The organism is Niallia sp. FSL M8-0099, from assembly GCF_038006945.1.
Taxonomy (GTDB): Bacteria; Bacillota; Bacilli; order Bacillales; family Cytobacillaceae; genus Niallia; species Niallia circulans.
The window spans coordinates 1,557,133-1,607,500 of the sequence record NZ_JBBOWF010000002.1; the positions used below are offsets into that span (position 1 = coordinate 1,557,133).

Genomic DNA, 50,368 nt, shown 5'->3' on the forward strand with positions numbered 1-50,368 from the left:
TCCAAGGTGACCCTGACAACCTTAAGCAATATTTATAAAGTTTTTTAATCACAACCTCTATATCTTCAAAAACCATGTTTCCCCCTCTTTATATAAATTTATATATAAGTGTAACTTTTCCACTATTATATTCGTTATAAGGAAGAATTTCATTTCAAGGAGGAAGATTATGTTTAAAGTAGGTAGTATATTTATTCCCGTTACAGATATGAAGAAATCTACCGATTGGTATGTAAAGTTTCTTGGTGTGAAGATAATCGATAGTTGGGAGGATGGTGCCGGCTTTTATTTACCAGCTGGGACAACACAATTAGCCTTAGTAAAAGTAGAATCCCCCCAGCCTACTGAATTTATTATTAAAGGGGAGCAGAAGAACTCCTATTTTAATTTTGTCGTTGATGATATCGAAGCTGCTCATCAACAATTTAGAAACAATGGCATCGTTACTACAGAAATCGATGATTTTGGCGGAATGAAATTCTTTGATTTCTTTGACTTGGATGGTAACCCATTTAGTGTCGTTAATGAAGTGAGTAATTCTCCCTTCCACTCAGATAATGTAAGGAAAATGCAAGAAAGAGATAAAACAAATAAATAACTATGTATAAAAAAAGAATTATCCATTCTACTTCAATGGTAATTCTTTTTTCTTTTACAGCAGGATAAATTTATATGAACGGGAAGTTTTTGTGAAAAAGGTACCCTTTAGGTTAACGGATGCGCAAACTGTTCAACCTTTGAAAATACAGTGTAAATCTATTAACCAAATGCTCCTATTCTATGAAAAATAAGTTATTCCCTGTTAACTTTGTTGCATATAGGGAATACATCTAGAATAATAGATAGAAGAATATACATAAGGAAGTGACAACATGAAAAGACTAGCCTTGCTATTCTCAGGAGTACTCCTTGTTGTTTTCCTCATCTCTTGTTCGAAAAACACTCCTACTATTAAAGAAAGTGAACAACATGATGAAGAACAGACACAGGAAGAAAAGTCTTCTGGTGAGAAGAAAGCAATAAAAGAAGAGAATCCTCCGCCAGCCTACAAACCAATGGAACCAACAGAAGGTGCTTCTCCTCTAGACAAAAAGGTTGCTGAAGAGGAAATAGAGAAGATGCCGAGTGCAGAAGCCCGTGGGGAAGATCGCACTAGAATGGTTCCACTTGGAGAAACTTTGGTAAAGGGTGCTGATGACCAAACCGATGGTCCCTTAAAGAATCATAGACTTATAGCGTATTACGGACATCCAAACTCTACCAAAATGGGAATATTGGGAGAAATGGAGCCAGATGAATTAATGGCAAAATTAAAAGAGCAAACCCAAGCATATTCAGATGCAGACCCTTCACGCCCTGCTGTACCAATGATTGAACTCATTTCTACCGTAGCTCAGCGTGATCCAGGGACGGATGGGAAGTACTACCATCCAACTTCACCAGAGCAAATTGATGAATATTCTACTCTCGCGGAAGAAAACGATGCCCTGCTTATGCTGGATGTTCAACTTGGAACAGATTCCGTTCTAAATCAGGTGAAATTGCTTGAGAAATGGCTAAAGCTCCCTCATGTCCACCTAGCGATTGATACGGAATTTCATGTAAAAGAAGGACAAACTCCAGGTGTTAATCTTGGTCAAGTAGACGGAGCTGAAGTACAAGAAGCAGTGCAGTACTTGACGGAAATGGTAAAAGAAAATAATTTGCCCGATAAAATTGTCCTTGTCCATCAATTTATGGACGAAGCATTAACGAACAAAGAAGCCATCAAGCCAACCGAGAATGTAGAAGTAGCCTTAAATTATGACGGGTGGGGCGATTCTAATACTAAAATGGCACTCTATCGCAAATTCGTGCGCAATGAAGCAGTGCAATACGGTGGATTTAAAATTTTTTATAACAAAGATAAACCTGTGCTAAGTCCCGAAGAGGTCTTAAAGCTAGATCCAAGCCCAGCGATTATTAATTATCAATAAAGAGTTAATGTTTGTGAAAAAAGGGAGTTTCATTACTCCCTTTTTATTATGTTCCCCCTCTACTTCATCCATGTAATCTGCTACAAACTTGTGCAAGAGCTCATAGAATTGGAAACCTACTATTCTCTCATTTCATCCCTTGATCTGCCACTATTTATGATAACTTCATCACTCTATTATCCGATTAATATATGAGCCACTCGAATTATAAAAGGTATATATCAACTATTCCACTTATTCTCTAGTATTCCCGATATGACAGATAGTGCTATAACACTCCGCCTAGGTAAAAAGGTAAAAAAATCCACTAAGCGGTTGCATGTCAAAAAGGAGTTTAGTCTCAAGACAGGGTGGAATGTTAAATAACACATAAATAATTTAGGAGGCGTTACAATTGAGTAAATTAGACGAACAAACCCTATTATCAAATGGAGTCACTCCTCAAAAACAATCCGAGCAGCCGGGGGTTGAAAAGGAAATGGACCCTATCCCGATTTATGAGCTAGAAACCCATGTTGGTTCTGGAAAATTGAAAGGAAAAGTGGCCTTGATTACTGGAGGAGACAGCGGAATTGGTAAGGCAGTAGCGATTGGATATGCAAAGGAAGGCGCGGATATTGCTATCGCCTACTTAAATGAACAAGAGGATGCGGAAAATACGAAAAAGCGTATTGAGCAAGAAGGCGTAAAATGTACGTTGCATGCTGGAGATGTAGCGGATGAAGCATTTTGTAATCAACTAGTTGAAGATGTCATTCAGCAGCATGGAAAACTGAATATCCTTGTTAATAACGCAGCACGTCAGGAAGTAAAAAACAGTGTGTTAGAAATCTCTGCTGAACAATTGAAACGTACATTTGACGTAAACTTTTTTTCAATGGTGTATTTAACTAAAGCTGCCATTCCCCACTTATCAGTTGGTGATAGCTTAATCTATACCGCTTCTATTAATGCATATGTTGGCAATAAGGCATTGATTGATTACACATCTACCAAAGGGGCTATTGTATCCTTTACTCGTTCCATTGCGCAAGAACTTGCCTCAAAGGGAATTCGAGTTAACGGTGTAGCACCTGGACCGATTTGGACACCACTTATTCCAGCAACCATGACAACCGACCTGCAAGAATCATTTGGCGTTTCTACCCCTCTTGGTCGTCCTGGTCAACCAGCAGATCTTGTAGAACCATACATCCTGCTTGCTTCTGAAGGTTCTGCCTATATGACTGGCCAATTCATCCATGTGAATGGTGGACAATATATGTCTTCTTAATTAGATAAATAAGTCATTCGGACAGCAGAAAAAATCAAGCAGTATTTTCCTCATGGTAGGGAAATACTGTCTTGATTGCTGCTATCTATTCAATGTCTCGCATAATGGAGGAGGGTAGCCAATATGGAAGGTTCAAGTTATATCCAGTTTGACCATTATCAGGATAAGGGAGAATTGAAGAAACATATATTTAAGACACTTCATTTTTATTATCCGGCCTGTATCGATGAGGAAAAGGGCGGATATATTAATGGGTTTTTAGATGATGGTACTATTAATGACACAGATACTAAACATTTAGTAGCTACTAGCCGGTATATTTATATTTTTAGTATTGGTGCGATTTTAGATGGACCAGACTGGTGTTTAGAAGCCGCACGACATGGGATCCAATTTTTGCATGAACATCATTTAGATAAACAGTATAATGGATACTACTTTGAAATGAATGGAACGGATGTAAAAGATGCTGCTAAAATGGCCTATGGTCATGCCTTTACATTATTAGCATCCTCTATCGCCTACCAAGCTGGCATAAAAGAAGCCAGAGAAGTAATGGAAAACGTCTTTAATGTCGTGGAAAATCACTTTTGGGATCCGGAACATGGATATTACAAAGACCAATGGGATGCTGCGTGGACCACTCTTTCCTCTTATAGAGGGCAAAACCCAAACATGCATATGTGTGAAGCCATGCTGACTGCATATGAAGCAACAAATGAAGAAAAATACTTAAAGAAGGCCTACCAGCTAGCAGAGGGCGTTACCCAAGAATTAGCAGACTGTGCAAGTGGAATGATTTTGGAAAACTATACACCGGACTGGCTGCCTGATTATCAATTCAATAAAAACAACACAAAAGATGAATTCCGCCCATATGGATTTATCCCTGGTCATCAATTTGAATGGAGTAAACTCTTAATGTGGCTTGACAAACATCAATCAGAACCTTGGATGCAGGAGACTGCAGAGAAATTGTTCGCAAAAGGATGGGAACAAGGTTGGGATGTAAAATATGGAGGTATTTATTTTGCCCTATCACCAAGCTTAGAAGTCATTGATACGGATAAAAATTACTGGGTTATGTCAGAAGCAATCGCTGCCGCAGCCTTACTAGCTGCAAAAACAAAGAATCAAAAATACTGGGATTATTATAATCAGTTATTCACTTATTCCGCCCAGTATTTCATGGATCATGAACATGGTGGTTGGTATACACTGCTTAACCGGGAGAATGAAAAATATAGCAATGTAAAAACCTCACCTCCCAAAACAGATTACCACCCCATCTCAGCCTGCTATCAATCCATACTAGCTCTGCCATAAGCCAGATGTCTAAAGAATGGCTTGGATTATGATATTAAAAAGCATCTTTTAGTGGGTTTGGCTAAAAGATGCTTTTTATAATACAGTTCAACGTAATGTATATAAATGGGGTCTAACAAGCATTGATTATGGACAGTATAGGAGTAGTCTCTTTTGTAAACCTTCCAAGATTTCTACAGGCATTTCCTTGACCTTGATATCCTCACCTAGGAATAATAGCCAATTTGTTATTTCCGTTAATTCTTCTGAATAATTAACATTGATAAAAGTCTTTAGAATGGCTGTAGTTTGGTAAGGATTCGTATAAGAAATGGACATTCTTAACGGATGGTATTTCTTATACTGTGCAATTGCCTTTGGACCAAGTTCAAGGACAAGGTTGATTACTTCCTCCTGCTTACTTAGTTTTTCTAAAATCTTTTTCCTACTTAATCTATTATTGGTAGTGCATGGTTCTACATCTGTGAGATTGTCGACAGGCAAAATCCGTTTCTTCTCTTCCTTTAAATCAAAGCCTTCAATCAGCCACAGGCTTTTTTCACGATAAAGGTTCAAGAGGTAAACAGGATAGGACTTTATGACTTTCTCCTCTCTAATACTAATTAGTAAATATCTATCCATAATAAGTAATTGGATTAATTTTTCTAACATGGGATGAGGAAGATCTGACAAATCAAGCAGATCAGGATTATTCGGGTTGGTCCCTTCAAATAGCAAGATGCGATTTAAAAGAACAAGGTCATCTTGCTGGGTTTCCGAGATGAGTCCTAGTAATTTTTCAGCTAGTGACTGGCGACTCTTTAAATATGGAAGTTGTTGGTTTCTCGTGGCCATAAAGGCAATAAAAAGAGCTTTAATCTCATTATCAGTAAAACGAACAGTTGGCAGGACAGAGTTGTTCATCACAAAATATCCCCCGTCCCTTCCGACTTCTGCGACAAGTGGCATCCCCATCGCTTCAATTTCTCTGATGTCTCTAATTGCTGTCGAACGAGAGATATTAAATTCTCTCATGATTTCAGAAATTGTAAAGTTGGCGCGGTTGTTAATATACCGCATAATGGTATTAATTCGTTCAACCTTTTTCATCCCGTCCCCCTAAACAGTATCATTTTTTGACATGGTTTAAGTTTATTATATATCTATCAAGTGAAAAGAAAAATCATTTGATTAATTTTTTAAAGAGGAAGTGTTGAATATGGCAGATTATATGCTAGAAGAAAAAGACAGCTTTATCGTTTTAGGGATTGGAACTGAACTTAAGAGTGATTACACAGACTATGCGGGCATAACAAAGGAAAAAGCGGACTTTTGGCAAGCAGTCAAACAAGAAGGAAAGCTTGACACCTTAAAAGCCATTGCCACAAATGACTATATTTTTATCGTAAACGAAGCAGTAAACAACAAGATGATGCATTATGTCGGGGTCATGACAGAGCAATCATTACCAGAAGCGGACAGAATGATTCAATTTCCTAAAGGAGAATACTTAGTAGTTAAAGGGGAAAGTAAGAGCACTGATGAATTGCAGAATATGCTTACTGGCATTGCATTTGGTCAAATCTTGCCTGAAGCTAAGAATTTCGCCTATGTTGGTGGACCAAATACAGTGGTAGAAATGGGACAGCGAAACGGATTATTACTTGGTGAGATGTGGATTCCTGTTGTAAGGAAATAAGAAGGATATGGAGGGATAAAAATGGCCTATATCGTTGATTTTAAAAATGTGTCTACGATTGGTTTAGAATCTTCACCTATAGCAGAAGCACTTGCTGGCTTACGAGCTAATGAGGCTCGTTACTTTATGAACAAATATAAGCATGAATTTACGGTTGTACCAGCTAATGAGTCCTGTGAGACCCTAAATTATGTAAACCGAATTTTAAAAGAAGAACGTGGTATTGAATTTGCAGCCAAGCCTTTAGAAACTTCAACCTTTCAAGTAGAAAATATCAAATGGACCTACGTCTTTTATGAGGATGGTCTTGCAATTAACGTTCTGTATACAGTAGATGATCCGAAAAAGCGCGCCGTTGGTTTTAAGCTTTCTGATGGGATGGAAGTACCAAAGGAATTAGAAGGGAAATTTAAGTTTGCTAGGCAGAAATCTAAGTTAGCTGGAACAATCCGAGGCTCGTTTTTTGTTATTAAAGGTGAATATTAACGTTGGTAAAGCAGCACCCCTTCATAAAAATAGAGGTGCTGTTTTTATTTTTGCTTAGCTTATTTACTTGTGGTACGGTTCTCCCCTCATAATCCGAAAAGCCCGATAAACCTGCTCCACCAGAATCAACCGCATCAATTGATGGGGAAATGTCATCTTGCTAAACGACAACTTGTCATCTGCTCGCCTTAACACTTCATCGCTTAATCCCAACGATCCGCCAATAATAAATGTCACTTTGCTCTTCCCATATGTACCTAATTTATCAATTGTGTCGGCTAACTCTTCGGATGACTTTTGCTTGCCCTCTATTGCTAGTGCAATAACATGTGCATCAGCTGGAACTTTGGCAAGGATTCTTTCTCCTTCTTTTTTCTTCACTTGCAGCATCTCGGCATCGCTTAAAATTTCTGGTGCCTTTTCGTCTGGCACTTCTATAATTTCTATTTTAGAATAGCTTGAAAGTCTTTTTGTATATTCTTCGATTCCAAGCTTTAAATATTTTTCTTTTAACTTTCCTACTGTAATAATTGAGATATTCACATGCTTTCCTCACTTTACAAACAAGATATCCACAATACTTATCCACATATCCACATTTTTAATCCACATATAGTATGGAATCACTTGTTCGCCACCATATATATGGCATTATTTTTACAATATTCACAGGTTGTTGATAACTTTTCTTCTTCTGAAATTTGTTCTAAAATCGGAAAGGTTTCATACTCATTTACAACGGAATCTATTGCTATATCAACGTGTTCAGCACAACTATAAATCATATCTTCTTCTCCTTTTACCTCTTGCTGTTTTCATTTTTCTATAAATAATTGTGGATAATATTTCTTCTTGACCTTATTATTAGTTATCCACATTCCATCTTATCATTCTACCTAAAAACTGCAACTACTCTAATGAAATTCCTCAGCCTTTTTCGATAAAACCTTATCCACAAGCATTTTATTATTTTTTACAGAAACTATTTCGCTCCATTACATCTATTCAGCAATAGTATCTCCATTCAAAAAATACATACACATAAAAAAAGTAGAGCGATACCTAAATAAGGCTTCGCTCTACTTCCTTAACTACATTTCTTCCTCTGATAACGTAAGCTCTGTTGTTTCTAGCTTACCGTTTCGATAATATTTCACTTCCATTTTATCGCCGATTTTCTTCTCCGTATATAAATGCTTTCTTAACGCAATTAAATCGACTATTTCTTCCCCATCTAGTTCCACGATAACATCTAGCTCTTTTAATCCTGCTTTTTGTGCTGGAGAATTTCGTGAAACATCTTTTATCGCAACACCTGTTGTAACATCATTCGGTAATTTCAAAGCTTCCTGCTGATAATAGCCTGGAATATCACTAACAGATTGTAGTTCTACCCCCATATAAGGCCGCTGCACTTCTCCATGTTGTTCTAAATCCTCAATAATTGGAATCGCTGAGTTAATCGGAATCGCAAGTCCAATTCCCTCTACCGCAGATTCAGCAATCTTCATGCTATTAATACCAATAAGCTGTCCTTCGATATTAACCAGTGCACCACCACTATTTCCTGGATTAATCGCTGCATCTGTTTGAATAACTTCTGATTGCCAATCAGGTGTCCCATCTTCATTTATATCGACAGGGATGGTCCGCTGTAAGCCAGATATGATTCCTTGCGTGACAGAACCAGAAAACGTTAATCCAAGAGGATTCCCAATTGCAATGACTGGTTCACCTGCCTTTAAGCTATCAGAATTGCCGAACTCTGCTACTTTTGTTATCTCTTTTGCAGCTACTTCGACTACTGCTAAATCGGTCCAAATATCAGCACCTATTAGCTTAGCGTTAATTTTTTTTCCATCGGATAACGTGACCTCAAGTTCCGTTGCTCCTTGGACTACATGATTATTTGTGACAATAAATGCTTTGCCCCCACTTTTCTTATATATAACTCCAGAACCTGTGCCCGCTTCTTGGGCTGTTGTTTCATCTGCCCAGAAATTAGAGGACTGCAGATTGGTAATTCCGACAACTGAGTCCGCTGCTTTATCCACTGCCTTTGTAATATCCGTTTCCACGTTCAATGAAATATTCTGTGTTTTTATCCCATCAGAATTAGTTACGATTTGCTCATTTTCATTTCCATTCTGAAAAATCGCTAAGTCCGTCAAGCGGGGGCTTAATAATAATACTAGTAATGCTCCTATCACCGCACCTATAAATCCAGAGAAGAAATAGCCTCTTCTTGAGCCTCTCTTTGGCCCATCTCCCCGATTACCGTAATCATACTCCACAAGCTTCATTCCTTTCTAAAGACATAATCTAAAAATCATCCTTAACCTATATCCTTATTATTTTTCCTGTTTTTTAAAAAAACAAACGAAATACTTCAAGAAGTTTTCTCCCTATCATGCCCAAAAGCCTTCCTGCCATACTTTTATTTCTCTAGTAAAAAAAGCGAATATCTAACTATCCGCTTTTTTCGATCCTGCTATATAGCCATTAGCTTTGTCGGTATCCTTGGATCGGTATCAAATAAATGAACCTGTTCCCCCAAACCAACGCCACGGCTTTCTAATGTCTGTCCAACTGACATCCTTGCTAGATCCTTCATATTATTATCTAAGCTTAAGTGCGCAAGGTATATATGCTTTGTACGATCTCCAATCACTTCACTCATGGCTATCGCAGCATCCTCGTTACAGACATGTCCCACATCACTTAAGATACGTCTTTTAATATTCCATGGATATTTTCCCATCCGCAGCATCTGCACATCATGATTGCTTTCAAATACATACGAATCTGCATTGGAAATAATTCCTTTCATTCGATCACTTACGTACCCAGTATCTGTGATAAGAACGAGCTTTTTCTCCCCTTCATGAAATACATAAAACATTGGCTCTGCCGCATCATGAGATACGCCAAAGGATTCAATGGATACATTGCCGAATGTCTTTACGGTTTCCATATCAAAATGAAATTTCTGCTCGACTGGAATTTCCCCAATGAGTGGATCCATTGCTTTCCATGTTTTTTCATTCGCATAGATCGGCAGTTTATACTTTCTTGCAACAATACCTACCCCTTTAATATGGTCGCTATGCTCATGTGTTACTAATATGCCTGTTAGATCACTCATTTTTCGTTCAATGCCTTGAAATAAGCCTTCCATTTGCTTTCCGCTTAATCCGGCATCCACTAAAAAGGAATGTTCTCCTGATTCAACAAAAATGGCATTTCCTGTACTGCCACTTGCGAGAACACTAAACCGCATTTTCTCTCACTCCACTTTCATTTCCTCTGTTTCTGGCTGAATAACTTGTCCATCTAGGGCGTTCACATAAAAATCTTCTTCGTTCACTGTTACTTTCCAAGTTGGTGCAAGCAGCTGTGCCGAAGTATCAAGCTGTGTATAATACCCTAGTTCTATATGACTTACATATGAACCACTTTCAATGAAATTATTTTTAAATAAGTTAAGAATAGCATCAGGCGGCTGCATAATGACCTCTTCTTTATCCATTTCTTTAATGTTTTCTAAATATGTCTGGTTATAAGAAACAATTTTATTTTCTTCATTGACATTAAAGGTAAGCTCCGCTTTAGGATTGCGATACAATGTTTTTCCTGCATGCTGCTGATAGTACTTTATCGTGTTCCCCTTCTTTTCCAAAAAGCGATACTCTGCACCGTTAAGTACGGAATTAAGCAGAAAATCAGTCAAATCATCGGGATCGAACTCTTTATCTATACTGATTGGTTTCTCTAGGACTGCTTGAAGATATATGCTATCTCTTACCGTAATTTCTTGACCGCTTAATAATCCCTTTTCCAACTTCTTGATCTCATCATCGGTAAATTTCTTCGATTTGGCAGATAAATATTGATCCTTCACATTATTCACTGGCAGTTTCTCTTTATCGTAATCAATTCCTAGCCGTGACAATGTGTGTGTTGGTGGTTCTGTTGGTAAATCATCGGCCCGCTGGTATTCCTTAATTTTTACATATTCATAAATTAAATAAACATCTAATAGTAAAAAGGCAATGATAAATATCGTCTTTATCTTACTCCAGTCCATCTAAGCTGCCCCCTGTTCCTTCCGAATATAGGGAATACCATTTATGATCATATTGGTAAAACCAAGTTGGCTGTAAAGAAACGATACTTTGCGAATCGACCTGCATATCGTATCCCAGTACGATCTTCTGGAGTTTTTCCATCTTCAGTTTTTTATTGCTTTTAAGATAATTTAGAACATCCTCTCCTGATGAGATGGTCTCTTTTGAAAAATCAAACGGAGTGGTTGTATTAATAATAATTAAATTACTCGTTAAAAGACGCTTTGCCTTATTATCTTCCCAGTATAATCGAATATCGGACAACTCCGTATTTAGATTGAACACAGGCATCCCATTTGTATTGTATAAACGAAAGGTAACCTTTCTATCATCATCTCGTCCGACATAAAGATAGTCATTAATCCAGCCGCCACGTTCATTAATTAATTCGATACTATTATTTATTATATGGTTCTGAGTCATTTCATTCGAAATGCCTGCAGGTTTAAAGAAACTAACTATATGGGTATCTTTATATATTCGTAATAAACCTGAATCATCCGTATACTCTTCCCAATTTGTCAGAATTTCTTTTTGAGCAATACTTGGCTCTTCAAATAATGCTCTGCTCAAGCGGATAGATTCAATTTGTCTTGTAAAGTATTTATATTTATTTACTTCCTGCTTCCCATTAGGCAAGTAAATTAAATATTGATCATTAGGTTTATAAGAAAAATAAGTGGAGTACACTGTCTTTTCCGCATAAACATTTTCTTTCAATTTATTAAGCTGCTCTATATAGGTCGTATTTATCGATGCTTCATATACTTTCTCTGTTTCTTTAGATAGAAAATAAACACTTCCATCCTTATAAGAAAACAAGATTGTATCAAAATCAAAGGAATTATCTTGATCAATTCTTAAAATTTCTTTATAAATACGAAAAGGAACTTGTCCTGGAAACCTTATTTCTAGACTATTATTCTGCTCCTCTAAAAAAGTGGCTATACTAGGAATGGTGGAAGATATATTACGGAAATTCCCATAATCAAATTCTTTCAATCTATTTAGAATATGGTCTACTTCCTCCTTGGAAATTGTACCATAATGCTGCCCATCGATGTGTTGGTAAATTTCATCAGGTTTTATTACTTCACTGACTTCCTTTTTAGCCCCTAATGCCTCTTGCTCCATAGTAGAACCACTAGAATCCATCGCATCAAACTCTCCACCTTGGTCTGTCCAAAGGAGATAATATAATAACACACTTAATGCTACCAGCAAGATTAAAATGCCACTTTTTACGTTCTCATATTTCATCCCCAATCATCCTCTTCAGATTGAATATACGGTAGGGTGAAAGATATTTTTGTTCCTTTTCCTTCTTTACTGGATGCCCAAATTCTTCCCCCATGTGCTTCTACCATTTCTTTCGCAATAGCAAGGCCTAGTCCTGTTCCGCCAAGCTTACGTGTTCTCGCCTTATCAACACGGTAGAAACGATCAAATATTTTATCAATATTTTCTTTTGGAATACCTACGCCGTTATCCGATACACTTACGATAATTTGCTGTTCTTGCTCCTTTATAGAAAAAGTAATTTTCCCACCTTCAGGAGAGTACTTCAAGGCATTAGAAATTATATTATCAAGAACCTGTGTCAATTTATCTTCATCAATTTCCACAAATGCTGCTTTCTTAGGCAATTTCCTTATAAAAATAACATTTTGCTCTTTCGTCAATTCAAAACGATCAATAATACGATTATAAAATACGATGAAATCAACAAGTTCTTTATTTAACTGATAATCACGACTATCTAATTTAGAAAGCTGTAATAAGTCATTTACAAGGCGTATCATACGTTCTGTTTCCGTTTGTGTGACATTAAGGAATTTCGGAGCCAATTCTTCATCTTTCCATGCCCCATCATATAGAGCCTCTACATAACTGCGCATTGTCGTTAACGGCGTACGCAATTCATGGGAAACATTCGCCACAAACTCTTTTCTTTCCATATCAATCTTTTCTTGTTCGGTAATATCGTGGAGAACCGTAATTAAACCATTCACAAACCCTGTTTCTTTTTGGATAACAGAAAAATTCGCCCGTAACACATATGGTTCATAATGTGTACTATAATCCAAAATAACCGATTCTCTTTCCTCGAGAAGTTCCTCAAATGTATACTTTCCATTAAGATCAAGAAGATTAACAATTGGTTCAGAAAGGACTGTTTCACGTGAAACATCCAGCATTTTTGCAGCTGGCTCATTAATAAGAATAATCCGTCCTTTTCTATCTGTCGCAATTACTCCGTCTGTCATATAGGCTAATACTGAAGATAGTTTTCTTCTTTCACTTTCTGTTGTAGCCTGTGACTCTTGAAGCTTCTTGGTCAAATTATTAAAAGTAATCGCCAGCTGGCCGATTTCATCAAATCCATACACTTTTACCTTTCGAGAGAAATTCCCCTTTGATAAGGCAAAGGCATGCTTTTGCATATCAGAGATTGGCTTGGTGATTGTTCTTGCTAACAGAACTCCCAAAATAGCGGTAACAACCAATGTAATAATGGTTCCTTTTTGGAAGATTTGATTAATCTTATCAATTTGTTTATACACATTCTCGATTTTCCCTACCAAATAAATGGCTCCGACTATTTCATCTCCATTCGTCTTTATAGGAGTAATCAGCTCATAGATTTTCTCGCCATTTTTCTGCTTGATCGGATTATCTGGCTGGGAAGAGTTAGATAAAATTCGTCTTACCGAATAGTCGACCATTCTCTGGCCAACTAAATTTTGATTTTCCGGATCCGAAGTTCCGACTATAATTCCATTACTATTAACTACTCTAATTTCCTTAATATCAGAAGAATTATTATCACTCAGAATTCTTCTAATATCATCTTCTAACTTTGAATCCCCATTTTCGACGACTCTTTCCTTTACAAGCTGCTCTTCTAAATAAATCGATAAGATATTTACTTTCTCTTGAATCGATACTTTAAAACTATCCAATAAGGTCGTCTGTAAAGTCTTTACAAAATAGACTCCAATAATCTGAATAGAAATTAGAATAAGCAAAACAATTACTACCACAAGCTTCAAATGAATAGAACGAAAAAAACTCACTTTTTTCATTAATAGATTTACTCCTGCTCAGGATTTCTCAAGTAGTATCCAACGCCTCTTCTTGTCACAATCCAAGTTGGATGACTAGGATTATCTTCAATTTTTTCTCTTAACCTTCTTACTGTTACGTCTACTGTTCTTACATCTCCATAGTAGTCGTAACCCCATACAGTTTGAAGCAAGTGCTCTCTCGTCATAACTTGTCCGATATGTTTTGCTAAATAGTAAAGCAATTCAAATTCACGATGAGTCAGCTCAATCATTTCTCCCCTTTTCGATACGATATAAGCATCTGGGTGAATAATAAGGGAACCAACTTCAATTTCATTTGTTTCTTTCTCCTCTTCTGCAGCAGAAGAAACTTGCTGGTGTCTACGAAGATTTGCTTTAACACGTGCAATCAGCTCTCTCGTACTGAAAGGCTTTGTTACATAATCATCTGCCCCTAATTCCAGTCCTAACACCTTATCTATCTCAGAGTCCTTAGCCGTTAACATAATAATCGGCATCTCATATTTCTTTCTAACCTCACGACATACTTCCATTCCATCTCTTTGTGGCAGCATAATATCTAATAATACTAAATCCGGCTGAAGCTCTTCTACCTTCTCTAACGCCTCGTTGCCATCATAAGCACAATAAACTTCAAATCCTTCTTTCTTTAAATTAAATTGCAAAATATCCGCAATTGGTTTTTCATCATCTACAACTAGAATCTTTTTGTTCATTCTGCTATTCTCCTTATATCAAGTTTATCTATTGTTATTTCATTCTTTTATTGTTTACTTCTAATGTCTACTTTACCATTTTAAATTTATATAATCACTTTTTTTCTATTATTAGTTTATCCCGCTTTCATCTCCCTTTACCAAGAGAAACAAAAAATAGGTAGCAGGATGATAAAATTCTCCAAATAACTGCTATCCACTAAATAGCCCCAAATAAAAAAGACAGTGAAGCTTTTCATTAGCCCACTGAACATTCCTTCCATCCCCGAATAAAAAATCTCTCTATTTAAAGAGAGAATTGCTTATTTTTCTTTATTAGTCTTTTATTCTTATACATGGGAACTAAAAGCATACATCCATCATCAATACATACTAGGCTGTTATATGCCTTCTTTCTGTAGAAAATTAGTTAGAGCATTATTTTACAATAAAAAATACATAGGTAGATGGATAAATTATTGAAACCTTTTAGACGAGATAATCGTCTATATATATGAGTTTCATTTTCCCTTAATTTTGGCAAGGATATCCTTTTTGATAGAATGGATTCCTTGTCCTTTTTTTGTCTATAACATCCTCTACTTACTTTTTTCTAAATTAAATAATTCTCTTCTATTTCTACTCCATTCACTTCATTATTTATAAAGTTCCTAACAAAGAAGACATATACATTAACTTTATCATACTTTTATAAGGAAAAATGGTTTGCTATTATATTGTAATAAAATTGTTGTTAAATTTATATGTTCTGTGGGGGGTTGTAATAGTAGCGGATTCTTTCACATTTATTTACGGGGAAATAATTAGGCATAAAAAAAACAACGAACATTCGTTGTGATGGTAAATCAAGGTGGCTCAGGACGGAATCGAACCGCCGACACAAGGATTTTCAGTCCTTTGCTCTACCGACTGAGCTACTGAGCCAAACTATTGTGACAGATGCTTACTAGCAGCACAGGTCGAAATTTTTACTTGTCTTCAATATGTATTAGATAAAAAATATATATTAAATATGCAAATGCATAGGAAGAAAAAATGGCGGTCCGGACGGGACTCGAACCCGCGACCTCCTGCGTGACAGGCAGGCATTCTAACCAACTGAACTACCGGACCATTTTTTACTATTAATACCTTTAAAAAGATATTATGACCCATACGGGATTCGAACCCGTGTTACCGCCGTGAAAGGGCGGTGTCTTAACCGCTTGACCAATGGGCCATGATTTATTACAAGAAATGGTGAGCCATGGAGGATTCGAACCTCCGACCCTCTGATTAAAAGTCAGATGCTCTACCGACTGAGCTAATGGCTCGTATTTTTGTCATTTGCGACGCTTTTTATATTAGCATATTATTAAAATAAAAAGCAATACTTTTTTTAAAAGTTTTTTCAAAAATATTTTTTAACTCCTAGGCAACTATTTTTCCATCCGCAAGGTTACTAAAATTAAATACCCAACATAAAGAATACTGTATACTTATCATACCCTCATGCCATTTCTGTAAACGAATCAAGCCAGCCTGCTTCTATTATCTATTTAGAAAAGAAAAGGTCGTTCTAACACGTTTAGAACGACCTCTTACCATGCTTAGATTTGTCTCCAAGGGCTGTGTATCACATTTGTTTGTGTACGATCTGGGCCAACTGAGAACATGGACAATGGGATCCCCGTTAACTGTGAAACTCTTTCTAAATAATGACGGGCATTTTCAGGAAGCTCACTTAATGTTTTACATCCAGTAATGTCCTCTGACCAGCCTGGTAATTCTTCATATACTGGCTCACAATCAGCTAGTACTTTAAGGCTTGCTGGGAACTCTTCCATTACTTCCCCTTTGTATTTATAAGCAACACAAATTTTTACTGTTTCAATTCCTGTTAAAACATCAATGGAATTCAGAGAAAGATCAGTAATACCGCTAACTCGACGTGCATGACGCACAACAACACTATCAAACCAGCCGACACGGCGTGGTCTACCAGTTGTTGTTCCATATTCACGGCCAACTTCTCTAATATGATGTCCAATTTCATCATTTAATTCTGTTGGGAAAGGTCCATCCCCTACTCTTGATGTATAAGCTTTGGATACACCAACTACATGTTTAATTTTCGTTGGACCAACACCTGAACCAATTGTTACCCCTCCAGCCACTGGATTAGAAGATGTAACAAACGGATACGTACCTTGATCGATATCTAGCATTACCCCTTGAGCACCTTCAAACAATACTCTGCGGCCTTCATCTAATGCATCATTCAATACAACAGAAGTGTCACAAACATATTTCTTAATTTGCTGTCCATACTCATAATACTCATCTAAAATATCTTCTAATTTAAAGCCTTCCGTTTCATAAATACGCTCTAATAAACGGTTTTTTTCAATTAAATTTCTTGCAAGCTTTTCTTCAAATACTTCTTTATCTAATAAGTCAGCAATACGGATACCAGTACGCGCTGCTTTATCCATATAAGCTGGTCCAATTCCTTTTTTCGTTGTTCCAATTTTATTAGCACCTTTGCTTTCTTCCTCAACCTCATCTAATTTTAGATGATAGGGAAGAATAACATGTGCACGATTACTAATTCTCAAATTATCTGTATTGATATTACGGTCATGTAAATACTTTAATTCTTCAATGATCGCTTTTGGATCAACGACCATTCCGTTTCCAACAACACTAATTTTTTCTTTATAAAATATCCCAGATGGAATTAAGTGTAATTTATATGTTTCTCCATTAAACTTAATTGTATGACCTGCATTGTTACCACCTTGATAACGTGCAATCACTTCTGCATTTTCAGATAGGAAATCGGTAATTTTACCTTTTCCTTCGTCTCCCCATTGCGTTCCTACCACCACTACTGATGACATATCCTAGAGCACCTCCACAGGTTTCTATATCTTTTTTTATTATATCCTTAATCAACATTCCTATTTTATCAATTCCCCAAGATAAAAGTCAATAAAACACGAACAATCTTTTTGATATTTTAAGATTATGTTCGTAAAAAAGAGATTAATAAAAAACGATAAAAGTTGAAGTATATTTACTCCGATTAAGACTTCTGTCCATCTGAAAAGGCACAAAAAAAGATTAGTAGCTCGCAGTCTACTAATCTTTTTTTCCTAAGCGCCTGTCGGCATTGCCCCATCTTCAAAGCGCCGTTCTAAATTGACGAATTTATTATATTCTTTTACAAAAGCTAATTGTACCGTTCCTGTTGGTCCATTACGCTGTTTCGCAATAATGATCTCTATAATATTCTTGCTTTCTGATTCCTTGTCATAGTAATCATCACGGTACAAGAACGCTACAATATCGGCATCCTGCTCAATACTTCCTGATTCCCTGATATCAGACATCATCGGACGCTTATCTTGTCTTTGCTCTACCCCGCGTGATAGCTGGGACAAGGCGATTACTGGCACTTGAAGCTCACGTGCAAGCTGTTTTAAGGAACGGGAAATTTCCGATACCTCTTGCTGTCTATTTTCGCCTGCTCGTCCACTTCCTAAAATAAGCTGAAGGTAATCAATTAATATCATTCCTAAGCCATGCTCCTGCTTTAAGCGGCGACATTTAGCTCTTATATCGGTAATCTTTACCCCTGGTGTATCATCAATGAAAATACCAGCATTGGATAGGCTCCCCATTGCCATTGTCAGCTTGCCCCAGTCCTCGTCCGTTAATGACCCTGTACGAAGACGCTGTGCATCTATATTACCTTCTGCACAAAGCATACGCATAACGAGCTGCTCCGCTCCCATCTCCAAGCTGAAGATTGCTACATTTTCTCCTGTTTTTACGGCAACATTCTGAGCAATATTTAAGGCAAAGGCAGTTTTACCAACGGATGGTCTCGCTCCAACGATAATTAGATCATTGCGCTGGAATCCAGCCGTCATTTTATCAAGCTCAGCAAACCCTGTTGCTATACCTGTTATATCGCCTTTACGATTATGCATCTCTTCAATGTTATCGTATGTTCGCACGAGAACATCTTTGATATTATGAAACGCACCGGCATTTTTCCGCTGTGCTACTTCTAAAATATTCTTTTCCGCTTCACTTAGAAGGGCTTCTACTTCATCCTCGCGGGAATATCCGTCTTGGGCAATATTTGTTGCTGTTCGAATTAATCGGCGCAGCAATGACTTCTCTTCTACAATCTTCGCATAATATTCTATATTGGCAGCGGTTGGCACAGAAGCTGCCAGCTCGCTCAAATAACTAACTCCACCTGTATCTTCTAAGTTATTAGTAGCTGCTAATTCAGACGTCACTGTTATTAAATCGACTGCTTTTCCTTCATCATTTAATTTAAGCATCGTTGAATATATTCTTTGATGTGCGCCACGATAAAAGTCTTCTGGTATTAATATTTCAGAAGCTAGTGTTAAGCTTTGTGGCTCAAGAAATATGGCCCCTAGTACAGCCTGCTCAGCCTCAATATTTTGAGGGGGCATTCGATCATTTAACATTTCACTCAATCTATAAAACCTCCTTAAATGAGAGGATATGATAATAAACATAGCCTAGGTTAAAAAAAGCAACAATCTATACAAAAAGATTCTTTCATTTGCTGAAAGATATTTTTGTATCCACTGTGCCCTTTTCATTTTTTTAAATATTTTCTATTAAAAACAGTCAAACAAAAAATGTGACCAGCTCAACCTGTATCACATTTTCTTAAGCTTATTCTATTTTAACATGTTTAGCGGCAAATGGAACTTCCAATATTAGCTTAATTCTTTTACATGTACATTTAATGTTGCAGACACTTCGTGATGAAGCTTCACTGCAACCTTTGTCACACCTAGTGAACGAATAGCATCATTTAATTCAATTTTTCGTTTATCAATTTTAATTTGATGCTTTTTATTTAGTTCATCAGCAATTTGCTTACTTGTAATTGATCCAAATAATCTACCGCCTTCACCTGATTTTGCATGCAGCTCCACTGTTACTTTTTCTAGCTTTTCTTTTAATTCTTTTGCTCTATTAAGCTCTTCAATAGCTTCTTTCTCTTCTTTTTTCTTCTGTGCATTTAGTGTACTAACAGCTGAAGCATTCGCCTCTACAGCCAAACCTTGTTTTAAAAGAAAGTTATGTGCATAGCCATCTGCTACGTTTTTAACTTCCCCTTTTTTCCCTTTTCCTTTTACATCTTTTAGAAAAATAACTTTCATTCTTTTCTTCTCCCTTCAAAATAGTCATCAATCGCTAACTTAAGCCTTGCCTCTACCTCTTCCATCGGCATATTAGATAGCTGTGTAGCAGCATTGGTTAAATGTCCACCACCATGAAGACTTTCCATAATAATTTGGACATTGATGTCTCCTAAGGAGCGTGCGCTAATTCCAATCATCGTTTCCCCTCTAGGTGCTATTACAAAAGAGGCAATAATTCCATCCATTGTTAATAGAGTATCAGCTGTTTGAGCAATTAAAACAACATCTACTGCTTCTTCTTCCTTCGCTATAGCTATTGCAATTCCCTCTTTATAAAATTGAACACTTTCAATAATTTTTGCTCTTTTCACATAGTTTTCAATATCCTCTTTTAGGAATTTTTGAACCAGTACAGTGTCTGCTCCCTGTCCCCTTAAATAGGAAGCAGCATCAAACGTTCTTGCCCCTGTTCTAAGAGTGAAGCTTTTTGTATCCACAATGATTCCTGCTAAAAGGGCTGTTGCTTCTAACATTTCAATTTTAACAGTTTTCGGCTGATATTCTAGTAATTCTGTTACTAGTTCGGCTGTAGAGGAAGCATATGGTTCCATATAGACAAGAATCGGATTCTCTATAAATTCCTCTCCACGACGATGATGGTCAATCACTACTACATCTTCTATTTTATTCAATAAATGCTCTTCAATCACGAAAGAAGGCTTATGGGTATCAACTACTACTAGTAGTGTATCGCCTGTAGCAATTTCTAATGCTTGATCAGGGGTGATAAATTTCGTAAACAAGGTCTCTTGTTTTTTTATTTCTTCCATCAATCTTCGAACAGCTGTATCTATCTCTTGAAAATTGATGACTATATATGCTTCCTTTTGGTTCATCTGGGCTATTTTATGTATCCCTATCGCTGCACCAATTGCATCCATATCTGGATTCTTATGCCCCATAATAATGACTTTATCACTCTCTAGAACTAATTCCTTCAAAGCATGAGAAATTACTCGTGCTCTAACCCTAGTTCGTTTTTCTACAGGATTTGTTTTACCTCCAAAAAACTTCACTTTACCATTTGGCTGCTTTATCGCAACTTGATCTCCCCCTCTTCCTAAGGCTAAATCAAGACTGGATTGTGCAATATTTCCCAGCTCAGGCAAGGAAGATACACCAGATCCAACTCCAATACTAAGTGTTAAGGGTACATTTTGTTTCGTAGTTAATTCTCGAACATCATCTAATATTGTAAACTTGCCCTTTTCCAAACTTTGTAGAATATGTTCATTAAAAATAGCGATGAAACGATCAGAGGAAATTCTTTTTAATAAGACTCCATTATCTGTAGCCCATTTATTTAAAATAGCTGTGACTGTATTATTAATGCTACTTCTTGTCTGATCATCCATACCTTGCGTTAAGTCATCATAATTGTCTAGAAAGATTATGGCAATTGCCGTACGTTCGTCTTCATACAGCTTTTCAATTTCGGTTTGTTCTGTCACATCGAAAAAGTATAATAGTCGTTCTTCCACTTTATGAATGACTCGGAACTTTCTTTCATGTAGAGTAATGATTTCCGTTTCTACCTCTTGTTTAATTAATGGGATAACGGATGGAGAAACATCATATAAAGACCTTCCAACAAGTGTATCCTCTGTAAAACAAGATGCTAAAAAGGGATTTGTCCATTCGATATAATAATCATCATTTATAAGCATGATTCCTATTGGCATTTCCATTAATGCCTCTTCTCCTACTTTTTTAACACGGTAGGAAAGAGTGGTTATATATTCTTCTGTTTCCTTTCTCTGACGGTCATCTATTCGCAAAATAAAATAAAAAGGAATAACAAAAAGAAATAACCCAATTAAGGAAAAGAACCAGTTATAAAAAGAGAGGATTCCAAGCATGATAGTGGTAATACCGATTAAACTTATTAATGGATACCGTATGGATCCTTTCTCTAAAAAAGTAGGCAATTTTTCTCCTCCTAAAGCTCGTGAGATTTTCACATAATCCTTACTATGTATTCATTAAACCTGATACTATTATACCCCATAATACTAAATTAAAATATAAAAAGGTCTATCTCTGTCCGTTTACTCCATGATGGCTGAATAAGATTTTCGACGTTATCGATTTCTTATTATGGCGTTAGAAAAAGGGTATTCTACCAGAAGAAAGGGTTCCCATCTTTTATCTAATATTTTACTATCATTTATCTACTTCTTCAATGTAGTTACTAACGTGAGTATGGAGGACAAAAAGAAACTAGCAATGCAAGTGTTTTCATATAGATAATATAAAAACCCTATTAAACAAATGTCTAATAGGGTTTTTTATAGGCTAATTATTCTCCACTTACGTATGGTAGTAAAGCCATAGTACGGGCACGTTTAATAGCAATCGTTAATTTACGTTGATATTTAGCGCTTGTACCAGTTACACGACGAGGTAAAATTTTACCACGTTCTGAGATGAATTTTTTAAGTAAATCTACATCTTTATAATCGATGTGAGTGATACCGTTAGCTGTAAAGTAACATACTTTACGACGCTTTGCACGGCCACCTCTGCGTCCACCCATTGCCATGAGATTAACCTCCTTTTTATTATCAAAATTACTTTTTAGAACGGTAGATCATCATCTGAAATATCGATTTGACCGCTATTTGCAAATGGATCTTCATCCACTTTTGTATAATCTTGATTGTTTCTATTTGTTTGAGGTCGCTGATTCTGATAATTATTTGATCCTCCAAAAGGATTATCTTGTTCTCTTGGGGCTCCATAATTCATGTTGTCACTTCTATTATTACCAGAGCTGTTTCTAGGTTCTAAGAACTGAACACTTTCTGCTAATACTTCTGTTACATACACGCGTTTTCCGTCTTGTCCATCATAGCTACGAGTTTGAATACGACCATCAACACCTGCTAAACTCCCTTTTTTCAAGAAGTTAGCAACGTTTTCTGCTGGTTTTCTCCAAATAACACAGTTAATGAAGTCTGCTTCTCTTTCCCCTTGCTGGTTCGTAAAAGTACGGTTAACCGCAAGTGTGAAAGAAGCCACAGCAACTCCACTCGGTGTATAACGCAAGTCAGGATCCTTCGTTAGACGGCCAACAAGAACTACCCGATTCATCATCAGTTTCAACTCCCTTCCATTTTAAATGTTTCACGTGAAACATCACTTATCTATTATTATTTTGCTTCATCTTTAACTACGATGTGGCGAATGATATCTTCGTTGATCTTAGCTAAACGAGAGAATTCTTCAACCGCTACTGGTGCAGCGTTAACTTTTACTAATTGATAGTAACCATCGCGGAAATCATTGATTTCATATGCAAGGCGACGTTTACCCCACTCTTTTGATTCTGCTAATTCCGCTCCATTATCTGTAAGAATAGAGTTAAAACGCTCAACAAGAGCTTTCTTAGCCTCATCTTCAATATTTGGACGGATGATGTACATAATTTCGTACTTTTTCATCACTTTCACCTCCTTTTGGTCTAGACGGCCCACAATGGGCAAGGAGCAACTATACATTACTCACAATGTAAAAGTATAGCATACTTCATAATAAATAGCAATGCAGGAAAATGAGTCGATAACCTTTTAATTTTTATTAAATATATATAAAAAGAACTAGCTCTTTTAAGCGTACTTTTGATTAAGATTACGACTGGATTGTATGACTGCATAGTAATCGCTTATTAACCCATCAAAAATAGTATCCCATGATTGTGTTAGAGCATAATTTCTAGCTTCTACACCCATTCTCAATCGCATCGTTTCATCTTCCAATAGCTCACTTATTGCATGAACAAAGCTCTCAGCATTTTGCTGTTCACATATTTTTCCATTCACATTATTTATTACAAACTCCTTTACCCCTCCTGCATTTGCAACGACAGCTGGAATACCGCTAGACATGGCTTCTAATACAACATTCCCAAAAGTTTCTGTAAAGGAAGGGAAAACAAAAAGATCTGCTCCTGCATATATCCTTGCCAATTCTTCCCCCTTTATATAACCAGTTATTGTTATATTTTTTTGTACTCTCTCTTTTTCCCTCCAGGCTTCTTTGTTTGGCCCATCTCCAACAATAAGCCAATGGACCGAATCTTTGATATCGGAAGGACAATGAATAATTTTATTTAATGTATCTAAATCTTTCTCTGGAGCTAATCTACCTACATACAATAAAATATATTTTTCTTTTATTTGGTATTTCTTTCTTAGTTGTTCTTTAGCATCATGATCAGGCGCAAAAAGCTTAGAATCAATCCCTCGTCCCCAAACTTTTAAGCCATCAAAATGTAAAGATTCTAACTTTCTTTGTGTTTCTTTACTGGGGACAAATATTCTTTCGGTAGATTGATGAAACCATTTTAAATATTTCCATAAAAATGGTTCTAGCAAGGAGGCATGGTAGTATTTAAGATATTGATCAAAGTTGGTGTGATAGGAAGATACCACTGGAATATTTAATTTCTTAGCAGCAAATAACCCGTATAACCCCATCATATATGGTGTTGCTAGATGAATAAGGTCTGGTTGGAATTTTTTTAAGCTATTCTCTATTTTCTTTGGATTCGTAATAACAGTTCGGCATTCAGGATAAAGAAAAAATGGAAGACTTGGAAATTGGTTTATATTAGGGTATGTAGTAGAAGTTTTATTTTCAGGAGAATAAACTTGATAAGCTATTTGTTTGTTGTCAAAATGATCAGTAAGTCTTTTTAAAGTCTGAGCAACACCATTTACTTGAGGAAAATAAGTGTCTGAAAAAATGGCAATTTTCAAAAGCCTCACTCCCTTTTCAGCAAACTATTTTAGGTTATTTTTATTTTAGCAATCCAATACTTGGAGAGTTTTAAGGAATTGTAAAAAGATTGTACAGTTATCTTCTTACATATAAAAAATCACTCCCGCCGTTTCCTTAGCAGGAGTGATTTTCATATTTATTGTATTAAACGTTGAAACGGAAGTGGATAATATCTCCATCTCTTACTACATATTCTTTACCTTCCAAGCGAACTTTACCAGCTTCCTTCGCTGCAACCATATTGCCGCTCGCTAATAAATCCTCATAAGAAACGGTTTCAGCACGAATAAAGCCTCTTTCAAAATCAGAATGAATAATTCCAGCACATTGTGGTGCTTTCATCCCTTGTACAAATGTCCAAGCACGTACTTCTTGTACACCAGCAGTAAAGTAAGTTGCTAACCCAAGAAGATGATATGCCGCACGAATTAGCTGATCTAACCCAGACTCTTCAATGCCAAGCTCTTGTAGGAACATGTCTTTTTCTTCCCCTTCAAGCTCTGCAATTTCTTCTTCAATTTTTGCACAAATAATAATAACTTCTGCATTTTCATTTGCAGCAAATTCTTTTACCCTCTTTACATATTCATTATTTGCTGCATCAGCAATTTCATCTTCGCCTACATTCGCAACATATAATACTGGCTTAATGGTTAAAAGATGTAGCCCTTTAGCAATTTTTGCTTGTTCTTCTGTAAACTCTACTGTTCTTGCTGGTTTTTCCTCTTCAAAAGCAGCTTTTAATAGTTCTAATACTTCTAATTCAGCAACTGCTTCTTTATCTTTTTGTTTCGCCATTTTCCCAACTCGGGCAATTCTTTTTTCTACCGATTCTAAATCAGCAAGAATTAACTCTAAATTGATTGTTTCTATATCAGAAATAGGATCTACTTTTCCTGAGACATGGGTAATATTATCATCCGCAAAACAACGTACTACTTGGCAAATTGCATCTACTTCACGAATATGAGATAAGAATTTATTACCAAGCCCTTCTCCTTTACTTGCCCCTTTCACAATTCCGGCAATATCTGTAAATTCAAACGTAGTAGGTACTGTTTTTTTCGGTTGTACTAATTCTGTTAATTTTGTTAAACGATGATCAGGTACTTCTACAATTCCAACGTTTGGATCAATTGTACAGAACGGATAGTTTGCTGATTCTGCACCTGCTTGTGTAATTGCATTAAATAATGTAGACTTACCAACATTGGGTAAACCAACTATTCCAGCAGTTAACGCCATTATGCCACTCCCTTATATAAACTTTCTACCTCTATCGTACAAACTAGAAAGTAATTTCATTATTATTATAAACCTCTAACAATTATAGTTTTAACGAGAGAAAAAGACAAGTAGTGTTCCCTTTCCCATCAATAAAAAGACTACAAATATTATTTGCAGTCTTTTCTAAGAAAAATAATCTATCTATTCTTGCTCATGCTTTACTAAAACCTTTTTCATTTTCCTTGCAAATTCTCTTCGCGGAATAAGAACACTATGCCCACATCCCTCACATTTAATACGAATATCCATTCCTAATCGTATTATTTTCCAGCGGTTTGTACCGCAAGGGTGGGCTTTTTTCATCTCAACGACATCATTTAGTCCAAATTCTTTCTGTTCCATAATACCTCCTAAAAAATAAATTACTGTGGTTGCGAATACATGACTAATTTGGGGACAGGACTTTCAATTCCATTTTCATCTAAAACATTTTTTATTTCTTTCCTTAATATCCTTGCGATAGCATGATGCTTCGTTGGCAGTGTTTCCGCTACAACACGAATGGTTACTTCTGCTGCTTGAATATTTTGTACCCCTAATAATTCAGGAACGCCAACAATATCTTCATATTGCTCTGGTAATTTTTCGATTAGTTCCAGTATTACTTTTTCTGCTCGATTAATATCACCTTGATAAGCAATACTTACATCTACTATCGCTTTACTATTATTGATGGAGAAATTCGTTACATCCACAATGCTTCCATTCGGGATAATGTTTACCTCTCCAGTAAATCCTTTTATTTTTGTTGTACGTAATCCAATTTCCTCGACTACGCCCTCGTAAGTTCCTATACGTACTTGATCTCCAACAGAAAACTGGTCTTCAAAAATAATAAAAAATCCAGTAATAATATCTTTTACAAGGCTTTGTGCTCCAAAACCAATGGCTAAGCCGACAATTCCCGCACCTGCTAATAATGCTTTAACATCAATATGAAAGACAGATAATGCCATCATGATAGCTATGAAATAAACAACATAAGTAATCGTGTTTTCTAATAGCTTAATTAATGTTGCTTCCCTTCTTTCAGATACTCGTAAGGCAGAATGTGTTCTTACTTTAAATATATTCCGTACTGCAGCCTTCCCTATCCTGATGATAATTCCGCTTATTAGGAAAATAAGGACGAGTTTTAGTGCTCCAACGCCGACATCCCTCCACAAATTCTCATTCATAAGACTATCTATACCTTCTTTTATATTCTTATCCATTTAGAACACCTCTAAATATAAACTTCTACTAGATTATTTTCCTTTTATCCCCTATTCATGCAAGGTAATAAATAAAGCACTTTCTATAAAGTTAAATCAAATAAAAAATAATGCTAACTATTTTTCTATTTTACTCTTTAAAAGCCATCATATTGGGTAAGTTTATTTTAACAGTTTTTCTATTTGCTTTGTAGTACGATATTTCCTAAAACAAAGGACTTTTGCCCTTATTATCATGAAAGTTTCTCCTATTTGTCTCACTCTTTTTTCCTTTATTTTGATGGATATGTATAGAATATGCCTCTTTTCCATATACTGAATACTACAATAATTATGCTTAAAAACAACTAATGGTTCGATAGATTTTCATTCTTGATGGTTGGCCAAACATCAATCAACTCAACTTAATAATTGCTTTCTTCTATAGATTTTATCGAATCCTAAATAAAAGGAGTAGATTCAATGACCTTATATTCCAGCCTTTTCGAAAAAAATGAACTTCCCATTAGAATAGCTCATGATGAACAATTAGCAGCCTTTAAGATAGCAGATTCATTAGCTAAACATTTGCCATCCATTTCAATCAATCAGCCAATTGTCTTTATTTGTATTGGAACTGATCGTTCTACTGGAGATTCATTAGGTCCGCTTATTGGTACCTTGTTAAGCGAAAAGAATATTTCTCCTTTTCATGTTTACGGAACACTAGATGATCCAATTCACGCTCTTAATTTAGAGGAAAAATTAAGAGAAGTGCATAAAAAACATCAAAACCCTTACATTATAGGTATTGATGCTTGCCTTGGCAGAATGAAAAGTGTAGGTATCGTCCAAATTGGTGATGGGCCAGTAAAACCGGGCAGTGGTGTTAATAAAGAGCTTCCTCCTGTAGGAAATATTCATATTACAGGGATAGTAAATATTAGTGGTTTTATGGAATTCTTGGTTCTTCAGAATACTAGATTAAGCTTAGTATTAAATATGGCCAAAATCATTTCCAAAGGCATTTATCATACTAGCCTTCGCTATATGCATACTAGAGAAGCTCAGGAATATCAAGCGAAGGAAGAACCTGTTTAATCCCTACTATTTTATTGCTAATATAAAAGCCCCCTAAAAAAGGTTTAGTTCACATACAAGGTAAACTCCCCTTTCTTAGGTGGCTTTTTTACTTTTCATTTTCTAATTCAAATAATTGAAGAATACGCGCTAAGTCATCTTCAGAGAAAAATTCAATTTCAATTTTCCCTTTATTTTTCTTCTGTTTAATATGAACAGTTGTACCAAATCTTTCACGCAGAAACGATTCTTGCTCTTTTAAAAAGACATTTTTCACAGGCGCTTTTTCTTTTTTTGTTTCACGTGAAACATTCTCATTTAGTTGCTGAATTAATTGTTCCAGCTGACGCACGTTTAATCCGTCTTTAATAATTTTATCAACTATTGCTGGAAGCTTATCTTTATTTTTTAAACCTAATAAAGTTCTTCCATGTCCCATGGATATTTTACCGTCAGAAATATAATTTTGCACAGCCTTCGGAAGAGTCAATAAGCGAACGTGGTTGGCAATATGGGGTCTGCTTTTCCCTAAACGCTTTGCAAGTTCCTCTTGAGTCAGCTTTAACTTCTTCATTAAAGTCTGATAGGCATGTCCTTCTTCAATAGGAGATAAATCTTCTCTTTGAAGATTCTCTAGTACTGCTAATTCCATCATTTGTTGCTCTGTTAATTGACGGACAACTGCTGGAACTGTCTCTAACTTAGCTTCTTTAGCTGCTCGATATCTACGTTCACCAACAACTATTTCATAGCCTTTAATACTCTTTCTAACGATTATCGGTTGAAGAATTCCGTGTTCTAGTATAGAAAGCTTCAATTCTTCAATCGCTTCCTCATCAAAGAATTTTCTAGGCTGATAAGGATTCGGACGTAATTCATTTAGACTTATTTCTTGAACATTTTCTTCCTTCTCCACATCTATTTTAGGAAAAAAGGCATCTAATCCTTTTCCAAGTCCTTTAGCCACTAGTAACCACTTCCTTCGCAAGGTCCAAATATACTTCTGCACCACGTGATTTTGGATCGTAAATGATAATTGGTTCCCCATGACTCGGTGCTTCTGATAATCGAATATTTCTTGGAATAATTGTTTTATAGACTTTGTCTTGGAAATACTTTTTAACCTCTTCAATAACTTGTAAACCTAGATTTGTTCTAGCATCTAACATCGTTAGCAGCACACCCTCTATGGCCAAATCATGATTTAAATGTTTTTGAACAAGTCGAACTGTATTTAGTAATTGACTTAATCCTTCTAAAGCATAATATTCACATTGAACTGGAATTAATACCGCATCTGAAGCTGTTAATGCATTAATCGTTAATAACCCTAAAGAAGGAGGACAATCTATTAATACGTAGTCATAGTTATGTTTGACTTCATCTAATGCCCTTTTTAATCTAACTTCTCTCGAAATAGTAGAAACAAGTTCTATTTCCGCCCCAGCTAACTGAATAGTAGCTGGAATAACATCCAAATTCTCTACATTTGTCTGCTTAATCACCATACTTGCTTCTAGATCATCGACTAACACATCATAGATACAATGATCAACATCAGCTTTTTCAATACCTACACCACTAGTGGCATTTCCTTGTGGATCAATATCTACTAATAGTACACTTTTCCCGATATATGCTAAACAAGAGCCAAGATTGACTGATGTAGTTGTTTTTCCAACTCCACCTTTTTGGTTAGCAACAGTAATAATTTTACCCATGATGTCACCTACCTTTAATTCCATACTAGCTACGAAATATAAATCGACGCAAGATGGCTACTTAATATAAAATGATTGAACTGTTTATAGCTCTTTAAAACTATAAAACAATTTATTAGTAAAAAACAGAATAGACTACAACATGGCTCATTTCCTACCTATTGTAATCACGTATATTATTTTATCATGAAAACTTCTAAATATCGTTATTTTTTCTTTTAATCTCGATTAATGATGGTAAGTGAAAAGAAACTCCTACAATAAAACAAGTGAGAAAACCTTATTAATACAAGCATTTTTGGAGAATTTCCTATTTGATTGGGTCTAAAAAATAATCATCGTAAATAAGCAATGGAGGTTTTAATTTTTATTTGTGGTGTCCTTTGAGGAAAAAATCATCCTATAAAAAAGTGAGAATCAGCATAATTAGCTATTATTCTCACAAAAAAGTATGCTCTGTTAAATCAATATAATGACGAAAAGGAATTCTTAATACAAGCGGAATTTAACAGAGCTTAAAAATTACAAGGAAGTATAAATAATTATGCTATATAAAAATCTATTATTTCTTTTTCGGTATTTTAATCGTAAATTGGTAAAAATCTTCAAATTCTTCTTCTTCAGCATTCAGATTAATACCACTATCAGAAACCATATTTAATGATTGTCGGATTGTATTTACAGCTATCCGCATATCTTTACTAAAAGCCTTTCTTTTTGGCTTTGGCTTCTGCTTCGTCTGTTCGAGCATTCTCACTACACGCTCTTCTGTTTGCTTTACGTTTAAGCCCCTTTCAATGATTTCTTGTAAAAGCTGGATTTGTTTTTCGCGTTCTTTTAAAGGAATCATCGAACGAGCATGACGCTCAGAAATCTCTTTATTCAATAATGCTTCTTGAATTTCTTCTGGTAATTTAAGAAGTCTTAATTTATTCGCAACAGTCGATTGCCCTTTCCCTAATCTTTGCGCAAGGGCCTCCTGGGTAAGATTGTGCAGCTCTAATAATTTTCCATATGCAATTGCTTCTTCAATTGGAGAAAGCTCTTCTCTTTGAAGATTTTCAATAAGTGCAACAGACGCAGTTTCTGTATCACTCAAGTTTTTTATGATAGCTGGCGCTTCTTCCCAACCAAGCTTTTTCATTGCTCTCCATCTTCGTTCTCCAGCAATGATTTCAAATTTATCTTGCTCATACTCTCTAATTACAATTGGTTGAATAATACCATGGGTATGGATTGTACGAGCTAATTCTTCAATTTTTTCATCATCAAATACCGTTCTTGGTTGAAAACGGTTAGGAACAATCTGATGAATTGGGATTTTTCTAACTTCTTCACTGTTTCCCATATTCTCGATCTCCTCTTGAGCAGCATCTGCACCTAATTGACTAGCATCTTCTATTGGATCTCCCTTTTCGCCTAGTCCAAAAAATCGTGAGAAAGAAGGCTTCATCACCCTGCACCACCTTTACAAAACTCCCTATTAATTATTCTCTATATGAAACATTAATCCCTGCAAAGTCATCTAACTTATAGAAAGAAACTTCTCGAAATTTAATAGAATATGACAATTATAGGTATATTATATAGTAGATATGATAATTGATATAGTCCTAATCCTATGAATGATTATATCATTCTCTTTTTTCTTTCGTAATAGCTTAAAATTAATCGCCTTTTTTTATCGTCTTCATAGTAGGATTCCACCCCTTTTCATTTGACGAACTTAACTTTATAGAGGGGTGGAAAAAGAGTATCTTCGAAAGACGCGAATTAGCTTTAAGACAGCTAACATCTCATCCTGTTAAATTGCTTAAGCTTACCCTACTCGATTGGTTCCTTATTAGGAGTTCCTGGTTTTCTAGGATACTTTTTAGGTGTTGGCTTTTCCTTTGCGATGGTGATGATATTTCTTTCGCTTTCTTCCATTGGCAAGAAAAAGGCATGTGTTTCATTCACCTTTCCTCCTAATAGGTTTACAGCCTTTTTTCCAGCTGCCAGTTCTTCTTTGGCACTTGCTGCTTTCATAGCAACGAAAGTACCTCCAAGCTTTACTAGTGGCAGACAAAGCTCACTTAAGACGGAAAGTCTTGCTACAGCTCTGGCCGTAACAATATCAAATGTTTCACGATACTCCTTATTTTGGCCAAAGGTTTCTGCTCGGTCATGAATAAAGTTAACCTCTTCTAACTCTAAGACGGACGCTAGATGCTCAAGAAAGTGAATTCTTTTCTTCAAAGAGTCAACAATTGTTACCTTTAAATCAGGAAAGACAATTTTTAAAGGAATACTTGGAAAGCCAGCCCCAGCTCCCACATCACATAGCTGTGCAGGACGATGAAACCCTTCATAGTAAAATCCAGCAGTAATGGAATCATAAAAATGCTTCAAATAAACATCTGATTTTTCCGTAATAGCTGTTAAATTCATTTTTTCATTCCACTCTACTAATGTTTCATAGTAGAGCTCAAACTGATTTATTTGCTTTTCCGATAAAGTGATTCCTTTATCGGAGAGCATTTGAATAAATTCTTCCGTATTCATGCATGAACCCTTTCTATCCAGAGATTAAACTCGAGCAATTTTCCCTTGTTCTAAATAAACTAATAAAATGGATATATCTGCTGGATTTACCCCAGATATTCTTGATGCCTGTGCAATGGACAATGGTCGAACTTTTTTTAGTTTCTGTACTGCTTCTGTTGCAAGACTAGAGATAGCATCATAATCAATGTTCTCAGGAATTTTTTTATTCTCCATTTTCTTTAGTCTTTCTACTTGCTGTAAGGATTTCTCAATATAGCCTTCATACTTTATTTGAATTTCTACTTGCTCTTTTATATCTTCCGTTAATTCTATATCACTAGGTGCCAGTCCTTCAATATGACTATAATTCATTTCAGGTCGCTTTAATAGGTCTCCTGCTCTTATGCCATCTTTTAATTCACTGCCGCCTTGTTCTTTAATAACATTTTGAACTTGTTCATTTGGCTTTAGCATGACTTCGCTTAAACGTTGCTTTTCTTTTTCAATTAATTGCTTTTTCTCCGAGAATTTCGCGTAACGCTCTTCAGAAATAAGACCAATTCTATGGCCAATATCCGTCAAACGCAGATCTGCATTATCATGGCGAAGTAATAAACGATATTCTGCTCGAGAAGTTAAAAGACGGTAGGGTTCATTTGTGCCTTTTGTAACTAAATCATCAATTAAAACGCCAATATACGCATCAGAACGACTTAAAATAACTTCTTCTTTTTCTAAAGCATTTAAGCCTGCATTTATACCAGCCATTAATCCTTGGCCTGCTGCCTCTTCGTATCCTGAAGTTCCATTGATTTGACCAGCAGTATAAAGATTTTTAATTTTCTTTGTTTCCAATGTTGGCCATAGCTGTGTTGGCACAATAGCATCATACTCAATTGCATATCCAGCACGCATCATTTGTACATTTTCTAATCCCGGTATCGTTCTTAGAATTTCCTGTTGAACATCTTCAGGCAAGCTTGTGGATAATCCTTGCACATAAACTTCTTGAGTATTTTTCCCCTCTGGCTCTAAGAAAATTTGATGTCTTGGTTTATCGTTAAATCGCACCACCTTATCTTCAATTGATGGACAATAACGTGGTCCAGTTCCTTTAATCATCCCTGAATACATTGGAGAACGATGTAAGTTTGCATCAATAATTTGATGTGTTGTTTCATTTGTATATGTTAACCAGCAAGGAAGCTGTTCTGTAATAAATTTCGTTGTTTCATAAGAAAATGCTCTTGGAACATCATCCCCTGGCTGTATTTCTGTTTTAGAATAGTCAATAGTATGACTGTTTACACGAGGAGGTGTTCCTGTTTTAAAACGTACTAAATCAAAACCGAGCTCCTGTAAATGCTCCGATAATCGAATGGAAGGCTGCTGGTTATTCGGACCGCTTGAATATTTAAGCTCCCCTAAAATAATTTCGCCGCGAAGATATGTTCCAGTAGTTACGACAATCGTTTTTGCACGATACGTAGCACCCGTTTTCGTAATGACACCTTTTGCAACTTGATCCTCCACTATTAATTCTTCTACCATCCCTTGAATTAATGTCAGATTTGGTTCATTTTCTAATGTCTTCTTCATTTCATGTTGATACATATATTTATCTGCCTGAGCTCTTAGTGCACGGACTGCAGGTCCTTTTCCTGTATTCAACATCCTCATCTGAATGTAGGTTTTATCAATATTTTTACCCATTTCGCCGCCAAGTGCATCAATTTCTCTAACAACAATCCCCTTAGCCGGTCCTCCCACAGATGGATTACATGGCATAAAAGCAACCATATCTAAATTAATTGTTAACATTAATGTTTTGGCGCCCAGTCTTGCTGCTGCAAGTCCTGCTTCACAACCTGCATGGCCTGCACCAATAACAATTACATCATAATTTCCAGCTTCGTACTGCATCATGATGCCTCCTTCTTTCTAAGTCTTTCTTTTAGCTTGTTTTCGAGGCTCTGTACTATTTATATTTATTCGTTTATTTCCCCAAACAAAATTGAGAAAATAACTGATTAATTAAGCTTTCATGAACACTTTCACCAATAATCTCACCAAGTATTTCCCACGTTCTTGTCAAGTCAATTTGTACAATATCGATTGGTGTTCCAGTTTCTGCGCCTACTATTGCATCACTAATAGCATTTAATGCTTGATTCAATAAGGAAATATGTCTGGAGTTAGAAACATAGGTCATATCACTTGCTTCAATAGCACCTTCAAAGAATAGGCTAGATATTGCCTCTTCTAATTGATCTACACCATTTTCTTCTACTAAAGAAGTTGTAATGACTTTTCGATTACCGGCAAGTTCTTTTACTTTTTCTAAATCAATCTTTTGTGGTAAATCTGTTTTATTAACTATTACAATAAAATCCATACCTTCTGTTGCTTTAAAAATATTCTTATCTTCTTCTGTTAAATCATCCGCATAATTTAAGACAAGCAAAATTAAATCGGCTTCTCGTAGTACTTTCCGGGATTTCTCTACCCCTATTCGCTCTACAATATCTTCTGTTTCTCGAATACCGGCAGTATCCAGCAAACGAAGAGGGACTCCGCGCACATTTACATATTCTTCAATGACATCTCTTGTTGTACCAGGGATATCTGTAACGATTGCTTTATTTTCTTGCACTAAGCTATTTAATAAAGAGGATTTCCCCACATTTGGTCTTCCTACAATAACGGTTGCTAGACCTTCCCGCAGAATCTTTCCTTGTTGTGACGTTTGCAGAAGTTTTTCTATCTCCGTCTTAATATACTTTGATTTCTCCAACATCACTTGCTGTGTCATCTCTTCCACATCATCATACTCGGGATAATCTATATTAACCTCTACTTGAGCTAATGTCTCTAAAATTTCTTGGCGCAAATGCTTGATTAATTTCGATAATCTTCCTTCCATTTGTCCAAGTGCCACATTCATCGCTCGATCTGTTTTAGCTCTTATTAAGTCCATTACCGCTTCTGCCTGAGAAAGATCAATTCTTCCATTCAAAAAGGCTCTTTTTGTAAATTCACCCGGTTCGGCAATTCTTGCACCATGAGAAGTAGTCAACTGCAATAAACGATTTACCGAAGCTAGTCCACCATGACAATTAATTTCGACAACATCCTCTTTTGTAAAAGTTTTCGGTCCTCTCATCAACGATACCATTACTTCTTCCACAACCTCATTTGTTGCTGGATCCATGATATGTCCATAATGTATCGTATGAGTTGCTACCTCACTTAACTTTTTATTTCCTATACTCTTAAAGAGCTTGTCTGCGATTTTTATTGAATCCGGTCCACTTAATCGAACGATTGCGATCGCTCCCTCACCCATTGGCGTCGATATCGCAGCAATTGTATCTAATTCCATCTTTTTCACCTCAATTCAAAAAAATAATATCTATTTAAATGATTGTATTCACCTTTGACATGATTACAATAGATTAGATTAACATATCCACAAATGTAAAAAAAGAAAAAAATCCGCACACTTATCCACATTCACTTTTATCATTACTTACCATTTTATCTTATCCACATGTGAATAACAATAAAACGAAAAATAAAATTACAAAAGCTATGTATTTCTTCTTACTATTTTTATAGGTGCTTAGATTCAATTTTATTTGCCCATGTTCTTTTTTCATTTTTACTCGATAAACTGCTTTTGCATGAATCTGACTCCAAATCAAATGACTAAATTGTAAAGACGAATCATTCATAATTAGAAATAACTACTAACCTCTTTTAAAGACAAAAAAAAGAGAATGTCTCTTCCTTGAGAGACATTCTCTTTTTTCTATCTGTTTTTCACCTTAATCGGCGCAATAATTATATGCCTTTTCGCATCTTCCCCCGAAGAATAAGTTTTTATTCCTTTGAAAGATACCAAAGCAGTATGGATCGTTTTTCTTTCATCAGCAGGCATCGGTTCAAGCGGAATCTCTTTGCCTATTTTAACCGCTTTATAGGCAATTCTCTCCGCTAACTGAATTAATGCCTGTTTTCTTCGTTCACGGTAGCCTTCTGCATCTAATAATACTTTTAAGTATTCTTTCGATTCTCTATTAATGACCAATTGTGCTAGATATTGAATAGAATTAAGGGTCTGCCCTCTTTTTCCGATTAATAGAGCAATTTTTTCACCAGATAATTCATACAATATATTTCTGCCATTTTGTTTTATTTGAATCTTAACAGGAACGCCCATTTTTTCGCAAACATCTATGAGAAATTCCTCTACCGTTTCCACTGGATTAACTTTTTTCCTTACGATTACCTTTGCTGTTCTAGAACCAAAACCAAGAAATCCCTTTTTTCCTTCCTCAACAACAATGATTTCAACTTGATTCTTTGTTGTCTTAAGCTGAGCTAAAGCTGACTCCACTGCTGCGTCGACTGTTTGTCCTACGGCAGTAACTTCTTTCACTTCTTCGCTCCTCCTGCTTTGCTAGTTTGTCCAGCAGTTTTAATTTCAGGACCTTTGATAAAATACGTTTGAACAATTGTAAAGATATTCCCTACTACCCAGTAAAGAGATAATGCTGCCGGGAAATTAATAGCAAATACTAAAATCATCACTGGCATAATCCAAACCATCATTTGCATTTGCGGATTTGGCGGTGCTCCTGCCATTGATAGTTTTGTTTGAATAAATGTTGTTACACCAGCTATTATCGGTAATAAATAGATTGGATCAGGCTGTCCTAAACTGAACCATAAGAAATCATGGGAAGCAATTTCTCTTGTACGAGAAATAGCATGATAAAATCCAATCAATATAGGCATTTGTACGATTAGAGGGAAGCATCCCGCTAATGGATTTACTTTATTCTCTTGGAATAACTTCATTGTTTCTTCTTGAAGCTTTTGTTGTGTCTTTTGGTCTTTCGAGCTATATTTTTGCTGCAGCTCTTTCATCTGCGGCTGGATTGCCTGCATTGCCTTACTGTTTCTTGTTTGTTTAATCATAAGCGGTAAAATAACCAGTCGAACTAAAATAGTTACGATAATAATAGAGATACCATAACTACCACCAGCGAATGCTGCTGTTTTAATAATCAATTGAGATAATGGATATACAATGTATTCATTCCAAATCCCTTCACTTTCAGAAGTTATTGGTTGATTAAACTCTGTACACCCTGTTAGAATGGTCATTAAAAAAAGTAGACCAACTATCAATAAAAATTTCTTATTCAAGCTGCAAATCCTCCTGTAACATGATTTTCGAATATTACTTAATAAGTATTGTAACCGATAAACGAACGGTAGGAAACGCTTTAATAGGATTTTCCCATTAATTCTTTTTTGAAAGAACTTTTGCTATTTTCAAAATATGGATAAGACTCTTTTTTACTTCTTCAAAAGACATATCAGCAACAGGCTTTCTTACAATTATGACATAATCATACTTGTTTTCCAACATGTCATCTAATTCAAGAAATGCTTGTCTTACATAGCGTTTTATCTGGTTTCTTTTTACGGCATTGCCAATTTTTTTACTAACAGATAAGCCAATACGAAAATGCACTTGTTCTTCTTTTTTCAATTTATAAATAACAAACTGTCGATTGGCAAAAGATTGCCCTTTTTTAAAAACAGACTGAAATTCTTTATTTTTCTTGATTCTAAATTCTTTTTTCAACGTTTATAACTCCTTCAATCCTCCAACTTACCTAATTTCCCAATAAAAGAAAGAATTAGATAGGCATCTTAACGTGAAGTAAACCAATCTATTGTAAAAAAAGGAAGGGTCTGTCCTTTTATGCAAGATCATTCCCTTCTCCTTTTAATTGAAAAAAGACCACTGACTTTTCAGTGGCCTAAGCTGATAATACTTTTCTGCCTTTGCGTCGACGGCGCGCTAAGACATTACGTCCATTTGAGCTGCTCATGCGGCTACGGAATCCGTGAACTTTACTTCTTTTACGTTTATTTGGTTGATAAGTTCTTTTCATTGTATATGACACCTCCCTGAGGAATAGCTGTTATAGACAGTCCTTACAATTATATAAACATAGGCAATTAATTGTCAACTATTCATTTTATTTATCTAATTTTATGGATCACTTTATTTAGTGATGTTCCTATCTTTTTTAGGCCATTGCAATAGTATACCACATATTTTTCTATTCTTCTTCATAATCCTTCCCAACATTTCTATTTCTTAACGAATAATTTTTACCAATTTGGATATTTCAACAAAAATCTCTTTTATCTAATTTTGAGCATTTTTAACTATCCTTTCGACGTTTGTGGATAAATTTCGACGGTAATATTTTTTCCACAATAGTTATTTACAACTTTTCAACAAACTAATAGCTTGTGGACATTTATTACTAACAACCTAATTGACTTGTGGATAAGATATTAAAAAGCATTGCAGTTCTTATAAATTTTTGTTATTATAGTTTTGTTTTCACATCTGAATAAAATCTGTGCATAACTCTATTATCCACAATCTGTGGATAAGTTGTGGACATCTTATTCTTTGTGACTGAACAGAGTTTTCCACAGATGGTGGATACTGTCGAAATACCACTAATCTTCCTTATAATATATTTTTCCACATTAGAAAAGGACAACTTTCCTGTTATCTTGTCTATTTATATCCATATTGCTGCAAGATTTTTGTCCAAAGTCACGATTAGATAATTCCTTTTGCAGGAATTTGACGACTTAATACAGGAAGCAAAGAAAAAAATATCGACTTTTGCAAAAAAAATTTACACTTGTTTTACGATTGCTGCTTATCGCATCAATCGATCTTATCTTTTTTAGCAAAAGTATTTTTAGCGATTTTATCTTAAGGCTTTAAAGCTCTTTTTTTGTTTTTAATATTTTTTAAGGAACGACAAATTGAGTAATTTTAACCATTCCTATTGAAAATCATCTTTTTCTATACGTTTTAAGATAGATCATCTGCTGGGATGAACAGCGCTAACAAGATTAACTCTGAGAAAAGGAGGCGAGGATACTTGAAGAATATAACGGATCTCTGGAATAATGCCTTAAGCACAATCGAAACAAAGATTAGTAAACCTAGTTTTGATACATGGCTTAAGCCTACAAAGGCTAATTCCCTGCAAGGAGATCTTCTAGTTGTAACAGCACCTAATGAATTTGCCCGAGATTGGTTAGAAGAACGGTACTCTCAACTGATTGCTGAAATACTTTATGAAATTACAGGAGAGGAACTTCTTGTAAAATTTATTATTCCTCAAAATCAAAAAGAAGAGGAATTTGATCAGCAAATTTCTACCAAACAAAAGAAAAAAGATGAAGAAGTTACGGAACAAACTATTTTAAATTCCAAATATACGTTCGACACTTTTGTAATTGGATCTGGAAATCGCTTTGCTCATGCAGCTTCCCTTGCTGTTGCTGAAGCACCTGCAAAAGCATATAACCCTCTATTTATTTATGGAGGAGTTGGGCTTGGAAAAACTCACTTAATGCATGCAATTGGTCACTATGTTCTTGATCATAATCCATCTGCTAAAGTAGTTTATTTATCTTCTGAGAAATTCACAAACGAATTTATTAATAGTATCCGTGATAATAAAGGTGCTGAATTCCGTGATAAATATCGAAATGTTGACGTTCTTTTAATAGATGATATTCAATTTCTTGCTGGAAAAGAATCAACACAAGAAGAATTTTTCCATACATTTAACACGTTACATGAAGAAAGCAAACAAATTATTATCTCTAGTGACCGTCCTCCAAAGGAAATTCCAACACTAGAGGATCGCCTGCGTTCTCGTTTTGAATGGGGACTTATTACAGATATTACGCCGCCAGACTTAGAAACACGGATTGCTATCTTAAGGAAAAAAGCGAAAGCAGATGGATTAGACATCCCAAATGAAGTAATGCTTTATATTGCAAATCAAATTGATTCTAATATTCGTGAGCTAGAAGGTGCACTTATTCGTGTTGTTGCTTATTCTTCTTTAATTAATAAAGATATAAATGCTGATTTAGCAGCTGAAGCATTAAAAGATATAGTTCCAAGCTCTAAACCGCGTGTAATAACCATTCATGATATTCAAAAGGTAGTAGGAGAGCATTTTCATATCAAGTTAGAAGATTTCAAAGCCAAAAAACGAACTAAATCCATTGCATTCCCAAGACAAATTGCTATGTACTTATCGAGAGAATTAACGGATTTCTCTTTACCAAAAATCGGAGAAGAGTTCGGCGGCCGTGATCATACAACTGTTATTCATGCCCATGAAAAAATATCAAAATTGCTTTTAACGGACTCTCTACTTCAAAAACAATTAAAAGAAATAAATGAACTCTTAAAAGTTTAGATAGAATAATGTGTATAACTTTCCTTACTTTAAACACAGTCTATCCACATGTTGATAGACTGTGTTTCCTTGCTTAAACAAAGTTATCCACATACTAACAGGGCCTACTACTTGTACTACTATTTTTTTTTAAAATATATTATTAAAATAAGCATTTAGAACTTACATTCAAAATTTATTTAAATCGGGGGATTAATTAATGAAATTCATCATCCAAAAAGACCATCTTGTTCAAAGTGTTCAAGATGTAATGAAAGCAATTACTAGTAGAACAACAATTCCAATTCTAACTGGAATAAAAATTGTTGCGAGTGAAGAAGGAGTAACATTAACTGGAAGTGATTCTGATATTTCCATTGAATCTTTTATTCCTAAAGAAGAAGGAGATCAAGAAATAGTTGATATCCAGCAACCTGGTTCTATTGTTTTACAAGCTAAGTTTTTTAGTGAAATTGTAAAAAAACTCCCTACCAGCCAAGTTGAAATTGTGGTTGATAATTTACAAACAACCATTCGTTCTGGTAAATCAGAATTCAATTTAAATGGGCTAGATTCTGAAGAATACCCGCATTTACCACAAATTTCGGAACAAAATTCTATTAAAGTTCCTACAGATTTACTAAAAAATATTATTAAACAAACTGTTTTTGCGGTGTCCACCTCAGAAACACGTCCAGTGTTGACAGGTGTAAACTGGAAAATAGAAAACAATGATTTAATCTGTATTGCAACAGATAGTCATCGACTAGCTTTAAGAAAAGCAAAAATAGAAACAGAGGAAGAACAATCATTTAATATTGTTATTCCAGGAAAAAGTTTAAATGAATTGAATAGAATTCTAGATGATCATGATGAACCTGTTGAAATTTTTGTTACGGAAAACCAGATTCTATTTAAAACGAAACATATTCTATTCTTCTCGCGTTTGTTAGAAGGGAATTATCCTGACACCAATCGCTTAATACCTACTGAGAGCAAGACGGATATTGTTGTAAATTCTAAAGAATTTTTGCAATCCATTGATCGTGCTTCCTTACTCGCACGTGAAGGTCGAAATAATGTTGTTAAATTTTCAACTATGAGTGATAATGTGATAGAAATTTCTTCTTTTACTCCGGAAATTGGAAAAGTAATGGAGGAATTAGTAAGCGAATCGGTTAGTGGGGAAGAATTAAAAATTTCTTTCAGTGCTAAATTTATGATGGATGCGTTGAAAGTTCTTGAAGGATCAGAAGTGAAAATCAGCTTTACTGGAGCGATGCGACCATTTGTTATTCATCCAACAAATGATGATTCTACATTGCAGCTTATATTACCGGTTAGAACCTATTAAAATTTTTGGGTGTTCTATTTAGTGAACACCCAATTTTCTTTTTATAGAGACATTGCATAAATATACAAAATGATTAATGAGTGAGCTGTGAGTGTGTTTTAGTCAGCTCATTTCGACTATTTCTGACTTATTTATAGAAATATTACACTTTTCTTTGTGTATCAATAAATTATTTAGTAGAATAGAAAGATACGATTAAAGTTGAGAGAGTGAAAAGATGAATAATCAAATTAAAATTGACACGGATTATATTACATTAGGTCAATTTCTAAAAGTAGCAGAGTTAATACAATCAGGTGGAATGGCAAAATGGTTCCTAGGAGAATACGAGGTATTTGTGAATGGGGAACAGGATCAGCGCAGAGGAAGAAAATTAAGAAGTGGTGACGAAATAAATATTCCTTCATTTGGCAAGTACACTGTTTTATAAAAGGGTGAAACCAAATGTATATTGATGAGTTGCTTTTGAGAAATTACCGGAATTATGAGGAACTGGATATTTCTTTCGAAAATAAAGTAAATGTAATTTTAGGAGAAAACGCACAAGGAAAAACCAATGTGATGGAATCTATCTATGTTCTAGCTATGGCTAAATCTCACCGAACTTCTAATGATAAAGAACTTATTCGTTGGGACAAAGAATATGCTAAAATAGAAGGTAGATTAGTTAAGACACATGGGAAAATTCCCATGCAGTTAGTTGTGGCTAAAAAAGGGAAAAAGGCCAAGTTTAATCATATAGAGCAGCGTAAACTAAGTCAATATATCGGTAATATGAACGTAGTTATGTTCGCACCTGAAGATTTAAATCTAGTAAAAGGCAGCCCGCAAATTAGAAGAAGATTTATTGATATGGAAATAGGGCAAATATCACCAGTATATTTGCATGATATGAGCCAGTATCAAAAAATTTTACACCAGCGAAATACCTACCTAAAACAATTACAAACAAATAAACAAACAGACCATACAATGCTTGAAATTTTAACCGAACAATTTATAGATATGGCAGTTAAAATTGTCGCAAAGCGTTTTGAATTTCTGCATCTGCTGGAAAAATGGGCCGTTCCGATTCATAAAGGAATATCTCGTGGGTTGGAAACGCTAGAAATTCGCTATAAACCTTCCGTTGATGTATCAGAAGACCAGGATTTGTCGAAAATGAAGAGTATATACGAAGAAAAATTCCAGCATTTAAAAAAACGAGAGATTGATCGAGGGATGACATTATTCGGACCTCATCGCGATGATATGATGTTTTATGTGAACAGTAGAGATGTACAAACCTTTGGTTCACAAGGACAGCAAAGAACGACTGCATTATCAATAAAGATGGCAGAAATTGAATTAATTTATTCTGAGATTCGTGAGTATCCGATACTCCTGCTAGATGATGTTCTTTCTGAATTAGATGACTACCGGCAATCTCATTTATTAAATACCATTCAAGGGAAAGTGCAAACATTTGTTACAACAACCAATGTTGATGGAATTGACCATCAAACATTAAAAGAAGCTGCTACTTTTCAGGTTGAATCCGGAACGATTAAAAAGATTCAATAGCTTTGAGGTGAAAAAGTGTACGTTCATATTGGAGAAAATATTCTTGTGCGAACTTCAGAAATTTTAACTATTTTAGATAAACAGACAGTTGAGTCATCTCCTATCTCAAAGGAATTTCTAGAACGGCAAAAAGCAATGACCAATGGGAAAAGTTCCACTTATAAATCTATTGTGATTACGAAGGATACTATCTATTTTTCGCCGATTGCTTCTAATACGTTAAAAAAAAGAATAGTCCAGTTAACTATTCAAGAGTACTAATGATGATGCAAAATTAAATGAAAAAATTTTTTGATGTCAATAGAAAGTTAGGTGATCGATATGTCAACGGAACAAAATCCAGTTGAACAACAATCTTATGATGAGAGTCAGATACAGGTTTTAGAAGGTCTAGAGGCTGTAAGAAAAAGACCAGGAATGTATATCGGATCAACAAGTGGCCGAGGTCTGCATCACTTAGTGTGGGAAATTGTCGATAACAGTATTGATGAAGCATTAGCTGGTTTCTGTAATGAGATAAATATTATTATCGAACAAGATAATAGTATTACGGTTAAAGATAATGGTCGTGGTATTCCCGTTGGTATTCAGGAAAAAATGGGAAGACCTGCTGTAGAAGTAATCATGACAGTTCTCCATGCCGGAGGAAAGTTCGGCGGCGGCGGTTATAAGGTGTCTGGTGGACTTCATGGTGTAGGTGCTTCGGTAGTAAACGCACTTTCGACAGAATTAGAGGTTTTTGTACATCGGGATGGAAATATCTATTATCAAAAATACCAAAAAGGGGTTCCTGCTGCTGATTTAGAAATTATCGGTGAAACAGATACTACTGGAACCACTACACACTTTAAGCCAGATGGTGAAATTTTTAAGGAAACATTAGAGTATGATTATGAAACATTAGCTAATCGTGTTAGAGAACTTGCTTTCTTAAATCGTGATATTCGTATTACGATTGAAGATAAACGTGAAGGCATGGAAAAAAGAAAAGAATACCATTATGAAGGTGGTATTAAATCATACGTAGAACATTTAAACCGTAATAAAGAGGTCCTTTTTGAAGAACCAATTTATATTGAAGGAGAAAAAGACGGGATAACAGTTGAAATCTCTTTCCAGTATAATGACGGATATACCGGTAATATTCATTCATTTGCTAATAATATTAATACACATGAAGGTGGAACACATGAATCCGGATTTAAGACAGCCCTCACCCGTGTAATTAATGATTATGCAAGAAAGAATAGTTTATTAAAGGAATCAGATACGAATCTTTCAGGTGAAGACGTAAGAGAAGGTCTTGTTGCAATCGTCTCTGTTAAACATCCAGATCCACAGTTTGAAGGACAAACAAAAACCAAACTAGGAAATTCAGAAGTTCGTACCATTACAGATACTGTTTTTTCTGAACATCTTGAGAAATTCCTTTTAGAAAATCCTACGGTAGCTCGTAAAATTGTAGACAAAGGTCAAATGGCTTTAAGAGCAAGAATTGCTGCAAAAAAAGCAAGAGAATTAACTCGTCGTAAAAGTGCTCTCGAAGTTTCAAGCTTACCAGGAAAATTGGCGGATTGTTCTTCAAGAGACCCGAAAATTAGTGAACTATTCATAGTAGAGGGAGACTCTGCTGGTGGTTCTGCAAAATCAGGTCGAGATCGTCATTTCCAAGCAATTCTGCCGCTAAGAGGTAAAATACTTAATGTTGAAAAAGCTAGACTAGATCGGATTTTATCTAACAACGAGGTTCGTTCCATGATTACTGCAATTGGAACAGGAATTGGGGATGATTATGATATATCCAAAGCGAGATATCATAAAATTGTTATTATGACAGATGCCGATGTTGATGGTGCTCATATTCGAACATTATTATTAACCTTCTTCTACCGTTATATGAGAAAGATTGTAGAAGCTGGTTATATCTATATCGCACAACCGCCACTATACAGCATAAAACAAGGGAAAAAGCTAGAATATGCATATAGTGATAAACAATTACAAGAAGTTCTAGCTACATTACCAGCCAACCCTAAACCGAATATACAACGTTATAAAGGATTAGGAGAAATGAATGCAGAGCAGTTATGGGATACAACGATGGATCCTGAACACCGCGTACTTTTACAAGTAAGTTTAGATGACGCCATTGAGGCAGATGAAACATTTGAAATGCTAATGGGTGATAAAGTAGAGCCACGCAGAAACTTTATTGAAGAAAATGCGACCTACGTTAAAAACCTAGATGTTTAAAGATAGGAAAAGAAATTTGGTGCTGATTAGATTGGCACCTTGTGTATTTCTTTAGAAGTTAGTTATTCCTATTAATCATAAGGAATTCGATTAGATATACTTGTTCTAAAACACTTTTTATCATGAAGAAGCTGGTCTAATTGTTTCTTAAGGAGGTTCCTTTAAATGGCTGATATGCCAAATTCTCAAATTAAAGATAGAAATATAAGTAAAGAAATGCGTGATTCCTTTTTAGATTACGCGATGAGCGTTATTGTTTCTCGTGCTCTTCCAGATGTACGAGATGGATTAAAACCAGTACACCGACGTATTTTATATGCGATGCATGATCTTGGAATGCATTCTGACAAGCCGTTTAAGAAATCAGCCCGTATTGTTGGGGAAGTTATCGGGAAGTATCATCCACATGGTGATAGTGCTGTTTATGAAACAATGGTACGTATGGCTCAGGATTTTAACTATCGCTATATGCTTGTTGATGGGCATGGTAACTTTGGATCTGTAGATGGTGACTCTGCTGCAGCGATGCGTTATACGGAAGCAAGAATGTCAAAAATAGCAATGGAGCTATTACGTGATATTAATAAAGATACAATTGATTACAAGCCAAACTTTGACGGAGAAGAAAAGGAACCAGTAGTATTACCTTCTCGATTCCCTAACTTACTAGTAAATGGTACAAGTGGGATAGCGGTCGGAATGGCTACAAATATCCCTCCACATCAATTAGGAGAAGTAATAGACGGAGTCCTTGCTGTAAGTAAGAATGCTGATATTACCATTCCTGAATTAATGGAAATTATCCCAGGACCAGATTTTCCAACTTACGGAATGATTGTTGGTAGAAGCGGAATTAGAAAGGCCTATGAGACTGGCAGAGGTTCCATTATATTAAGAGCACGAGTGGAAATTGAAGTGAAGCCTAGTGGTAAGGAAGTTATTATTGTCAAAGAAATTCCTTATCAAGTCAATAAAGCAAGACTAGTAGAGCGTATTGCTGAATTAGTTCGCGATAAAAAAATTGATGGAATTACTGATTTGCGAGATGAATCGGATCGTAATGGAATGCGCATTGTAATTGAAGTGCGAAAAGACGCAAATGCCAATGTTTTATTAAATAATCTATATAAGCATACGGCTATGCAGACGAGCTTTGGTATCAATCTTCTTGCATTGGTTGATGGGCAGCCAAAGGTACTTAACTTAAAACAATGTTTAGCTCATTATCTAGATCATCAAAAAGTCATTATTCGCAGAAGAACAGAATTTGAATTAAGAAAAGCTGAAGCTAGAGCTCATATACTAGAAGGACTGCGTATTGCTTTAGATCACTTAGATGAAGTAATTAGCTTAATTCGAAGTTCACGAACCACAGATATAGCGCGTGAAGGATTAATGACGAACTTTAATCTTTCGGAAAAACAAGCTCAAGCTATTCTGGACATGCGTCTACAAAGATTAACTGGATTAGAAAGAGAAAAAATTGAAGATGAGTATCAAGAATTAGTTAAGCTAATTGCTGAATTAAAAGCTATTCTAGCGGATGAAGAAAAAATCTTAGAAATTATTCGCGAAGAGCTTTTAGAGGTAAAAGAGCGATTTAATGATACACGTCGTACGGAAATTATTGCTGGTGGAATTGAAAACATTGAAGATGAAGATTTGATTCCAGAAGAAAATATCATTATAACCTTAACTCATAATGGTTATATTAAGAGACTACCAGCATCTACTTACAGAGCGCAAAGACGTGGAGGCAGAGGAATTCAGGGCATGGGTACGAATGAAGATGACTTCGTTGAACAGTTAAGCTCTACATCTACTCATGATACTATTCTATTCTTTACGAATAAAGGGAAAGTATACAGATTAAAAGGGTATGAGATACCAGAATTCAGCCGAACTGCTAAAGGTATTCCAATTATTAACCTTTTAGGTGTGGAAAAGGATGAGTGGGTCAATGCAATTATTCCTGTCTCAGAATTTGTAGATGATTGGTATTTATTCTTCACTACAAAAGAAGGAATATCTAAACGCTCTCCGTTATCATCTTTTGCCAATATAAGAAATAATGGACTAATTGCTGTTAACTTAAGAGAAGGTGATGAGTTGATCTCTGTACGTTTAACAGATGGTTCAAAGGAAATTATTATTGGTACGAAAAACGGATTGCTTATTCGTTTCCCAGAAACAGATGTACGTTCTATGGGTAGAACGGCAACGGGCGTAAAAGGTATCACTCTATCATCTGGGGATGAAGTAGTAGGTATGGAAGTTCTTGAAGAAAATTCGGAAATACTGATTGTAACTAAAAAAGGTTACGGAAAAAGAACACCGATAGATGAATATAGAGTTCAAGGTAGGGGCGGAAAAGGTATTAAGACATGCAACATCACCGATAAAAATGGAAATCTTGTATCGATGAAAGTCGTTACCGGGGAAGAAGATGTAATGATTATCACAACAGGCGGGGTTTTAATCAGAATGGCAGTAAGTGATATCTCTACAATGGGTAGAAGCACTCAAGGTGTCCGACTGATTAAATTAAATGAAAGTGACAATGAATTTGTTGCAACTGTTGCGAAGGTAGAAAAAGAGGATGAAGAAGTAGAAATGACTGAAGAAGGTCAACAAGCATCTTCAGAGAATGACGCGGATTCAAACGAATAATATTGTGTAGAGATGTCTTAAAGGGAAAACCTAGAGGCATCTCTTTTTTATGGAGATTAATTCATATATTTTAAATATATAGCTGATTTTAGGAGTATTGGATGAAATTAATGGGTTACATTTCAAAAAAAATACATTAAAATAGTAAAAAAGTCCGTTTTTTAAAGGGTGGTTTCCATGATTGTTAAAGTTAGAGAGTTAAAGCCAGGCAGTATTTTAGCAGAAGACATTTTTATACGAACAAATAGACCAATAATTACCGCAAAAACGGTTTTAGCCGAGGAGCATATCAAGATATTAAAAGCTTTTTTAGTAGAGGAAGTAGCAATTGAAAATACACAATTAGATGGTACACAAATTATTCAGTCGTATTCATCTTTTCATAAAGTGGAGAGAAAAGATGTGGAAAGTGGCTTTATAGCTCTTTTTTTACATACAGTCCAATTATACAAAAAAGAATTTATTTCTTGGCAGTCAGGATTCCCTGTAAACATAGCCAATATCAGAAATATAATTTTACCATTGTTAGAAGAGTCAGAACGTGTGCCAAAAGAAATATTCTCTCTTTATCACTTATCGAATAAAAAGGAATATATACATCAGCATTCTATTGCAGTTGCAATTATTAGCGCATTTATTGCTCGGAAAATGAATTATAGCTACAGAGATACGATTCAAGTAGCATTAGCAGGTTGTTTAAGTGACGCAGGAATGGCTAAGATCGATCAACGGTTATTATACAAAACCGAGCCTTTAACAGAGGAAGAGTTTGATGAAATTAAAAAACATACAAGATATAGTTTTGAAATGATTCCTGAGCATAGTTTATTGAAGAAAGAGACACGTCTTGCCATTTACCAACATCATGAAAGAATAGATGGAAGTGGATATCCAATGGGAAATATAGATACAAAGATACATGCATTTGCTAAAATAATTGCAGTAGCCGATACTTTTCATGCTATGACATCAGAACGATTGTATAGGAAGAAACAATCTCCTTTTCGAGTAATTGAACAAATGCGGCAGGATCACTTTGGTAAATTTGATTTAACAATATTACAAGCATTAAGCAATGCTATTACTCAATATACAATTGGGAGTAAAATTAGATTATCCAATGGCGAAAAAGCTGAGGTTTTATTTAAGGAAGGGAATGCTTCCACTAGACCGTTGGTAAAAATAATGGAAAGTGAAAGGATTCTTGATTTAGAAAAAAATAGACATTTGTTTATTGAGGAAATTTTAGAGGAATGATAGAAAGTAACTTCTCGAAAATAAATAGGATAGAACAAAAAAACAATTGTAATAAAAATATTCTTTTTTTATAAAATAAATTTTAAAAAACTATTGCATATAAATATAAACGTTGCTATAATAATACAAGTCAGCGAGAGAACATTAAATGATTTTAAAAAATATATTGACTAAATTACTAGAGATATGTTATCATTTAAAAGTTGTCTCTTATGAGATTGCTCTTTGAAAACTGAACAAACAAACGTCAACAATAATCGTTTTATAACGAATGTTGTAAAACAAAAAAAGCAACAAAAAGCTAGAGTTTAGCAATGAGCTAATCAACTCTTTATTGGAGAGTTTGATCCTGGCTCAGGACGAACGCTGGCGGCGTGCCTAATACATGCAAGTCGAGCGGACTTTAAAAGCTTGCTTTTAAAGTTAGCGGCGGACGGGTGAGTAACACGTGGGCAA

At 35.4% G+C, this 50,368-nt stretch carries 46 protein-coding genes, 4 tRNA genes and 1 rRNA gene (2 of these 51 running past the window's edge); 16 read left to right on the top strand and 35 right to left on the bottom strand.

Annotation, left to right across the window (positions count from 1 at the left end; genetic code table 11):
• A protein-coding gene (locus NSQ92_RS22150; protein ID WP_144580571.1) for a sigma-70 family RNA polymerase sigma factor crosses the window boundary here: on the bottom strand, positions 1-76 show its 5' portion. The gene continues 566 nt to the left of window position 1, outside the view; 76 of the gene's 642 nt are visible here — the first part of the coding sequence; it begins with the start codon at positions 74-76; its stop codon lies beyond the left edge, outside the window.
• Between the two features lie 93 nt (positions 77-169).
• Between NSQ92_RS22150 and NSQ92_RS22155 the strand changes: the two genes are divergently transcribed.
• The 4 genes from NSQ92_RS22155 (at position 170) to NSQ92_RS22170 (ending at position 4,575) form a co-directional block, all read left to right on the top strand.
• Positions 170-598 (top strand): VOC family protein, encoded by a 429-nt coding sequence (locus tag NSQ92_RS22155; protein WP_095258331.1) that lies wholly within the window; start codon positions 170-172, stop codon positions 596-598.
• Positions 599-872: 274 nt separating this feature from the next.
• Complete coding sequence (locus NSQ92_RS22160) at positions 873-1,976, top strand: hypothetical protein (RefSeq protein ID WP_095258343.1); 1,104 nt, start codon at positions 873-875, stop codon at positions 1,974-1,976.
• A 394-nt stretch (positions 1,977-2,370) separates the two neighbouring features.
• Entirely contained in the window at positions 2,371-3,249 is an 879-nt protein-coding gene (locus tag NSQ92_RS22165) for an SDR family oxidoreductase (RefSeq protein ID WP_061797189.1), read from the top strand.
• A gap of 123 nt (positions 3,250-3,372) precedes the next feature.
• Positions 3,373-4,575, top strand: coding sequence for an AGE family epimerase/isomerase (locus NSQ92_RS22170; RefSeq protein ID WP_341153237.1), 1,203 nt, complete (start codon positions 3,373-3,375; stop codon positions 4,573-4,575).
• A gap of 126 nt (positions 4,576-4,701) precedes the next feature.
• On the opposite strand, the gene NSQ92_RS22175 is transcribed toward NSQ92_RS22170, so the two are convergent.
• A complete protein-coding gene (locus NSQ92_RS22175; RefSeq protein WP_341153238.1) occupies positions 4,702-5,664 on the bottom strand; it encodes a helix-turn-helix transcriptional regulator in 963 nt (320 codons plus the stop codon).
• 109 nt (positions 5,665-5,773) lie between these two features.
• Between NSQ92_RS22175 and NSQ92_RS22180 the strand changes: the two genes are divergently transcribed.
• Both NSQ92_RS22180 and NSQ92_RS22185 read left to right on the top strand, forming a co-directional pair.
• The gene (locus NSQ92_RS22180; protein ID WP_095321899.1) at positions 5,774-6,253 is read left to right on the top strand and encodes a GyrI-like domain-containing protein; all 480 of its coding nucleotides are present in this window, start codon (positions 5,774-5,776) and stop codon (positions 6,251-6,253) included.
• A gap of 21 nt (positions 6,254-6,274) precedes the next feature.
• Positions 6,275-6,739 (top strand): hypothetical protein, encoded by a 465-nt coding sequence (locus tag NSQ92_RS22185; protein ID WP_047941019.1) that lies wholly within the window; start codon positions 6,275-6,277, stop codon positions 6,737-6,739.
• A 63-nt stretch (positions 6,740-6,802) separates the two neighbouring features.
• Here the strand turns inward: NSQ92_RS22185 and rlmH are convergent, their stop codons facing one another.
• The 23 genes from rlmH to NSQ92_RS22300 all read right to left on the bottom strand — a co-directional run bounded on the left by rlmH (position 6,803) and on the right by NSQ92_RS22300 (position 27,197).
• Positions 6,803-7,282, bottom strand: a complete 480-nt coding sequence (gene rlmH, locus NSQ92_RS22190; protein ID WP_047941020.1) for a 23S rRNA (pseudouridine(1915)-N(3))-methyltransferase RlmH — start codon at positions 7,280-7,282, stop codon at positions 6,803-6,805.
• Positions 7,283-7,362: 80 nt separating this feature from the next.
• Entirely contained in the window at positions 7,363-7,524 is a 162-nt protein-coding gene (locus tag NSQ92_RS22195; protein WP_016201499.1) for a CxxH/CxxC protein, read from the bottom strand.
• 306 nt (positions 7,525-7,830) lie between these two features.
• Entirely contained in the window at positions 7,831-9,042 is a 1,212-nt protein-coding gene (locus tag NSQ92_RS22200) for a S1C family serine protease (RefSeq protein ID WP_095320359.1), read from the bottom strand.
• A gap of 188 nt (positions 9,043-9,230) precedes the next feature.
• Positions 9,231-10,019, bottom strand: a complete 789-nt coding sequence (locus NSQ92_RS22205) for an MBL fold metallo-hydrolase (RefSeq protein ID WP_047941022.1) — start codon at positions 10,017-10,019, stop codon at positions 9,231-9,233.
• 6 nt (positions 10,020-10,025) lie between these two features.
• Positions 10,026-10,826 (bottom strand): two-component system regulatory protein YycI, encoded by an 801-nt coding sequence (locus NSQ92_RS22210; RefSeq protein WP_047941023.1) that lies wholly within the window; start codon positions 10,824-10,826, stop codon positions 10,026-10,028.
• Complete coding sequence (locus NSQ92_RS22215; protein WP_047941024.1) at positions 10,813-12,126, bottom strand: YycH family regulatory protein; 1,314 nt, start codon at positions 12,124-12,126, stop codon at positions 10,813-10,815. Before NSQ92_RS22215 ends, NSQ92_RS22210 begins: the two co-directional genes overlap by 14 nt.
• Positions 12,123-13,952 carry a cell wall metabolism sensor histidine kinase WalK gene (walK, locus tag NSQ92_RS22220; protein ID WP_047941025.1) on the bottom strand — a complete coding sequence of 610 codons (1,830 nt, stop codon included), beginning with the start codon at positions 13,950-13,952 and terminating at the stop codon, positions 12,123-12,125. Before walK ends, NSQ92_RS22215 begins: the two co-directional genes overlap by 4 nt.
• Positions 13,953-13,960: 8 nt before the next feature.
• Positions 13,961-14,671, bottom strand: a complete 711-nt coding sequence (gene yycF / locus NSQ92_RS22225) for a response regulator YycF (RefSeq protein ID WP_047941026.1) — start codon at positions 14,669-14,671, stop codon at positions 13,961-13,963.
• Positions 14,672-15,522: 851 nt separating this feature from the next.
• Positions 15,523-15,595 (bottom strand) — tRNA-Phe (locus NSQ92_RS22230).
• 112 nt (positions 15,596-15,707) lie between these two features.
• Positions 15,708-15,784: transfer RNA gene (locus NSQ92_RS22235), tRNA-Asp, on the bottom strand.
• Between the two features lie 34 nt (positions 15,785-15,818).
• Positions 15,819-15,890: transfer RNA gene (locus NSQ92_RS22240), tRNA-Glu, on the bottom strand.
• Positions 15,891-15,908: 18 nt separating this feature from the next.
• A tRNA-Lys gene (locus NSQ92_RS22245) sits at positions 15,909-15,984 on the bottom strand.
• Between the two features lie 276 nt (positions 15,985-16,260).
• Complete coding sequence (locus NSQ92_RS22250) at positions 16,261-17,553, bottom strand: adenylosuccinate synthase (RefSeq protein WP_047944584.1); 1,293 nt, start codon at positions 17,551-17,553, stop codon at positions 16,261-16,263.
• Between the two features lie 255 nt (positions 17,554-17,808).
• Positions 17,809-19,173, bottom strand: a complete 1,365-nt coding sequence (gene dnaB / locus NSQ92_RS22255; RefSeq protein WP_047944586.1) for a replicative DNA helicase — start codon at positions 19,171-19,173, stop codon at positions 17,809-17,811.
• A 249-nt stretch (positions 19,174-19,422) separates the two neighbouring features.
• Entirely contained in the window at positions 19,423-19,872 is a 450-nt protein-coding gene (gene rplI / locus NSQ92_RS22260) for a 50S ribosomal protein L9 (RefSeq protein WP_047944587.1), read from the bottom strand.
• Positions 19,869-21,842 (bottom strand): DHH family phosphoesterase, encoded by a 1,974-nt coding sequence (locus NSQ92_RS22265; RefSeq protein WP_047944588.1) that lies wholly within the window; start codon positions 21,840-21,842, stop codon positions 19,869-19,871. The genes rplI and NSQ92_RS22265 overlap by 4 nt, the downstream gene beginning before the upstream one ends.
• A gap of 371 nt (positions 21,843-22,213) precedes the next feature.
• A complete protein-coding gene (gene rpsR / locus NSQ92_RS22270; RefSeq protein ID WP_047944615.1) occupies positions 22,214-22,450 on the bottom strand; it encodes a 30S ribosomal protein S18 in 237 nt (78 codons plus the stop codon).
• Positions 22,451-22,491: 41 nt separating this feature from the next.
• Positions 22,492-23,010 (bottom strand): single-stranded DNA-binding protein, encoded by a 519-nt coding sequence (ssb, locus tag NSQ92_RS22275; protein ID WP_047944589.1) that lies wholly within the window; start codon positions 23,008-23,010, stop codon positions 22,492-22,494.
• Positions 23,011-23,066: 56 nt separating this feature from the next.
• On the bottom strand, positions 23,067-23,357 hold the full coding sequence (rpsF, locus tag NSQ92_RS22280) for a 30S ribosomal protein S6 (RefSeq protein WP_047944590.1): 291 nt from the start codon (positions 23,355-23,357) through the stop codon (positions 23,067-23,069).
• A 165-nt stretch (positions 23,358-23,522) separates the two neighbouring features.
• A complete protein-coding gene (locus tag NSQ92_RS22285) occupies positions 23,523-24,674 on the bottom strand; it encodes a glycosyltransferase family 4 protein (protein WP_047944591.1) in 1,152 nt (383 codons plus the stop codon).
• Positions 24,675-24,840: 166 nt separating this feature from the next.
• Positions 24,841-25,941 carry a redox-regulated ATPase YchF gene (gene ychF, locus NSQ92_RS22290; protein WP_061797253.1) on the bottom strand — a complete coding sequence of 367 codons (1,101 nt, stop codon included), beginning with the start codon at positions 25,939-25,941 and terminating at the stop codon, positions 24,841-24,843.
• A gap of 183 nt (positions 25,942-26,124) precedes the next feature.
• Positions 26,125-26,325 carry a DUF951 domain-containing protein gene (locus NSQ92_RS22295; protein ID WP_047944593.1) on the bottom strand — a complete coding sequence of 67 codons (201 nt, stop codon included), beginning with the start codon at positions 26,323-26,325 and terminating at the stop codon, positions 26,125-26,127.
• A 20-nt stretch (positions 26,326-26,345) separates the two neighbouring features.
• On the bottom strand, positions 26,346-27,197 hold the full coding sequence (locus NSQ92_RS22300; RefSeq protein WP_047944594.1) for a mechanosensitive ion channel family protein: 852 nt from the start codon (positions 27,195-27,197) through the stop codon (positions 26,346-26,348).
• Between the two features lie 462 nt (positions 27,198-27,659).
• On the opposite strand from NSQ92_RS22300, the gene yyaC reads away from it, so the two are divergent.
• Entirely contained in the window at positions 27,660-28,277 is a 618-nt protein-coding gene (gene yyaC, locus NSQ92_RS22305; protein WP_095258364.1) for a spore protease YyaC, read from the top strand.
• A gap of 88 nt (positions 28,278-28,365) precedes the next feature.
• Here the strand turns inward: yyaC and NSQ92_RS22310 are convergent, their stop codons facing one another.
• The 10 genes from NSQ92_RS22310 to rpmH form a co-directional block, all read right to left on the bottom strand.
• The gene (locus tag NSQ92_RS22310) at positions 28,366-29,223 is read right to left on the bottom strand and encodes a ParB/RepB/Spo0J family partition protein (protein WP_061797255.1); all 858 of its coding nucleotides are present in this window, start codon (positions 29,221-29,223) and stop codon (positions 28,366-28,368) included.
• On the bottom strand, positions 29,216-29,977 hold the full coding sequence (locus tag NSQ92_RS22315; RefSeq protein ID WP_047944597.1) for a ParA family protein: 762 nt from the start codon (positions 29,975-29,977) through the stop codon (positions 29,216-29,218). The genes NSQ92_RS22310 and NSQ92_RS22315 overlap by 8 nt, the downstream gene beginning before the upstream one ends.
• Before the next feature lie 562 nt (positions 29,978-30,539).
• Complete coding sequence (gene noc / locus NSQ92_RS22320) at positions 30,540-31,430, bottom strand: nucleoid occlusion protein (RefSeq protein WP_061797261.1); 891 nt, start codon at positions 31,428-31,430, stop codon at positions 30,540-30,542.
• Positions 31,431-31,801: 371 nt separating this feature from the next.
• Positions 31,802-32,521, bottom strand: coding sequence for a 16S rRNA (guanine(527)-N(7))-methyltransferase RsmG (gene rsmG, locus NSQ92_RS22325; RefSeq protein ID WP_095258365.1), 720 nt, complete (start codon positions 32,519-32,521; stop codon positions 31,802-31,804).
• A gap of 24 nt (positions 32,522-32,545) precedes the next feature.
• Complete coding sequence (gene mnmG, locus NSQ92_RS22330; RefSeq protein ID WP_095258366.1) at positions 32,546-34,426, bottom strand: tRNA uridine-5-carboxymethylaminomethyl(34) synthesis enzyme MnmG; 1,881 nt, start codon at positions 34,424-34,426, stop codon at positions 32,546-32,548.
• A 73-nt stretch (positions 34,427-34,499) separates the two neighbouring features.
• Positions 34,500-35,885, bottom strand: coding sequence for a tRNA uridine-5-carboxymethylaminomethyl(34) synthesis GTPase MnmE (mnmE, locus tag NSQ92_RS22335; protein ID WP_047944601.1), 1,386 nt, complete (start codon positions 35,883-35,885; stop codon positions 34,500-34,502).
• 429 nt (positions 35,886-36,314) lie between these two features.
• The gene (gene jag, locus NSQ92_RS22340) at positions 36,315-36,944 is read right to left on the bottom strand and encodes an RNA-binding cell elongation regulator Jag/EloR (RefSeq protein ID WP_341153239.1); all 630 of its coding nucleotides are present in this window, start codon (positions 36,942-36,944) and stop codon (positions 36,315-36,317) included.
• Positions 36,941-37,675, bottom strand: coding sequence for a YidC family membrane integrase SpoIIIJ (gene spoIIIJ / locus NSQ92_RS22345; RefSeq protein WP_369988879.1), 735 nt, complete (start codon positions 37,673-37,675; stop codon positions 36,941-36,943). Before spoIIIJ ends, jag begins: the two co-directional genes overlap by 4 nt.
• Before the next feature lie 139 nt (positions 37,676-37,814).
• Entirely contained in the window at positions 37,815-38,162 is a 348-nt protein-coding gene (gene rnpA / locus NSQ92_RS22350; RefSeq protein WP_047944605.1) for a ribonuclease P protein component, read from the bottom strand.
• Positions 38,163-38,340: 178 nt separating this feature from the next.
• A complete protein-coding gene (gene rpmH, locus NSQ92_RS22355; RefSeq protein WP_016201470.1) occupies positions 38,341-38,475 on the bottom strand; it encodes a 50S ribosomal protein L34 in 135 nt (44 codons plus the stop codon).
• Between the two features lie 1,020 nt (positions 38,476-39,495).
• Between rpmH and dnaA the strand changes: the two genes are divergently transcribed.
• The 9 genes from dnaA to NSQ92_RS22400 all read left to right on the top strand — a co-directional run.
• Positions 39,496-40,836 carry a chromosomal replication initiator protein DnaA gene (dnaA, locus tag NSQ92_RS22360; protein WP_047944606.1) on the top strand — a complete coding sequence of 447 codons (1,341 nt, stop codon included), beginning with the start codon at positions 39,496-39,498 and terminating at the stop codon, positions 40,834-40,836.
• A gap of 199 nt (positions 40,837-41,035) precedes the next feature.
• Complete coding sequence (dnaN, locus tag NSQ92_RS22365; RefSeq protein ID WP_047944607.1) at positions 41,036-42,169, top strand: DNA polymerase III subunit beta; 1,134 nt, start codon at positions 41,036-41,038, stop codon at positions 42,167-42,169.
• Between the two features lie 217 nt (positions 42,170-42,386).
• The gene (gene yaaA / locus NSQ92_RS22370; protein ID WP_047944608.1) at positions 42,387-42,599 is read left to right on the top strand and encodes a S4 domain-containing protein YaaA; all 213 of its coding nucleotides are present in this window, start codon (positions 42,387-42,389) and stop codon (positions 42,597-42,599) included.
• Between the two features lie 14 nt (positions 42,600-42,613).
• Complete coding sequence (gene recF / locus NSQ92_RS22375; RefSeq protein ID WP_061797267.1) at positions 42,614-43,732, top strand: DNA replication/repair protein RecF; 1,119 nt, start codon at positions 42,614-42,616, stop codon at positions 43,730-43,732.
• A 15-nt stretch (positions 43,733-43,747) separates the two neighbouring features.
• Positions 43,748-43,993: an extracellular matrix regulator RemB gene (gene remB, locus NSQ92_RS22380; protein WP_047944610.1), complete on the top strand. Its 246-nt coding sequence runs from the start codon at positions 43,748-43,750 to the stop codon at positions 43,991-43,993.
• 60 nt (positions 43,994-44,053) lie between these two features.
• The gene (gene gyrB, locus NSQ92_RS22385; RefSeq protein ID WP_047944611.1) at positions 44,054-45,985 is read left to right on the top strand and encodes a DNA topoisomerase (ATP-hydrolyzing) subunit B; all 1,932 of its coding nucleotides are present in this window, start codon (positions 44,054-44,056) and stop codon (positions 45,983-45,985) included.
• Between the two features lie 165 nt (positions 45,986-46,150).
• On the top strand, positions 46,151-48,655 hold the full coding sequence (gene gyrA, locus NSQ92_RS22390) for a DNA gyrase subunit A (RefSeq protein ID WP_328283408.1): 2,505 nt from the start codon (positions 46,151-46,153) through the stop codon (positions 48,653-48,655).
• Positions 48,656-48,832: 177 nt separating this feature from the next.
• Complete coding sequence (locus NSQ92_RS22395; protein WP_251687760.1) at positions 48,833-49,912, top strand: HD-GYP domain-containing protein; 1,080 nt, start codon at positions 48,833-48,835, stop codon at positions 49,910-49,912.
• A 331-nt stretch (positions 49,913-50,243) separates the two neighbouring features.
• Positions 50,244-50,368, top strand: a 16S ribosomal RNA gene (locus NSQ92_RS22400); it runs 1,423 nt beyond the window's last position.

What these genes read in the sequence shown, in the direction of transcription:
- NSQ92_RS22295 (WP_047944593.1), bottom strand. Translation starts at nt 26,325, where the DNA reads ATGGAACAGAAAGAATTTGGACTAAATGATGTCGTTGAGATGAAAAAA.
- NSQ92_RS22215 (WP_047941024.1), bottom strand. Translation starts at nt 12,126, where the DNA reads ATGAAATATGAGAACGTAAAAAGTGGCATTTTAATCTTGCTGGTAGCA.
- NSQ92_RS22195 (WP_016201499.1), bottom strand. Translation starts at nt 7,524, where the DNA reads ATGATTTATAGTTGTGCTGAACACGTTGATATAGCAATAGATTCCGTT.
- NSQ92_RS22160 (WP_095258343.1), top strand. Translation starts at nt 873, where the DNA reads ATGAAAAGACTAGCCTTGCTATTCTCAGGAGTACTCCTTGTTGTTTTC.
- NSQ92_RS22155 (WP_095258331.1), top strand. Translation starts at nt 170, where the DNA reads ATGTTTAAAGTAGGTAGTATATTTATTCCCGTTACAGATATGAAGAAA.
- NSQ92_RS22300 (WP_047944594.1), bottom strand. Translation starts at nt 27,197, where the DNA reads ATGGATAAGAATATAAAAGAAGGTATAGATAGTCTTATGAATGAGAAT.
- NSQ92_RS22185 (WP_047941019.1), top strand. Translation starts at nt 6,275, where the DNA reads ATGGCCTATATCGTTGATTTTAAAAATGTGTCTACGATTGGTTTAGAA.
- NSQ92_RS22175 (WP_341153238.1), bottom strand. Translation starts at nt 5,664, where the DNA reads ATGAAAAAGGTTGAACGAATTAATACCATTATGCGGTATATTAACAAC.
- rpsR (WP_047944615.1), bottom strand. Translation starts at nt 22,450, where the DNA reads ATGGGTGGACGCAGAGGTGGCCGTGCAAAGCGTCGTAAAGTATGTTAC.
- NSQ92_RS22205 (WP_047941022.1), bottom strand. Translation starts at nt 10,019, where the DNA reads ATGCGGTTTAGTGTTCTCGCAAGTGGCAGTACAGGAAATGCCATTTTT.
- recF (WP_061797267.1), top strand. Translation starts at nt 42,614, where the DNA reads ATGTATATTGATGAGTTGCTTTTGAGAAATTACCGGAATTATGAGGAA.
- ychF (WP_061797253.1), bottom strand. Translation starts at nt 25,941, where the DNA reads ATGGCGTTAACTGCTGGAATAGTTGGTTTACCCAATGTTGGTAAGTCT.
- rplI (WP_047944587.1), bottom strand. Translation starts at nt 19,872, where the DNA reads ATGAAAGTTATTTTTCTAAAAGATGTAAAAGGAAAAGGGAAAAAAGGG.
- NSQ92_RS22200 (WP_095320359.1), bottom strand. Translation starts at nt 9,042, where the DNA reads ATGAAGCTTGTGGAGTATGATTACGGTAATCGGGGAGATGGGCCAAAG.
- NSQ92_RS22180 (WP_095321899.1), top strand. Translation starts at nt 5,774, where the DNA reads ATGGCAGATTATATGCTAGAAGAAAAAGACAGCTTTATCGTTTTAGGG.
- gyrA (WP_328283408.1), top strand. Translation starts at nt 46,151, where the DNA reads ATGGCTGATATGCCAAATTCTCAAATTAAAGATAGAAATATAAGTAAA.
- rpsF (WP_047944590.1), bottom strand. Translation starts at nt 23,357, where the DNA reads ATGAAAAAGTACGAAATTATGTACATCATCCGTCCAAATATTGAAGAT.
- rsmG (WP_095258365.1), bottom strand. Translation starts at nt 32,521, where the DNA reads ATGAATACGGAAGAATTTATTCAAATGCTCTCCGATAAAGGAATCACT.
- gyrB (WP_047944611.1), top strand. Translation starts at nt 44,054, where the DNA reads ATGTCAACGGAACAAAATCCAGTTGAACAACAATCTTATGATGAGAGT.
- NSQ92_RS22250 (WP_047944584.1), bottom strand. Translation starts at nt 17,553, where the DNA reads ATGTCATCAGTAGTGGTGGTAGGAACGCAATGGGGAGACGAAGGAAAA.
- NSQ92_RS22395 (WP_251687760.1), top strand. Translation starts at nt 48,833, where the DNA reads ATGATTGTTAAAGTTAGAGAGTTAAAGCCAGGCAGTATTTTAGCAGAA.
- NSQ92_RS22170 (WP_341153237.1), top strand. Translation starts at nt 3,373, where the DNA reads ATGGAAGGTTCAAGTTATATCCAGTTTGACCATTATCAGGATAAGGGA.
- rpmH (WP_016201470.1), bottom strand. Translation starts at nt 38,475, where the DNA reads ATGAAAAGAACTTATCAACCAAATAAACGTAAAAGAAGTAAAGTTCAC.
- walK (WP_047941025.1), bottom strand. Translation starts at nt 13,952, where the DNA reads ATGAAAAAAGTGAGTTTTTTTCGTTCTATTCATTTGAAGCTTGTGGTA.
- yyaC (WP_095258364.1), top strand. Translation starts at nt 27,660, where the DNA reads ATGACCTTATATTCCAGCCTTTTCGAAAAAAATGAACTTCCCATTAGA.
- mnmE (WP_047944601.1), bottom strand. Translation starts at nt 35,885, where the DNA reads ATGGAATTAGATACAATTGCTGCGATATCGACGCCAATGGGTGAGGGA.
- yycF (WP_047941026.1), bottom strand. Translation starts at nt 14,671, where the DNA reads ATGAACAAAAAGATTCTAGTTGTAGATGATGAAAAACCAATTGCGGAT.
- yaaA (WP_047944608.1), top strand. Translation starts at nt 42,387, where the DNA reads ATGAATAATCAAATTAAAATTGACACGGATTATATTACATTAGGTCAA.
- spoIIIJ (WP_369988879.1), bottom strand. Translation starts at nt 37,675, where the DNA reads ATGACCATTCTAACAGGGTGTACAGAGTTTAATCAACCAATAACTTCT.
- NSQ92_RS22315 (WP_047944597.1), bottom strand. Translation starts at nt 29,977, where the DNA reads ATGGGTAAAATTATTACTGTTGCTAACCAAAAAGGTGGAGTTGGAAAA.
- ssb (WP_047944589.1), bottom strand. Translation starts at nt 23,010, where the DNA reads ATGATGAATCGGGTAGTTCTTGTTGGCCGTCTAACGAAGGATCCTGAC.
- mnmG (WP_095258366.1), bottom strand. Translation starts at nt 34,426, where the DNA reads ATGCAGTACGAAGCTGGAAATTATGATGTAATTGTTATTGGTGCAGGC.
- NSQ92_RS22210 (WP_047941023.1), bottom strand. Translation starts at nt 10,826, where the DNA reads ATGGACTGGAGTAAGATAAAGACGATATTTATCATTGCCTTTTTACTA.
- dnaN (WP_047944607.1), top strand. Translation starts at nt 41,036, where the DNA reads ATGAAATTCATCATCCAAAAAGACCATCTTGTTCAAAGTGTTCAAGAT.
- noc (WP_061797261.1), bottom strand. Translation starts at nt 31,430, where the DNA reads ATGAAGCCTTCTTTCTCACGATTTTTTGGACTAGGCGAAAAGGGAGAT.